Source organism: Nocardiopsis sp. B62 (assembly GCF_018070675.1).
Taxonomy (GTDB): Bacteria; Actinomycetota; Actinomycetes; order Streptosporangiales; family Streptosporangiaceae; genus Nocardiopsis; species Nocardiopsis prasina.
The window spans coordinates 1-57671 of record NZ_JAGPXK010000024.1 but is presented as its reverse complement, the minus strand read 5'-3'; the positions used below and the strand labels follow the sequence as shown (position 1 = coordinate 57671).

The following is a 57671-nucleotide window of genomic DNA, read 5'->3' as shown; positions in this document are numbered from 1 at the left end:
GGTGACCACGGTCGGGCCCCAGTCCCAGCCGAAGTTGCAGGCCATCTTGCGGATGTACTGGTAGGGCTCGTCGTAGGCGCCCGGAAGAGCGCCCATGCGCTCCCGGTTGCCCTCGGCGTACCGGTAGGGGGAGGCGAACACCACGTCCAGGGCGGGGGCCGGGCCGCCCTCGGCCAGCGCCCCGGTGACGTCGAAGCGGTACGAGCGGTGCATGTTGGCGGTCCGCCCGACCTCCCGGCCGCCCACCCGGACCTCGGCGACCGTGTCCAGTCCCTCGCAGACCAGGTCCACCCGTTCGGCGGCCCCCACCGACGGGTCCAGGCCCTCCAGGGTGCGCGTGTACCTCCAGTCCGTCCGGCCGATCCAGCCCAGCCCGTCCTCGTTGTCGTCGAGGTAGGGGTCCTCGATCAGGCCCCGGTCGAGGAGGTCCGTGTGGACACAGCCCGGCACGGTGGCCGGGACCCCTCCCAACGCGGCGGCCGGGTCCGGCACGGAGCCCTCGTGGGGCACCGCCGTCAGGGTCCAGCCCTCGCACAGGTCGAACCAGGAGGTCATACGCGCTCCCTCTCACTACTGCCTGGGTACCGCTTCGGTACCGCGGTGTTCGGTCCGGGGCGGGCCCGGCGAGGGCCCGGCCCCGGGGTCAGTTCTGGTCGATGCCGACGAAGTGCCCCTCCTCGACCTCCACCAACGGCGCGGAGTCGTCGCCGTCCGCGACGGTGGGCAGCTGGACGTCCTCGGGCGGGTTCGCGGCCAGCTCCGCGTCCACCTCCGCCCAGGTGCGGTGCAGCTGCGGCACACACGAGAGCAGGTGGCGGCTGTAGGGGTGCAGGGGGTTCTCGAACACCCTGCGGGTGGGGCCCAACTCGGCGATGGCCCCCTTGCGCAGGATCACCGACCGGTCGCTGACGTAGTTGCCCAGGGACAGGTCGTGGGTGACGAACAGGACACCCAGCCCCCGCTCCTTGAGGTCGCCCAACAGGTTGAGCACGTCGATCCGCGTGGAGGCGTCCAGCATGCTGATCACCTCGTCCGCGACCAGCAGCCGCAGGTCGAGCAGGAGCGCCCGGGCGATGAGCAGGCGTTGCAGCTGCCCGCCGCTGAGCTGGTGCGGGTACTTGTCCAGCACGTTCTCGGGGTCGAGGCGAACAGTGCCCACCACGTCCAGGACCCGGTCCCGCCAGTCGGCGTCCGAGACCTCCGGGAAGTAGGAGGAGCGGATCATCTCGAAGACGCGGTCGGCCTTGAAGATGGGGTTGAAGGAGCTGAAGGGGTCCTGGAAGACCCCCTGCACCCGGCGGTAGTACTCCTTCCGGGCCGCGAACCCGCGCAGCCGCGACACGTCACGGCCCTCGAAGCGGATGCTGCCGGAGCTCACCCCGGTCAGGCCCAGCACCATCTTCCCGATCGTGCTCTTGCCGCTGCCGCTCTCCCCGATCAGCGAGACGACCTCGCCGGGTTCGACGGTGAGGTTGACGTCCCGGACCGCGCGCAGCTTCGCGCCACCGAACGCGCCCACCCGGTACACCTTGTGCACATGGCTCAGTTCCAGCACGGCGCTACCTCCCCGTCTTCCAGCAGGCGGCCCAGTGGCCGGGCTCGATCTCCACCAGCGGCGGGACCTCGGAGCACTCCTCCGAGGCCATGGGACAGCGCTCCCGGAACCGGCAGCCCGAGGGCGGTCGCAACAGCCCCGGCGGCGTGCCGGGGATGCCCTCCAGGCGGGTTCCCTCGGTGGTCGTGCCCACTTCGGGCAGCGCCCCGATGAGCATCCGCGTGTAGGGGTGCTTCGGGTCGTTGATGATGGTCGCGGCCGGGCCCTTCTCCGCGATCCGGCCCGCGTACATCACCATGACCGAGTCGGCCATCTGGTAGACGAGCGAGATGTCGTGGGTCACGAAGATCATGCTCTTGACGTAGCCGCGGTCGCGGAACTCCACCATGGACTCGACCACCGAACGCTGTGTGGACACGTCCAGGGCCGAGGTCGCCTCGTCCGCGATGAGCAGGGACGGGTTGAGCAGGGTGGCCATGACCATGACCACCCGCTGCTTCATCCCGCCGGACAGCTCGATCGGGAACCGGTCGAGCACGTCGGGGTCGAGCCCCACCAGCTCCAGACGGCGCCGCAGCTCCTCGGCGACGCTGGCCGGGCGCACGCCGCGTGCGCGCAGCAGCTCGTTGATCATCCGCCCGATCTTGCGGGTCGGGTTGAGGGCGCTCATGGCGTACTGCGGGACGAGCGAGATCTCGTGGTACCGGAACGGGTTCATCGCCCGGTCGTCCGCGATGGGGACGTCCTTCCCGTCCAGCTCGATCGTGCCGTCCACGTGCCGCATCCGGCCGTCCAGCCGGATCAGGCTCTTGCCGAGGGTGGTCTTGCCGCAGCCGGACTCCCCGGCCAGGCCCATGATCTCCCCGTCCGCGAGGTCGAAGCTCACCCCGTCGAGGGCGTGGACGTCCCCGCGCAGGGTCTGGTAGTAGACCTTCAGGTCCTTGACGCGCAGGGTCATCACAGCTCCCGCAGCTTGGGGTTGAAGACCTCGTCCAACCCGACGTTGAGGATGTACATCGAACCGACCAGGAGGGTGATCCCGGCACCCGGCGGAACGAACCACCACCACATGCCGAGCTGGAGGGCGCTCCACCCTCCGGCGTTCTCCAGCATCAGTCCGAGGGAGACGCCGCCCGCCGGGCCCAGGCCGATGAAGTCGAGCCCGGCCGCGATGAGGATGGCCCCGCCGAACAGCAGGATGAACGACATCACCAGGTACGAGCTCATGTTGGGGGCGATCTCGCTGGTGATGATCCGCCAGGTGCGCCGTCCGCTGAGCCGGGCCAGGTCCACGTAGTCGCGGGTGGCCAGGGTCAGGGCCTGGGAGCGGACCGCGCGGGCCGCCCACGGCCACGACGTCAGTCCGATGAACAGCGCCTGGACGACCAGTCCGCGCACGTCGAGGTAGGCGACGGCGACGATCAGCACGACCATGCCGGGCAGGACCAGCACGACGTTGGTGAGCATGTTCAGGATCTCGTCGACGACCCCGCCCTTGTACCCGGCCACGAACCCGACGGTGGTGCCGACGATGAACGCGATGCCGCCACCGAGCAGGCCGGTGAGGAACGTGGAGCGCAGGCCGTAGACGAACTGGGCCCAGATGTCCTGGCCGAACGTGGTGGTGCCCAGCCAGTACTCGGAACTGGGCGGCTGGCTCTGCGGGCCGACGTAGACGTTGGGACCGTGGTCGATGAACAGGGGGCCGATGAGCCCGATCGCCAGGAGGGTGAGCACGATGCCCGAGCCGATGAGCAGCTTGGGGTTGCGGCGGGCGAAGTGCAGGGTCTCGGACACCCTGCGTTCGCCGGACGCGTCGGGGGCGCCTCCGGTGTCGGTGGCCCCGGGTGCCCCGGGGATGTTGCTCATGACGCGCCTCCCGTCATCTGGACGCGCGTACGCGGGTCGACCAGGACGTAGATGATGTCGATGATGAAGTTGGCGATCAGCACGCCGACGACCACGAACAGGAAGATCCCCTGGAGCAGGAAGAAGTCGCGGTTGTTCAGCGAGTTGAGGATCAGCGTCCCCAGGCCGGGGTAGTTGAAGACGATCTCCGTGAGCAGCGCCCCGGCGATCAGCGTGCCCAGCTGCACGGCGAGTCCGGTGATCTGCGGCAGCATCGCGTTGCGGAACGCGTAGCGGCGGATCAGGCGGCGGGGGGCGCCCAGTGCCTGGAGGTAGTTCGAGTAGTCCGCCTCCAGCTCGTAGATGATCATGTTGCGCATGCCGATCGCCCAGCCGCCCAGGGCCACGACGAACATGGACAGGAACGGCAGGAACCAGTGGGAGATCAGGTTCGAGATGAACGTCCACGACCATGAGGGCGTGAGCGCGAAGCTGTACCCGCCCGCGGTCGGGAAGAAGCCGCCGACCACCGACAGCGAGTAGGCCAGCAGCATCGCGATCCACATGTAGGGCATCGCGGTGAGGATGTAGCCGATCGGCAGGACGGTGTTGTCCAGGATCTTGCTCCGGGCCGCGAAGGCGCCGAAGCGGTTGCCGATGATCCAGCTGAGGATGATGGCGGGGAGCAGCAGGGCCAGGGTGAAGGGCACGTGCCGCAGGATGACGTCGGTGACGGGCTCCGGGTAGAGCCACACGCTGAGCCCGAGGTCACCGCGGAAGAGCCCGGCCCAGAAGCTGAAGTACTGCTGGTGGAGCGGGGTGTCGAGGCCGAAGACCTCGTTGTAGTAGGCGGTCATCCGCTCCAGGGCCTCCGGGTCGGAGACCGAGGCCCTGCTGAGCATGCTCCGGACGGGGTCGCCCGGCATGAAGCGCGGGATCATCCAGTTGATGGTGACCGCCACGACGAAGGTGATGCCGTAGATGCCGATCTTTCGGCCCATGTAGCGCCACACGGGTGTCCTCCAGGTGTGGGAGCGCGGGTGGTGGGACGCTCCCGCGCGGGGAGCGTCCCACGTGTGCGCTATTCGGCCAGTTCGATCTCGGCGAGGGTGTAGATCGCGCCCATCTGGTACATGTTGTTCCACATGGTGGCGAAGTTGTCGGGGGTTCCCTCGTCCTCACTGGGCCAGTTGGTCCACACCTGGTTGCTGGCCTGGGACCACATGCCGTTGTACCAGAGCGGGATGATCGGCAGGTCGTCCAGGAAGATGCCCTGGAGGTCGGAGGTGATCGCGGCCATGCCCTCGACGTCCTCGGCGGGAGTCGCGGCCAGCTGTTCGGTCAGCTCCCAGGCCTCCTCGTTCTCGTACCGGGCGTAGTTGGCCGTGGTCTGCTGGTCGCGGATCGGCAGCTGGAAGATGAAGTCGTAGTACGTCCAGGGCGTGTTGCTGATGCTCCGGTCGTTGTTGATCATCAGGTCGAACTCCGCCTGGCGGAAGTTCTCGATGAGCAGTTCGTGCTCGGGGAAGGCGGGTTCGACCTTGATCCCGACCTCCTGGGCGTTCTCGGCGATGACGTTGGCCGCCTCCATCCAGTCGCTCCAGCCCGAGGGGACCTCCAGCGACAGGGTGATGGGTTCGCCGTCCGGGGTCTCGACGAAGCCGTCACCGTCCTCGTCCAGGTAACCGGCCTCCTCGAGGATGGCCACGGCCTCGTCGGAGTCGTAGGTGTAACCCTCGTCCGCGACCAGTTCGTGGTCGATGTACTCCTCCCACTGGGGGAGAAGGCCGGTGGGGTCGGCCGCCTCGACGAGGTTGGTGTAGGGGCCCTCGACGATCTGGCTGGTGTCGACGGCGTGGGCCAGCGCCCGTCGGAACTCGGGGTCTCCGAGGGCCGGGTGCTCGTGGTTGGGGACGAGCCAGGCGGTGTTCGCGGACTGCATGTAGGGCGGGCCCGCGAAGTAGCTGGTGATGTTGTTGTCGTTGCTGATGACCTGGTCGATGCCGGGGAGGAAGTTGTTGGAGAGGTCGACCTCGTGGTTGTTCAGCATGTTCATCGTGACGTCGTTGGACGCGTTGACGATGTCCACGATGTAGGTCGGCTTCATCTCCAGGTCGAGGGCCGCGGTGCCCCACCAGTCGTCGTTGCGCCGCCAGACCATGCGGTCGTCCGCGTGGTTCTCGTAGACGTAGGCACCGGTGCCGACCGGGTCGCGGTTGGGGTCGTCGTTGACCTGTTCCTGGCTCTTGTCGGCCCAGAGGTGGTCGGGGACGATGGCACGGTTGGCCACCCAGTTCATCCACTCCTGCGGGCGCGGCTCGGAGAAGGTGAGGGTCACCTCGCGCTCACCGGTGGCCTCGGCGCTCTCGAGGTAGTCCCAGACGTTGCTGTAGTGGATGTCGAAGTGCCCGAGCTCCAGAGTGGTGACCACGTCCTGGGCGACCAGGGGCTCACCGTCGGTCCACTCGACCCCGTCGCGGAGGGTGATGACGTGGGTGTTCTCGTCCGGCCACTCATCGCTCTCGGCGAGCCAGGGCGAGTACTCGCCCTCGCTGGGATCGAAGACGAAGAGGGGCTCGTAGACCAGACCCACGGTTCCGACCGCGTAGTTGCCCTCCATGATCGGGTTCCAGTTGGTGGGGGGACCCCAGGCCGTGCCTGTGGTGTACAGCGTCTCGTTCCGGGGGTAGCCCCCGGAATCGCCCCCTGCGCCCTCGCCCGAGCACGCGCTGGCCACCAGCACCAGCGCCGCCAGAGCGGCGGGAAGCCTCAGAGATCTCATCTCGACTCCTCCTTCCACCCGGTCGGCCCTTCGTATGGGGGGAAGCCGATCCTGACTAGAAAGGCTGGGAGCGCTCCCAAGAGAGGGAGCGAAGGACCGTTGCTGAACCGGGTAAGTGACGTTAACAACAACATGGACCGGCGAACCCCGTCAATCCCCGTCACTTTGGTGTTATCCGCTTGTAACAGCGGATTCGGGGTCCCCCACCAGCACCCCCGTGCTCCCACGGGGGTGCAGCTCCCCCACCGGGGTCTCCTCGCTCTCCACTCGCTCCTGGTCCAGGACCCGGCTGAGCATCCCGGCGACCTGGCGTCCGTGACCCACCACGTCCCGGCTGATCGCCGTCAGTGAGGGCCGCACCAGGCGGCAGAGCGCGGAGTCGTCCCACGCCACGATCGACAGTTGGCCGGGCACGTCCACGCCCATCTCCGCCGCCACTCCGAGCCCCGCCACCGCCATCAGGTCGTTGTCGTAGACCAGCGCGGAGGGCCGGTTCGCGGAGGCCAGCAGGCGCCGGGTGGTCCGGGTCCCGGACTCCCCCGTGTAGTCGGCGTTCACCGAGTACGCCCCGGACAGCCCCGCCCCGGCCGCGGCCTCCTCGAAGGCGGCGCCGCGCACCTGGGTGTGCACCAGCTCCTCCGGCCCCGCGATCCTGGCGACGCGCCGGTGCCCGAGCGCCGCGAGGTAGTGGACCACCTCCCGGACCGGGGCGCCGTCGTCGGTGTACACGCAGGGCAGTCCGCCCACGCCGTCCGGTCCGCCCAGGACCACGGCGGGCAGGCCCAGGGAGCGGACCACCGCCGGCCGGGGGTCGTCCGCGCGCAGATCCACCATCACCACCCCGTCCACCCGGCGCTCCGAGGCCCAGCGCCGGTACACCTCCAGCTCCGCCCCGGCGTCGTCGGTGACCTGGAGCAGGAGGTCCACCCCGGCCGAGGCCAGCTCCGTCTCGATACCGGAGACCAGCTGCATGAAGAACGGTTCGATGCCGAGCGAGCGGGCCGGCCGGTCCACGACCAGCCCGACCGCGCCGACCCGGCCGCCCGGGGACAGTGCCCGGGCCGCCTTGCTGGGAGCCCACCCCAGGTCGTGGGCGATGTCCAGGATGCGCCTCCTGGTCTCCTCGGAGACCCCGGGGCGCCCGTTGAGCGCGTAGGAGACCGCCCCCTTGGACACCCCCGCCGCGCGGGCGATGTCCATGATCGTCGGCCTCCGCATCAGAGCACCCACAGTGTTTCCCTCACGTCCTCTCTCCTCCCGTCACCCGTCCGGGTTCCGGGCTCCGAACACCCGTTTCACTGAACCGGTTAAGCGATCGACACGGGATTGTACCCACGGGAGCGGCGGGCACCCAGGCAATTTCGGGGCGGCGGCGCGGGTCCGGGCGAACCGGAGAGGGAGTGCCCGCGGTTCGGCTACCCCTGACAGCCGGGGCACCAGTACAGGGTGCGCCCGGACAGCTCGGTGGCGGAGACCGGAGACGAGCACACGCGGCAGGGGTCCCCGGTCCGGTAGCAGACGTAGAGCGTGTCGGGCCGGGGCACCGGGCGCGCGTCGGGATCGGGCCGGTCCTCCGGTCGCGTGGTGATGATGTACCCGTCCCGGACGCCGTCCTCCAGGAGTCCGGTGAGGTCCGCCCAGAGGGCGTCCCAGCGTTCCCGGTTGAGTTCACGACCGGGGGTCAGGGGGTCGAGCCCGGCGCGGAAGAGGGACTCGGCCCGGTAGATGTTGCCGATGCCCGCGATGACGTCCTGGCGCATGAGGAGCACCGCGAGGCTGCTGCGGGACCGGCTCACCACGCGCCAGGCGCGATCGGGGTCGGCGTCGGCGCGCAGGGGGTCCGGGCCCAGCCGGGCCTGGACGGCGTGCTTGTCGTCCACCGTGACGACCTCGCAGGCCGAGGCGCCGCGCAGGTCCGCCCAGCCCGAGGAGTTGACCAGGCGGACGCGGACGGCGCCCACCGGCTCCGGTGGAACCACGAAGCCGTCCGAGTCGCGGCGCAGGTCGAGGCGCCCGGCGCCCTCGGTTCGGGGGGCGCCCAGGTGGCGTTCGCCGTCGGCGTCCCCGAAGGACCAGGCGCCGTAGAGGCCGAGGTGGACGCGGAGCCATGCGCCGGAGTCGAAGCCCAGGAACAGGTGCTTGCCGTGTGCCTCGCTCTCGGTGAGGACCCGGCCGTCGATCCGGGCCGCGCCCTCGGCGAAGCGCCCCTGGGGGCTGCTGGCCCTCACCGTGCCGCCGCCGAAGGTCTTCTCGAAGTGCGCGGCCAGCCGGTGCAGCGTGTGACCCTCAGGCACCCGTGTCCCCTTCTGTCAGCATGTGTCCGTCGTTCCAGGATAGGGCGCGGGCACTCGCCCCCGACCGGGTGGCGGGAGGAGACGTCAGCAGGCGGACAGGATCTCCTCCACCAGCGTCCGGGGATCGGTGAGACAGCGCCAGGCGGGGACCACCACCACGAGGTCGTCAGTGACCTCGTTGAGCGCGTCTCCCCTGGTGAGCAGGCGGCGAAGCGAGGGGCCGTCCGGTTCTCCGTCCAGCAGCAGGACCACGCGCCGTGATCCGTAGCTGACCACGAGGTCGGCGGTCCACCCGTGGAAGCGGCGTCCCGCCGCCACGTCGGTTCCGGCTGTGCGCAGGGCGTCCACCAGAGCGGTACCGGCCGGGGTGGCACCCGGGCCGGAGCGCCCCCGGAGGAGGTCGCCGAGGGGGCCGTCACCGCCGGACCAGTGCGCCCGGTCACCCACCACCACGAGGCGTTCGCTGGTCCGGGTGAGCAGTGACGACCACAGGTGGGTCATCTGGCGCACCCGCCGCTCCGCGATGGCCGGGGCCCCGGCGACGAGCATCGGGGAGAGCACGGTGACGTCTGCGGCGGCGGTGTCGGAGTCCATCATGTCGGGCCCGCCCACCCGGACCCGGTGACGCAGGTGGCGTTGGCGCAGAAGCCTGCGGAGCAGCGCCACCTGCGGTTGCAGGGGTGCCACCACCGCGAGGCCGCTGTCCGCGGGCAGCTCCCTGTCGAGCTCGGCCACGACCACGGCCACCCGGTAGGCCTCCTCCCGGTTGACGTAGGAGGACCCCGGAGCCGCCTCGCACTCCCCCGTGACGTCACGCCACTCGAAGGCGGGCCGCCCGGCTCCTCGGGGCGGGCCCTCAACCACGAGCCGCCCTCCGTAGCAGTGCCGGGAGGCGACCGCGGCCAGGTCCTCGGGGGCCCCGTCGTGTTCGTCCAGCCAGAGCGTCGTGGTGGTGGCCGCGCGCACCGCCCGCAGCGCCGAACCCGATCCGTGCCGCAGCGCGCGGTCGTCGAGCTGGCCCGCGACCAGCCCGGCGGTGGCCAGGGCCCGCCGCTCCTCCTCGGGTTCCAGCACGCTGGCCGGGCCCGCGTGGGCGGGGTCGCCCGCCACCACCGCGCGGTTGGCCCGGTAGAGCACGGGGAGCAGTTCGCTGACCCGGGTCCGCTCAGCGCCCACCACGACCACCAGGTCGAACATCCCGGCCTCCGAGGGCAGGGCACGGGCCTGGTCGGTGCGGCAGGCCCACACGGGCAGGGCGTCCAGGAGGTTGGCCGGACCGGGCCAGCCGCCGTCGTGGTGCCAGTTGAGCGCCTCCACGCGGTTCTCGATGGAGGTGCGGCCGCGCCGGAGGCGGGGGCCGGTCACCGAAGCCAGGCAGGCCGCGCTGGCACGGCGGTGCTGGACCCACGCGTCGGCCAGCTCCTCGGTGAGTTCGTTCAGGGGCGCGCAGCGGGTCCTGCGGTCCACCGCCGCGCGCCACTCGCTCTCCAGGCGGGCCACGGCGCAGAGCTGGTCCAGCCCCTCGGGATCGGTGGCCACACCCAGTTCACGGCGGACGGCGGCGCGGTGCTGGAGTCCGCCCAGACCGCCGGCGGCGGCGCGTTCGGCCCGGTGCAGCCAGTACTCGGGGCCGCCGTGCTCGGGTGTGAAGAGGGTCTCGGGAGCCCAACCCCGGGCGATGCTGCGGCCGCGCTCCTCGGCGAGATGGGCGAGGACGTGGCCGTCCGCGGCGAGTGTGTCCATGGCCGACCACACCCGGCGGACCCGGTTCCAGGCGGCGACCAGGTCGTCGCGGTGGCCTGGGCCGTCCTCAGCGGCGGGCGTCGGCCCCGTCGCCGCTGTGGGCTCCGCCTGTTGGGCCAGCAGGCGGGTGAGTTGCCACCGTTCGGCGGCGCGGTCACCGGCACAGCCCGCGCGGACGACCGGGTGCGCGGGGGCGGTCTCCGCCCGGGCCAGGACGGCGTCGAGGTCGGCCTCGGTCCGGCCGCACACCAGGACCCGCTGCCCGCTGGCGACGGCGGTGCGCACCAGGGCGTCGACCAGGTCGTGGACGCCGCTGCCGGGAGGGGCGGCCACGGCGGTGAGCTGATCGCGCATGGCGGCGCGCAGCACCGTGTACTGGGCCTGGCTGAGGTCGGTGGCCGAGACCGGGACCGGCGGGGGGTTGTGGTCGCGGTCCGCTGCCTCGCGACGGTGCGCGCGCGAACCGCGCCGCGGGGTTTCGGGAGCGGGCCAGCCCCTGGCGCGGTCGGCGCCCCGGGCCGCGGGCGCGGCGTGCGCGGCGCTGCCGAGCAGGGACTCCAACGCGGTGCCGGGGATGAGACCGGGGTCGAGTCCGTGGTGGTCCGTGGGGTCGAGGTCGGCGAGCACCCCCTCCGTGGCCCCCGGCTCGGTCCCGCCCCCGTCGCCCGGCCCCGAGGGTCCCGCGCGGAAGAGCACGGCCGTGTTGTGCGCCCCGGGGATGAGCGGATGGGGCCTGCCCCGGGTGCCGAGGGGCGCGATGTCGTCCACCCGCTCGATCTCCAGCCGGGTGAGCAGGGTGCGCACCTTGGCGGCGAGGTCGGCGACAGCGGCGGGCCGGTGGGTGGGGTCGGGGGCCTCGGAGCGGAGCCGTGCCCGCAGCTCGAACAGGTCCTCGGGATCGGTGATGCCGAGCCGGGCGAGGAGGGCGGGGTTGACGTCGGGCCTGCCCACCGCACGCACCAGCGGTCCCGGACCGGTGCCCGGCAGGCCGGTCCCGCCCGCCGACCCGGGCCCGTCCACGGCCCGGACGTCCACGGTGAGCAGGGGCAGGGCCACGCGGTCCGGGCCCTCGCCCAGGATCACCAGGGGGTAGCCGTAGCGCAACGCCTGTCCGTGCCGCACGGCCAGGCGGGTCACCCTGCCGCTCTCGGGGTGCGGGGGCAGCGTGTCCCTGGCTCCGCTGAACAGCAGTTCGGGACCGGCTGGCAGACAGGCGCAGGTGTCGGTGTTCAGCCGCTCGGCCCGCACCACGTGGGTGAGGACGGACTCGCGGCGCAGGCAGGCCCGCAGGTAGGCCAGGAAGGAGCGGACCCCGCCCTGGTCCGCCGGTGTCTTCCAGCGCAGGGACGCCGCGCCGATCCCCTTCGCCACGCGGCCGCGCTCCGCGATCCGCCCCTCAGTGGTCGGGTAGGACCCCAGACCACCGATCTGTTCGTCGTCCTGTAGTGACCTCACGACGCCCCCCTGACCACCCGACCAGAAGTGATCGGATGACTACCCCCAGCTATCAGGGCCATTGTGGTGCATTTTCCGCGCCCCCACCTGGCGAACGCCGGAACCGGTGCCACTTTCCCTCGGTGCCGGGGCGGTCCGGTGCCGAAGCGGACGAGCCGGTGTCAGTGACGGCCCTCGCGCACACGCAGCGCGATCCAGAGTTCGGTGCGGTGGTCCGGGTCGTCCAGGTCGCCGGGGAGCAGTTCCCGGATGCGCCGCATCCGGTAGCGCAGGGTGTGCCGGTGCACGCCCAGCCGCTCGGCCGCGGTGTCCCAGCGGCCCGAGGCGGCCAGGTAGGCACGCAGCGAGGCGAGGAGTTCGGGCGCGGCCCGCTGCTGGTCGATCGGGGCCAGCAGGTCGTCGGCCAGCCGGGCCCCGGCGGGGGTGTCCAGCAGACCGAGGAGGCCGCCCGGGAGCTGGTCGTAGCGCTGGAGGCCGCTCTCCTCCTCGGTGGCGGCGGCCAGCGCGCGTTCGGCCTGGGAACGGGCGGCTGCCAGGTCCGGGTAACCGACAGGGGCGCTCACGCCGACCGGCCCCGCCAGCACCTCCCCGAACACCGCGGCGTCGGTGGCCGCCGCGGCCAGCACCACCGTACGGCCCTCGTGCCCGGCCACCAGGACTCCCTCGGGGCGGGGCCCGTCCGGAAGCGCCGCGCCGACAGCCACCACCACGGGCTCGGCGGGCAGCACCGCCCGCAGGTCGGCCGCGCCCGGGTGCACCGGGTCGAGGGCGCCGTCGAGCAGCGCCGTGAGCACGGCCGAGCGCACCCCGGAGCCCGGCCCGGGCGAGGGCCGTTCGAGTTCGAGGGAGAGCAGGGACACCGCCGCGTTGACCAGGGTGCGGTCGTCGGATCCGGATACCCGGACCCCGCCGACCGCCAGGAACCCCCGCGCCCGGCCACTCGTGGCCAGGGGCTGGACGGAGACGCGGTCGCCCTCCGAGGCCACCGAGACACTGGCCCGGGGTCCCGCGCCGCGCAGCCGGGCGAGCTCGTCGGCCAGCCCGGGGGCGCGGGCGGCGGCCGACCCGGGGGCCGCGTGCCGAACCGCGCCGTCCGGGGAGAGCAGCAGCACCCAGCCGCCGAGTTCGCGAGCGAGACGGTCCACAACGGCGGGGGCACCGGTGAGCGCGGCCCGGGTGAGCGCGCGCTGGGCGGCGAAGGCCCGGTTCAGGCCCTCGTACTCCTCCTGGGCAAGCAGCCGGGAGACCTCCTTGCCGACCGCCATGAACGGGGTCAGGCGGTGGACCTCCACGAGGGCCACCCCGAACTCCTCCGCGGCATCGACGAGTTCCTCGGGGGTGTGGTCGAAGTTGACCGCCGCGCCGAAGCCGATCCCGGCGATGTCGCGCTCGGCCAGGCGGCCCACGTAGGCGCGCAGGTCGGGGAGGCGGTCAACCCACCGCACACCGGTGGTGAGCACCAGCTCTCCCCCGGCCAGATAGGGGGTGGGGTCGGCCAGCTCGCTGACGGCGACCCACTCCACCTGGCGGTGCGTGCGGTCCTGCCCGGTCAGCAGGCGCAGACGCAGACTCGGCGTGCGCAGCAGCGCCCCCAGTGTCGGCGGCATCCGGACTCCCTCGCGTAGCTCTCCTCCCTGCGGCCCCATCCCTGACGCAATGGCACAGGACTCCCTCCTGATTATCCACTGTGTCCATGGGTGTCCGGTTCAGGGCGCTCTAGTGTCTTGCCCGTCCGCACAGTCGCACCACCCGCGCACAAGGAGGCAGCCGCATGGCACAGACCGAGGTCGTCCAGTCCCGCCGGATCGTCACCGAGATCCCCGGCCCCAAGTCCCGCGAGATCCAGAAGCGCCGGTCCGCCGCCGTCGCCCAGGGCGTGGGCAGCGTGCTGCCGGTGTACGTGGAGCGCGCGGGAGGCGGCATCGTCGAGGACGTCGACGGCAACGCGCTGATCGACTTCGGATCCGGTATCGCGGTGACCAACGTCGGCAACGCCGACGCGCGGGTGGTCGAGCGCGCCGCCGAGCAGCTCGGCCGCTTCACGCACACCTGTTTCATGGTCAACCCGTACGAGGCCTACGTGGAGGTCTGCGAGGCGCTCAACCGGGTCACCCCGGGCGACCACGAGAAGCGGTCCATCCTGCTGAACTCGGGCGCGGAGGCGGTGGAGAACGCCGTCAAGATCGCGCGCAGCGCCACCGGGCGGCAGGCCGTCGTGGTGTTCGACCACGCCTACCACGGCCGCACCAACCTCACCATGGGCCTGACCGCGAAGAACATGCCCTACAAGCAGGGTTTCGGTCCGTTCGCGGGAGAGATCCACCGCTTGCCCATGGCCTACGCCTACCGCTGGCCGACCGGTCCCGAGAACTGCGGACCCGAGGCCGCGGCCGCCGCGATCGACCAGGTTGTCAAGCAGATCGGCGCCGAGAACGTGGCCGCGATGGTCATCGAGCCCATCCAGGGTGAGGGCGGCTTCATCGAGCCCGCCCCCGGGTTCCTGCCCGCGCTGGTCGAGTTCTGCCGCGCCAACGGGATCGTGTTCGTCGCCGACGAGGTGCAGACCGGCTTCGCGCGCACCGGCGACATGTTCGCCTGCGACCACGAGGGGATCGTGCCGGACCTGATCGCCACGGCCAAGGGCATCGCGGGCGGCCTGCCGCTGGCGGCGGTGACCGGCCGGGCCGAGCTCATGGACGCCGTGCACGGCGGCGGGCTGGGCGGCACCTACGGCGGCAACCCGGCGGCCTGCGCCGCCGCGCTGGCCTCGCTGGAGGTCATCGAGACCGAGGACCTCACCGGCCGGGCCCGCGAGATCGGCGCGCTCATGCTGGACCGCCTCCGCTCCTTCGCCGACCGCTTCGACGTCGTTGGCGACGTGCGCGGCCGTGGGGCGATGGTCGCCATCGAGCTGGTCGGTGACGGCAAGGAGCCCAACTCCGAGGCCGTGGCCCAGGTGCTGAGGCACTGCCACTCCCGGGGCCTGGTCCTGCTGAGCGCGGGCACCTACGGCAACGTGATCCGGATGCTGCCGCCGCTGGTCATCGGGGACGACCTCCTCCGTGAGGGCCTGGACATCCTGGAGGAGGCCCTGGCCGGGGTGTAGGGCGGGTTCGGCGGACGCCCACCGGTCCGGCCTCGGCCGTCAGGCGGGGTCCGCCACCCAGGCCACCCCCTCCGGGAGGGGGTGGTCCTCGGCACGCATCCGCAGCAGAAGGTCCAGGAAGGCCTCGGCCGCCCGTCCCATGCGTCGCTCCCCATGGACGATCACGTCGACCCTCCGTTCGACGGCGGGTGCGCCGAGTGGCAGGCACACGTGGTCGGCGAAGCTCATGAGGATCCGGGACAGCGCGGGGAGCGCGGCGACACCGAGGCCCGCGGAGAGCAGGCCGCCCACGGTGGAGATGTTGCCCGCCTCGATGGTGCGCACCGGCCGGAGCCCCGCGCTCCGGAAGGCGGTGTCCGTGACCGGGCGGACGCTGGAGTCCCCGCCGGTCACGATGAAGGGTTCCGGGGCGAGGTCGGCCCAGGTGAGTTCCGGACGCCGCGCGAGCGGGTGCCCGGACGGCACCACCGCGAGGAAGCGGTCCCTGAGCAGCGGCCGTGCCCGCAGTCCCTCCTGCGGGCTCTGGGCGGCCACCAGCGCCATGTCGCACTCCCCCGCCCGCAGGCGCTCGATCGCGCTGCCCGCCATGCCGTCCAGGACGTGGACGTCGATCTCGGGGGCGCAGGCTCGGAAGCGCGCGATCACCGCTGGCAGCAGTGCGGCCGCGACCGAGGGCAGTGTCGCCACGACGACGGTGCCCCGGGTGCCGCGCAGGAAGCGTTCGAGTCCGTTCATCTCCGCACGGTGGGCGGCGAGCAGGCGCTCGGCCACGGCGAGGAGTTCGGCGCCCTCCGCCGTGCACCGCACGTTCCGGGTCGTGCGTTCGAGCAGTCGGACGCGCAGGTTGCGCTCCATCGCCATCACGGTCCGGCTCAACGAGGACTGCGCGACGTGCAGCGTGTCGGCGGCGGCGGTGAAACTCCCGTGCCTGGCGACGGTCGCGAAGACCGACAACTCCCTCAGCGTCAGGTCCATGCTCCGAGAGCATAGCTCCTTGCTTTGTTAATGCTGGACACTCAAGGAAACGTCACGGAAACATGAGCGAGAGTGCCGCAGGTCACTCTCACCCCCCGTTTCCGAGGAGCGTTCCAGATGCTGACCGCCATGGGATTCGCGACGATCACGGTCGTGCTCGTGCTGCTGTTGTCCAACCGCGTGGGCGCGGTCGTGGCCCTGGCTGGCGTGCCCGTCGCCGCCGCCCTCGTGATGGGCTTCGGTCCCGGCGAGGTCGGTTCCTTCGTGTCCGCAGGCATCACCGGGGTGGCCGCCACCACCGCCATGTTCGTCTTCGCGATCCTCTACTTCGGGGTGATGCGCGACGCCGGGCTCTTCGACCCCATCGTGCGCCGAGTCCTGAGGTTCGCCGGAGACAACCCGGTGACCATCGCCGTGGCCACGGTGGTCCTGGCGATGGTGGCCCATCTCGACGGCGCCGGCGCGACCACGTTCCTCATCACGATCCCGGCGATGCTCCCCCTCTACGACGCGCTGGGGATGCGCCGGGTGGTACTCGCCGCGCTCACGGGACTCGGGGCGGGGATCATGAACATCCTCCCCTGGGGCGGCCCCACTGCGAGAGCGGCCACGGCGAGCGGCATCCCGGCCAACGACCTGTGGGTCCCTCTGATCCCGGCCCAGCTCATCGGCATGGTCACGTGCCTGCTCATCGCGTACTACCTGGGTGTGCGCGAGCGGAACCGGTTGCGCACGACGGCCGCGGGGCGTCCGGTCGGCGCCGGGGTCGGCCCGTCCGCTGGCTCGTCCGGCGGTCCGTCCGGCGGCGCGGCCGGTGACGACGCCCCTCGGGTGGCCGCGCCCGCCGAGTACGAGTCGGAGCGTCCGGAGCTTCTGCGCCCCCGCCTGTACTGGTTGAACGCCGCGCTCACCCTGGCCGCCGTCGCCACTCTCATCTCGGGGGTGATGCCCCCGGAGCTGGTGTTCATGATCGCCCTCGTCATCGCGCTGGCCGTGAACTACCCGGGGATGTCGGCCCAGACCGAGAGGATCAACGACCACGCTCGCGGGGCGATCCTCATGGCCAGCACCCTCCTGGCGGCCGGGGCCTTCCTCGGAGTCATGGAGGAGAGCGGCATGATCGAGGCGATGGCGGTGTCGATGACCGGGGCCATGCCCGACTTCCTCGGACCCGGTCTGCCCCTGCTGATCGGCGTGCTGGCCGTCCCCATGAGCCTCGTCTTCGGTCCGGACGCCTACTACTTCGCCGTCATGCCCGTGCTGGCCGCCGTGGGAGGCGAGTTCGGTGTCGCCCCGATCGACGTCGCGCAGGCCTCGATCACCGGCCAGGAGACCGTCGGCTTCCCGATCAGCCCGATGACCGGTTCCTTCTACCTGCTGGTCGGCCTCTCCGGGGTCCCCATCGGCACCCACATCCGGTTCCTGTTCCCCTGGGCCTGGCTGGTGAGCCTGGTGGTCTTCGGGTCCGCCGTCGCCATGGGCGTCATCCTGCCGTGGGCGGCGTGACCGGCCCCCGCCAACGCCCGCACACCCCGCGAACCGATGGTCCGCGCGAACCCGAAGGAGCAACACGTGACCCCTGGCACCCGGATCGGCTGCGGCGCGGGATTCGCCTCCGACCGACTCCAACCCGCCGTCGACCTGGTCGAGCGGGGTGCGCTCGACACACTCGTCCTGGAGTGCCTGGGTGAGCGAACGGTCTCGCTCGCCTCCCTGCGCGCGTCCGAGGGCTCGGGGCCGGGCTACGACCCGATGCTCCGCCGCCGCCTCGAACTCCTCCTGGAACCCCTGCACCGTCGGGGCACGAGGCTGGTCACGAACGCGGGCGCCGCCGACCCGGTGGCCGCCGGGGCGATGGCCGCGGAACTGGCCGCCTCTCTGGGGTTGCCGACCACCGTGGCCGCCGTCTCCGGCGACGACGTCCTGGACAGGATCGACCCGTCCGCGCCCTGTTGGGAGGACGGGGAGCCGCTGGAGTCCCACGGGGAACTCGTCTCCGCCAACGCCTACCTGGGAGCGGAGGCCCTGCTGCCCGCCCTGCGCGGCGGGGCCGACGTGGTCGTCGCGGGCCGGGCCGCCGATCCCTCGCTGTTCCTGGCTCCGCTCGTCCACGACCTCGGCTGGGACCCGTCGGACGAGGGACTGCTGGCGGCGGGGACGCTGGTGGGCCACCTGCTGGAGTGCGCGGGCCAGCTGACCGGCGGGTACTTCGCCGATCCGGGCCGCAAGGACGTGGCGGGCCTTGCCGACCTGGGGTTCCCGCTGGCGGAGGTCGACGGCGACGGCCGTGCCGTGGTCACCAAACTCCCGGGGACGGGCGGCAGGGTCGACCGCATGACCGTCACTGAGCAGCTCACCTACGAGGTGACCGACCCACGGGCCTACCTGACCCCGGACGTCTCCCTGGACATGACGGGCGTGCGCCTGCGGGAGCTGGGCGGGGACCGCGTCCTCGTGGACGGGGCGCGCGGCTTCGCGCGGCCCCGGACACTGAAGGTCAGCGTGGGCTACCGGGCCGGATACCGAGGCGAGGGGGAGATCTCCTACACGGGGCCCGGCGCCGTGGCACGGGCCAGGCTCGCCGGGGAGGTGGTCCGCGAACGCCTGGGAGACCGGGTTCGCAGCCGGGTCGACCTGATCGGGGCGGGGTCCGGGCACGACGACGCGGCATTCTCGGAGTGCCGACTGCGTGTCGCCGCCCTGAGCACGGACCGGGCGGGGGCCCAGGCCGTGGAGGAGGAGGTCACCGCCCTGTACACCTGCGGCCCCGCCGGAGGGGGCGGGGTACGGACCCGAAGCGGTGAGGTCGTGGGCATCCTGTCGAGCACCATCGCACGAGAGCACGTGGAACCGGCGGTCAGCTGGTTCGGAGAGGAGCGGCGATGAGCGTCCCGCTGTACGAGATCGCCACCGCCAGAGCCGGGGACAAGGGCAACCTCAACACGATCTCCGTCGTCGCCCGTGACCCCCGCTGGTACCCGGTGCTCCTTGGGGAGCTGACGCCCGAGCGGGTCCGCGCCGAGTTGGGCGAGCGCTTTCGCGGTCCGGTCACCGTGCACCGCATGGACAACGTGCACGCCCTGATCTTGGTGTGCGCGCGGGCCTCCGACGACACGGTCACCACGTCCCTGTACCTGGACACCCACGGCAAGACTCTGGCCGCGGAACTGCTGGGCATGGAGGTCACCGGGGTCCCGGGACCGCGGTGAGCCGGGCGGGGCGCGGACACGGCCAGGTGGCGCAGGTGGGATCGCGAGGAACGAGCCATCACACCGCAGACACCGAAGGTTCCTCCGCAAAGGCGCCGAACACGGGCCGAAGCGAAGCGCAGGCCCAAGAGGGCAGAACCGCTTCTCCTACCTGGTTCCCCACGCGTAGGTCTGCTTGCGCAGCTTGAGGTAGAGGAAGGTCTCGGTGCTCTCGACGGTCTCCACGGCGCGGATCGCGGCGAGGATGTCGAGCAGGCGGGCGTCGTCCTCGGCGACGACCTCGACCATGAGGTCGAAGGAGCCCGCCGTGATGACCACGTACTCGACGCCCGCCAGCTCGGAGACGGCGTCGGCGGCGGCGTTGAGGTCGCCGCTGGTGCGCACGCCGATCATCGCCTGACGCTCGAAGCCCAGTGTCATGGGGTCGGTGACGCCCACCACCTGGACCACCCCGGACTCCAGGAGGCGCTGCACGCGCTGGCGTACGGCGGCCTCCGACAGGCCCACGGTCTTGCCGATGGCCGCGTAGGACAGGCGTCCGTCCTGCTGGAGGACCTCGATGATGCGCTTGGCCGTCTCGTCCAACACCACCCCGTTGACCCGTCGTGCGGGTCCGGGGTCAAGGTGCTCGGTCACTGGGGTCCTCCACGCGTCAAAATCAGGAATCCCTTGTCAAGATGGAGATTCACAACGGAATCCAACGTACTGCACCGGTGTGACGAACAGGTGCCGAACGTGGGACTCCCCTACTGCTGGTCCCTGACCGAGTCCAGTGACAGCAGGGCCACGTGGAGGGACAGGCAGGTCTCCACCGACTCCAGGTCGGCGTCGAGCACGTTGGCGATCCGGCGCAGCCGTTCGTAGAAGGCGGGCCGGGACAGGTGCGCCCGACTCGCGGCCAGCGCCTTGTTGCGCCCCGCGCCCAGGTAGTGGCGGAGCATGTCGGCGAGGTCGCCGCCGTGCCGGGCGTCGTGGTCCAGAAGCGGCCCCAGCTCGCGCTCCACGTAGGTCTGGAGGCGCTCGTCGTCGCGGAACAGGTGCAGCAGTCCGCGCAGGTGCAGGTCGGGCAGGCGGTAGAAGGGGCGCCGGTCGCTCTGCTTGATCGCCACGTCGCCCACCTGTCGGGCCTCGAGGAACGACCGGCGCACCTCGCGGACGTCGTCTGCGGCCGACCCCACCGCGAGCACCGCCGCGTCCCCCACGGCGCCACGGACCCGGTCCGCCAGCAGGTGCAGTGTGGCGTCCAGGCGCCTGCGGTCCGGCAGGGCGAGCAGGATGCCCACGCGCAGGTCGTCGAGGGAGCCCACCAGCGCGGGCAGTCGGAGTTCGCGACAGGCGCGGGCGGCGCCCTCGGCGGTGTCGGACAGACGGGCCTGCGCGGCCAGCCCGGTCCCGCTCTCGCGCAGCCGCAGGACCAGGCCGACCATCTCGCGGTTGTGCAGGGGCACACCCACGGCGCGGGCCCGGACCAGGGCCTCCTCCGGGTCGGAGTAGGCGCGGTCGATGATGCCCGCGATGATCGTGCGGTGGGTCTGGCGTTCCAGGCTCTCCTGGTGGCGCTCCAGCAGCCGTCCCAGCGCCAGGGTGGTGGCGGCCCGTTCGATGAGCATGGTCTGTCTGGCCGTGGGGGTGGCCCCGGTGATGAGGATCAGCCTCCCCCAGTCCTGCCCCCGGGCGCCGACCGTCGTGACCAACCAGCCCGAGGCGGGCGCGTGGACGGTCCGGGTTCCGGTACGGATCGCGCGCGACCGGCTCTCCCAGGCGGTCAGCAGGGTTCCGGGGTCCTCCCCGTTGAGGTCGCAGGCCAGGACCTGGTGGGTGAGGTTCTCCAGGACCACCGGGCAGCCGGAGAGTTGGGCCACCTCGTGCAGGATCTGCCCGACGTCGGCGCCCTCCACGGACAGCTGGGTGAAGACCGAGTGGAGTTTCTCGGACTCGCGCAGCTCCTCCAGCTGCTCGTTGACCACCCGGATGTGCACGGCCTCGGTGATCTCGACGAAGCGGGCCTCGCGGTCGAGGAGGATGACCGCGATGCGGGCGTCGCGGGCGGCGTCGAGGAAGGCCTTCGGGAGTTCGGCGTGGTACTTGCGACCGAGCTCGACGGCGATCCCGCTGACACCGGCGTCGGCGATGTCCTCGATGTAGCGCCGCAGGGCGTCGGGGTCGTCGGGCATGGCGATCCCGGTGCTGAGCACCAGCTCACCACCGCGCAACAGGTGGGCGAGGTCGGTGACCTCCGCGATGTGGACCCAGCGCACGGCCACGTCCAGGTACTCGGAACCGGCCACCACTCGGGGCCTGGCCTTCTGGAGGGCGGGAAGCTGGAGGACCTCGGCAAGGGTGGGAAGCACAGGCGACAGTCTAGGACGCTCTGTCAGATTCGAGGGCGTAGTGCTTACATCGTGCTGGTGGCGCCGACTCGTGAGCTCCGGCGGGACCGTCCGACGTATGCTTTACACGTTGTAAGGCCGACCAGCATGTTGTCAACATGGTGATCCTGGCCAAGCCCCCGGGCCCTGGGGACACTGGGGGCATGTCGGAACTCCTTGCGCGCCACCGCGCGGTCATGCCCTCCTGGTTGCCCCTGTACTACGAGTCCCCGCTGGAGATCGTGAGCGGAAAGGGCGCCCGGGTCACGGACGCCGAAGGCCGCACCTACCTGGACTTCTTCACCGGCATCGTGACCAACATGCTCGGCTACGACGTCGCCGAGGTCCGCGAGGCGGTGGAACGCCAGCTCGCCAAGGGCGTCGTCCACACCTCCACCCTCTACCTCATCCGCTCACAGGTCGAGCTGGCGGAGAAGATCGCCCGGCTGTCCGGCATCCCCGACGCCAAGGTCTTCTTCACCAACTCCGGAACCGAGGCCAACGAGACCGCGCTGCTGCTGGCCACGCACGCGCGCGGCAGCGACGAGGTCCTGGCCGTACGCGGCAGCTACCACGGACGGTCCTTCGGGACCGTCGCGGTCACCGGCAACCGTGCCTGGAAGAACTCCTCGCTCTCCCCCCTCAACGTCCACTACCTGCACGGCACGGACCACTCCTCACCCGCGTTCCGGAACCTCACGGAGCAGGAGTACATCGACGTCTGCGTGGCCGACCTGCGCGAGGTCCTGGACACCGCGGCGCCCAACGTGGCCTGCCTGATCGCGGAGCCGGTCCAGGGCGTGGGCGGGTTCGCCATGCCCCCCGACGGCCTGTACGCCGCCTACAAGGAGGTCCTCGACGAGCACGGCATCCTGTTCGTCTCCGACGAGGTGCAGACCGGGTGGGGCCGGACCGGGACCAGCTTCTTCGGGATCGGCAACCACGGGGTCACCCCTGACGCCATGACCTTCGCCAAGGGGCTGGGCAACGGCTTCGCGGTGGGCGGCGTGGTGGCGCGCGGCGACCTCATGGACGGCCTGACGGCCCTGGGAGTGGCCACCTTCGGCGGCAACCCGGTGTCCATGGCCGCGGCCGGGGCCACCCTGGACTACGTGCTGGAGCATGACCTCCAGGGCAACGCGCTCCGTCAGGGCACCACCGTTGTCGAGGGTCTGCGGGCGCTGCGCGAGCTGGACTGCGTGAGGGACGTGCGCGGCAAGGGCCTGATGTTCGCCATCGAGATGGTGGACCCGACCACGGGCGCGCCGTCCTCACCGCTGGCGGGGAAGGTGCTGGAGGCCACCCGCGAGCGCGGTCTGCTGGTGGGCAAGGGGGGCGTCCACGGCAACGTGCTGCGCATGGCCCCGCCGCTGAACCTGTCGACCGAGGAGGCGGCGGAGGGCCGCGACATCCTGCTGGACGCCGTCCGCGCCGTCGCCGACCACGCCTGAAGCCCGCGCCACCAGGAAGAGGAAGCATGAGCAAGCACGTCACCCACTGGATCGGCGGCGGCGCCCATGAGGGGCCCGCTGAGCGGACCGGTGACATCTACAATCCGGCGTCCGGCGCGGTCACCGGGACGGTGGCCCTCGCCGGAACGGAGGAGGTCGACGCGGCCGTGGCGGCGGCCAGGGCAGCCTTCCCGGGCTGGCGCGACACCTCGCTCTCCAGGCGGGTCCAGATCCTGTTCCGGTTCCGGGAACTGCTGCGCGCCAACAGCGACCGGCTGGCGTCGGTCGTCAGTTCCGAGCACGGCAAGGTCTTCTCCGACGCCCAGGGCGAGGTGGCGCGCGGCCTGGAGGTCGTGGACTTCGCCTGCGGTATTCCCCACCTGCTCAAGGGCGGGTACTCCGAGAACGTGTCCACCGGGGTGGACGCCTACTCGATCCTCCAGCCGCTGGGGGTGGTCAGCGGGATCACGCCGTTCAACTTCCCGGCGATGGTCCCGATGTGGATGTTCCCGGTGGCGATCGCCTGCGGCAACACGTTCGTGCTCAAGCCCAGCGAGAAGGACCCGTCCGCGTCGCTGGTCCTGGCTGAGCTGTGGGCCGAGGCGGGGCTGCCCGACGGCGTGTTCAACGTCGTGCACGGGGACAAGGTCGCGGTGGACGCGATCCTGGAGCACCCGGACGTGGCCGCGGTCAGTTTCGTCGGCTCCACACCGATCGCCAAGTACGTGTACCGCAACGCCGCCGAGCACGGCAAGCGCGTCCAGGCCCTGGGCGGCGCCAAGAACCACATGGTGGTGCTGCCGGACGCGGACCTCGACCTGGCGGCGGACTCGGCGGTCTCGGCCGGGTTCGGTTCGGCTGGCGAGCGCTGCATGGCCATCTCGGCGGTGGCGGTGGTGGACTCGGTCGCCGACGACCTGCTGGAGCGTATCCGTGAGCGGGTCTCGCGCCTGAGGGTCGGCCCCGGCGACGACGATCGCAGTGAGATGGGTCCGCTGGTCACCCGGGAGCACCGCGACAAGGTGGCCTCCTACCTGGAGTCGGGGGTCCGCGAGGGGGCCACCCTGGCGATCGACGGCCGGGTCCACCCCGTGCTGGGCGGTGCGGCGGACGGCTTCTGGCTGGGGCCCTCGGTCCTGGACCACGTCGACCCCGGGATGTCCTGCTACCGCGAGGAGATCTTCGGCCCGGTGCTGAGCGTGGTCCGCGTGGGCGACTACGACGAGGCGGTCCGGCTGGTCAACGAGAACCCCTACGGCAACGGGACCGCGATCTTCACCAACGACGGCGGCGCCGCCAGGCGCTTCCAGAACGAGATCGAGGTGGGGATGGTGGGGATCAACGTGCCCATCCCGGTACCGATGGCGTACTACTCCTTCGGCGGCTGGAAGCAGTCGCTGTTCGGGGACTCGCACGCGCACGGCACCGAGGGTGTCCACTTCTACACCCGCACCAAGGCGGTCACGGCCCGGTGGACCGACCCGGGACAGCGCCCCCAGGGCGGCGTCGACCTGGGCTTTCCCGTCAACGGGTAGCCCCGGGCCCGTCGAAATAACGACGGATGTCTCTCACTGACCGTCTACGGCGGGCCACACGGAGTATCGTGGGTCACCGGCGCCCCCTTGCGGGGCGCGGGCCGCGGACAGCGCGTGCCACGAGAGACCATCCTGGATGGACGTGCTCAATTCCCCTCCTCCCCATGGAAGCGGGTGCGTCAACGGAAGCGCTCCGGGTCCTCAAGACTCCCCCTGGACCCGGAGCGCGACCGTCTCCACCGCCGTCACCACCTAGCGTGCCGCGATCAGCGACCCGCTGGCGGAGACCGGCTGGTGGCCGATCATCCCCGCGCACTCGTCACATCCGTACACCTGGCTGCCGTCCGGCAGCTCGCCCAGGACCCGGCGGGGCCGGGGCCACTTGACGTGGCAGACGACGCAGGCATCCCCCATGCACTGCGCCCCACTGAGCCAGCTCGGGTCGTAGACGTGGATCTCGGATGCGGCGTCAGGCCTCGTGTCCCGTTCGCACATCGTGCTCGTTCCGCGCAATGTCCTTGCTCCCCCCGTGGTTTAGGACAGTCTGGCGGGCCGATAGTTACCGGCTCTTAATTGAATCAGAAGCTATCGGCGCCTGGAAGGGTCCGGACCGATCTAAATCACTCCGTGCAGGGAGATCATAACCCTAAGTGACGAACGCTGGGAAGACCCCAGTTCATTGATGGTCTTTTATACGATGAGCCGGATATGTACCGGCCCGTACAGAGCTGGGACTCAGTCCCGGGCGTGCGGAATCACCGAGAATCGGCGCAGGGACAGCGCCGGATTCGTGACACGCACCGCCTCCACACGCTCGGCCGAAACCTCCGCCGAGGTCACCTCGAAGGTCTGCTCTCCCAGGGACGCCAGCGCGGTCCCCATCGGGTCGACCACCGTGCTGCCGCCCGCACCAGTGGGTGCGGCCTGCCCGGAGGCGACCACGTACACCGTGTTCTCGATGGCGCGCGCCCGGGCCAGTGTGCGCCAGTGGTCCTCCTTGAGGGGCCCCGGCACCCACTGCGCGGCCAGCAGCACCACGTGCGCGCCGGCGTCGGCGATCCGCCGGGTCACCTCGGGGAAGCGCAGGTCGTAGCAGGTCTGGAGGCCGAAGACCACGTCGTCCACGGTGAAGGTCTCCGGGTCGTCGATCGGCCCGGGGGCGACCACGTCCGACTCCCGCGCCCCGAAGGCGTCGTAGAGGTGGATCTTGCGGTAGAGCGCGACCCGCTTCCCCTCCGGCGAGAGCGCGACCAGTGTGTTCGTGAAGTGGGCGGAGCCCGGCTCCCCTGCCTCGTTCACGCCCAGCACCAGGTACACGCCCTCGCGTCGGGCGGTGTCGGCGGCGTCTGCCAGGAAGGGGCCGTCCAGGGGTTCGGCGGCCTCCACGAAGCGGTGGTCGGTGCGTGGGGCGGTGAACATCGTGTACTCGGGGAACAGGACGACCCGCGCGCCCCGTCCGGCCGCCCGCGCGGTGAGCTCCGCGACCGAGCGCTGGTTCTCCGCCTTGTCCTGCCCCGGCGCGAACTGGGCGACCGCGACCTGCACCATCGAACTTCCCCCTCGTGACCTGGGAACCGGACCGGCTGCCGGTCCCGAACGTGCCCCGAGTGTACGCCCGGATCCCGGGCACCCCCTTGCGGAGCGACTAAACACGCGTTTAATCTATTGAACATGAGTTCAGCCCCTTCGGAAGACCTGACCGCACGAGCCCGGGTCCGCGACTCTGCCGTCGCGTGCTTCGGCCAGCACGGCTTCGGCGTCTCGGTACGCACCATCGCCGACCACGCGGGAGTCTCCCCCGGACTGGTCATCCACCACTTCGGCAGCAAGGCCCGGCTCCGCCAGGCCTGCGACGACCACGTGCGGGGCGTCATCAACGAACTCAAGGGGGAGGCGTTCGCCGAGCCCGCGCAGCAGACCTTCCTGCAACAGCTGGCCGAGACCGACCAGTACGCGCCGATCCTGGGGTACGTCCTGCACGCCCTCCAGGCAGGCGGCCCCCTCGCGGTGTCGATGTACGACCTGATGGTCGAGGACGCCGAGCGCTACATGGCCGTGGCGGAGGAGGCGGGCGCCGTCCGCCCGAGCCGGGACCCGGCGGGCCGGGCACGCTGGGCGGTCTCCTCGGCGCTCGGCTCGCTCCTGCTCCACGTGCGCCTGCGCCATCCCGGGCCCGACGTCGACTACCGGCGGGTCTTCCACACCTGGATGGCGGAGCACATGCTCGCCGTCCTGGAGACCTACAGCGAACCGGTGCTGGCCGACACCTCCCTGCTGGACGCCTACCTCTCGGCCACCGACAGCGCCCCTCCCACAACCGCCCAGGACACCGGCGGCGACGGCAACGACATCTGACCCCGCACCACCACGAGGAGCAGACCATGTCACCAACGAACGCCGTCGAGGTCCGTGGCCTCGACAAGTCCTTCGGCCGGTTCAGGGCCCTGGACAAGCTCGACCTCACCGTGGAGACCGGCCAGGTGGTCGGCTTTCTCGGCCCCAACGGCGCTGGCAAGTCCACGACCATCCGGGTCCTGCTCGGCCTGATCAGATCCGACTCCGGCTCGGTACGCCTGCTCGGCGGCGACCCGTGGAAGGAGGCGGTGACCCTGCACCGCCGCCTGGCCTACGTGCCCGGTGACGTCTCGCTGTGGCCCAACCTCACCGGCGGTGAGGCCATCGACCTGCTGGGGCGGCTGCGCGGCGGTCTCGACACCCGCCGCAAGCAGGCCTTCCTGGAGCGCTTCGAGCTCGACCCCACCAAGAAGGCCCGCACCTACTCCAAGGGCAACCGGCAGAAGGTGGCCCTGGTGGCGGCGCTGGCCTCCACCGCCGAACTCCTCGTCCTCGACGAGCCGACCTCGGGGCTGGACCCGCTCATGGAGACGGTGTTCACCAACTGCGTGCGGGAGGTCAAGGAGGAGGGGCGCACCGTCCTGCTCTCCAGCCACATCCTGTCCGAGGTCGAGAAGCTCTGCGACACCGTGACGATCATCCGCCGGGGCCGGACCGTGGAGTCCGGTTCCCTGGACCGGCTGCGCCACCTGACCCGCTCCACGGTCCGGGCCGAGGTCGAGGGCGACCCGTCGGCGCTCTCCGGTCTGACCGGCGTGCACGACCTGGCGGTCAGGGGGCGCACGGTGTCCCTCGCCGTCGACCACGACCACATGGGCGACGTCCTCAGGCGGGTCACCGACCTGGGCGTGCGTTCGCTCGTGAGCAACCCGCCGTCCCTGGAGGAGCTGTTCCTGCGCCACTACGGCGACGAACTCGGCTCCCCCAACGGCGCGGGTGACCCGGCATGAGCGCCCTCACCGGAACCTGGACCCTGACCCGGTTCGCGCTGCGCCGCGACCGCGTCCGGCTCGCCGTGTGGACAGTGGCCCTGGCCGGGACGACCGCCGCCAGCATCCCCGCGCTCGACGACACCTTCACCAGCCAGGAGGAGCGCCAGGCCCGCGCGCAGTTGATCGAGACGCCCACCGGCGTCGTCTTCGGCGGGCCCGGCTACGGCGTGGACGACTACACGCTCAGCCGGATGCTGGTCAACGAGCTGACCATGAGCCTCCTCCTGGCCCTCGCCGTCATGAGCGTCCTGCACGTGGTCCGGCACACCCGGGCCGAGGAGGAGAGCGGCCGGACCGAACTCCTGCGCGCCGGGGTCGTGGGCTCTGCCGCGCAGACCACTGCCGCCCTGCTCACGCTCTCCCTGGTCAACCTGGTCGTCGGCGGCCTGGTCACCGCGGCGATGACCGCCTACGGCCTCTCCGTCGCCGATTCGGCCGCCTACGGGCTGGGAGTGGCGCTGGCCGGGATCACCTTCGGGGCGATCGCCTCGGTCTGCGCCCAGGTGTCGGAGCACGCGCGCTCCGCCTCGGGGCTCGCGTTCCTGGCCGTGGGCGTGCTGTACATGGTGCGGGTGGTGGGCGACATCGAGGAGCGGGGCGGCACCCCTCTGTCCTGGTTCTCACCGTTCGCGTGGGTGCAACAGACGCGTCCCTTCGTCGACCTGCGCTGGGAACCGCTGGCCCTGTACGGGGTGGTCGTCCTGGTGCTGCTGGCCGTCTCCCACGTCCTGGCGGGCCGTCGCGACGTGGGCGCCGGGCTCGTGGCCTCCCGCCCCGGCAGGCCGCAGGCCGGTCGGCTGTTGTCGGGGCCCCTCACCCTGCACCTGCACCAGCAGCGCGGGGCGATCCTGGCCTGGACGGTGGCGGTGTTCGCCTTCGCCTACGCCTTCGGCACCCTGGCATCGCAGGTTCGGGAGATGCTGGACGGCAACCCCGACCTGGCGGCGATCCTGGGCGACGCCGGTGACGACGTGATCAACGGGTTCCTGGCCATGATCGGTGTCTACGTGGTCATGGCCGCCTCCGCCTACGGGGCGCTCTCCGTGCTGCGGGCACACACCGAGGAGGGCGCCGGGCGCGCGGAACTGGTGCTGTCCACAGCGGTGGGGCGGGCGCAGTGGCTCGGCACCGCCCTGGTGGTCGCCGCGCTGGCCTCGGTGCTGATCACCGTCGTGGGTGGCCTGGGGCTGGGGCTGGGTGCCTCGGTCGCTCTGGTGGAGGCCGACTGGACCTGGCGGACGGTCGGATCCGTGCTCGCCCAGCTCCCTGCGGCCCTGACCTTCGGCGCCCTCGCCGCGCTGCTGTACGGAACGGCGCCCCGGCTGCTGCCCCTGCTCTGGCTGTGGTTCGCCTACAGCCTGGTCGCGACGATGCTGGGCGGGCTGTTCCACTTCTCGGAGCGGGTGATGGACCTGAGCGCCTTCGAGATCCTGCCCCGCCCGCCCGTGGACGAGTTCGACCCCGCGAGGTTCCTGCTGTACCTCGGCGGGGTTCTGCTCGCCGGGTCGGTGGCGCTGCTGGGCTTCCGCGGCCGCGACCTCGTGAGCAACTGAGTCACCGGAGGCCGCCCGGTACGCCCTCGGGGCGTCTCGGGCGGCCCGTCCGTGTCGGGGACGGCGACTATCCGTCGACCACGATGTCCCAGTTGACCTCACCGCCGTCGACCGAGGTCACGGTGAGGGTGACGCCGAGGCTCTGCTCCCCGGCGGTCAGCTCGCAGCGCATCCGCGCTCCCTCCTCGGCCGGGAGGTCCTCGGGGCAGGTGAAGTCGTCGGGCACCTGTCCGACCTGCTCGGAGAGCCTGTCGCTCGACTGGCGCTCCACCTCCTCGACACTCACGGAGGCAGCGGCGGCCTGCGAGGCCTCCTCCGCGCCCTCCGCGTCTCCTCCGCCGATACTGAACTCGAAGGAACATCCGGTGACCAGGAGCAACGCCCCCAGGACAACCCCGGAGACGATCCCGCCACGTCCGACCCGCCGCATCGCGGCCTCCCTCGTGTTTGGTGATCAGGCACAGGAACAGACGCCGACCAGCGCGTTCCGGTTCCGGAGTGCACCTCCCGGTATCCGGCACGGCGAACGGGTAGTTCACGCGACAGGCACACCCGACCCCCGGGAGGAACCTTGGTGAGACCGGTCCTGATCGTGACGGCCGTGACGGCACTGGTGCTGGTGGTGCTGCTGGGATTCGTGTGGGCGATGCAGCGATCCGTGATCTATCTCCCCTCCCTGGACGAACCTCCGGCCGCCGGGTCGGTGATCGAGGGGGCCGAGGACGTCCGGCTACGTACGGAGGACGGGCTCGAACTGGGCGGGTGGTTCGTGCACCCGTCCAGCGGGGACCGGGAGGCGGCCGTGCTGGTGACCAACGGCAACGCGGGCGACAGGCGGACCCGGGCGCCGCTGGCACGGGCGTTGGCCGCCGAGGGCTTCTCCGTGCTGCTCTTCGACTACCGGGGGTACGGGGGGAACCCGGGGTCCCCCAGCGAGGAGGGGCTGGCCGCCGATGCGCGTGCCGCCGCCGACCACCTCTCCCAGCGCGGCTTCGACGCGGACCGCACGGTCTACTTCGGGGAGAGCCTGGGCGCGGCCGTGGCCGCCGACCTGGCCGACCAGCGCCCTCCGGCGGCGCTCTTCCTGCGCTCGCCCTTCAGCTCGCTGGCGGACATGGGCCGCTACCACTACCCCGTGGTGCCCGTGGGGTGGCTGCTGCGGGACGAGTTCCCGGTGACGGAGCGGGTCGCGGGGGTCGAGCGGCCCACCACCGTGGTCGTCGGTGACGCCGACGGCGTCGTGCCCCCGGAGCAGAGCCACGAGGTGGCCGAGGCCAGCGCGGACCTGTTCGAGGAGGTCGTCCTGCCCGGAGCGGGCCACAACGACCCGAGGATCATCCACGGCCCCGAGGTCATCGCGGCGGTCACCCGCCTCGCCGACCACGCCCTCTGACCGGGCAGCGGCACGGTTCAGGGGAGGACGCCCATGGCCCACGCGGGGGCCAGGACCAGGATGAGGAAGCGGGCGGAGCGGGTGACGAAGGTGACCACGCAGAAGAGCACGATGTTCATGCGCAGCACCCCGGCCAGCACCGAGACCACCATGAACGGCGGCACGCTGGCGAAGGAGCTCAGGGCGAGCAGGCCCGCGCCCCAGACCGGGCGCTCCTCGGCCCTGGCCCGCCAGCGGGACACCCGCTCCGTCCACTTGCCGGGGGTCGCGGCGCGGCGCCGCAGCCACGGCGTGGAGATCGTCCCGCGGCCCACGTAGTAGTAGGGGATCTTGCCGAGGGTCTGGCCCAGGGCCGACGCCAGGGCCATCGCCACGAGGGCGCCGTCGTCCAGGAGGGCGACGGCGCCCAGCAGGTACACCTCGATGTTGATGAGCGGGACCAGCCCCGCCGCGGTGGCCACCACGAAGGCCAGGGCGGTCTCCACCACGTCGGAGTCCTACTTCTCGGCGGCGGCGAGCTGCCCGCAGGCCCCGTCGATCTCCTGTCCCCGGGTGTCGCGGACGGTCACCGAGACGCCGTGGGACTGGAGGCGCCGGACGAACTCGCGCTCGTCCTCGGGGCGCGAGGCGGTCCACTTGGACCCCGGGGTGGGGTTGAGCGGGATGAGGTTGACGTGCACCAGGTGGCCCTTGAGGAGCTTGCCCAGGAGGTCGGCCCGCCAGGCCTGGTCGTTGATGTCCTTGATCAGCGCGTACTCGATGGACACGCGGCGGCCGGTGGTCCCGGCGTAGCGCCAGGCCGCGTCCAGGACCTCCTCGACCTTCCAGCGGGTGTTGATCGGCACCAGCTCGTCGCGGAGCTCGTCGTCGGGGGCGTGCAGGGAGATCGCCAGGCGGACCTGCATCCTCTCGTCGATGAGCTTGTTGATGGCCGGGACCAGGCCCACCGTGGAGACGGTGACCCCGCGCTGGGAGATACCCATCCCGTCGGGGACCGGGTCGGTGATCTGGCGGACGGTCTGGAGCACGCGCTTGTAGTTGGCCATGGGCTCGCCCATGCCCATGAACACGATGTTGCTGATCCGCCCCGGGCCGCCCGCGACCTCACCGCGCGCCAGGTCGCGGGCGCTGGCCACGACCTGGTCGACGATCTCGCCGGTGGACAGGTTGCGGGTGAGGCCCGCCTGGCCGGTGGCGCAGAAGGGGCAGTTCATGCCGCACCCGGCCTGGGAGGAGATGCACAGGGTGACGCGGTCCGGGTAGCGCATGAGCACCGACTCGAACATCACCCCGTCGAAGGCCTTCCAGAGGGTCTTGCGGGTCATCCCGTTGTCACAGGTGATGTGCCGGACCGGGGTGAGCAGTGTGGGCAGCAGCGCCTCGCCGAGCCGCTCCCGGGAGGACTCCGGGAGGTCGGTCATCTTCGAGGTGTCCGACTCCAGCCCGCCGTAGTAGTGCTTGGCGATCTGCTTGGCACGGAAGGGCTTCTCCCCCAGCTCCCTGACGACCTCCAGCCGCTCTTCGGGGCTGAGGTCGGCCAGGTGCCGGGGCGGCTTGGCGCGGCGGGGTGCGACGAATGTGAGCTCGGCGGGCATAAGGATCCGTAAGGAGTGGAGTCGGTGGTCTGCGCCCGGTGCGGGAGGGATGTGGCGGCACGGGTCGTTATACGACCTATACGCGACTGCGGTGCTGCTCCGACTGTCAGGGCACTACCGTCGATTCTACTTAGCTTGTGGACAGGCCGGGCGGCTGCACCCGCTTCCGGCGGACACGACGACACGACAGCCGTCGGCACGTGGGAGGGCCGGTGACCGAGATCGACGTCCTGCTGGACGAGATCAGCCCCTACCAGAGCCGCCGCGTCGTCGTAGAGTGCGACTCCCACACCACGGCCGCCTACCTGCTGGACGCCCGTGAGCGCATCCGGGTGCCGGTGTGGCTGGCCAACCACGAGGCGGCCCCGCGCGACAGCGAGTCGAGCGGGCTCTACCGGGGGCAGGCCCCCCTGATGCCGGAGGCCCACACCAAGCACCCCCAGGGACGCCCCCGGTTCGACCCGGCCACGCTGCGCGCCGTGTGGTTCGAGGAGGGCGACGGGGTGGCCCTGGTGGACGAGGAGGGCCTGCTCGCGGTGATCCCGGGCTGGGCCGAGGCCGACAGCGGTCTGCCCGGGTACGCCCGCGAGGCGATCGGGCGCAGCGCCTACGCCTGGGAACTGGACTCGGTGCGGGACCAGCTGTGGCCGCGTGTGGTGCACGCCGAGGCCTACTGGGACTGGCGTCGCGCCTCCGGGGCGTGGCGCAGCGTGCAGCGGACCGTCCTCAGCCACCTGAACCGCAGGGTGGGCGAACCCGGCCACTACTGGGACGTGTCCGACGGGCACCCGCCGCTGCTGCGGGTCTCGGAGCGGCCGCCCTCGCAGGAGCGGCCCTTCACCGTGCTCTCCACCGTGGGCATGTGCGGACAGCGCATGCCCACTCTGGACCGCTACATGGCCGACACCTCGAACCACGCGCGGGTGGAGCTGGCCCTGGCCACGACCCTGCCCGCGCACCACGCCGCCAGGATCTTCCGTTGGATCGGGGCGTTCCCCTGGCGTGCGGTGACGTGGTTCGGGACCGGGCACACCATCAAGTGGCTGGACAACCCCGAGGACCGTTCCATGCGCGGCGGAGCGGGCGCGGTCCTGCTCCTGGAGGACCCCGGCCCCCTGGTGACCGATCCCACTCGGACGCCGCCCGACACCTCCGGCCTGTCCTTCCAGGGCGACCCGGTGCGGTGGCTGTGGATCGTGCCGATCACCCGCCCCGAACACCTCTTCGCCAAGGAGCACGACAGCGCCACTCTCGTGGAGAAGCTGGCGGCCGAGGGCCGGAGCTGGGTCCTCGGCCGCTGAGCGTCCCGCCACCGCGAAAAACCGGTTGCCCCGGGCCAGGTGTTCGAAGAGGATGCCCCGGGTGTCGAGCGGACCGAGGGGCGGAGCGCGGATGAACCAGGGACACGGATGACCCGGGAGAGGGGCGCCGCCCCCGGAATCACGGCCCCGCTGGCCCACGCGCCCTTCCGAGTCCTGGTGACGGGCCGTGTGCTCATGCTCTTCGGCAACGGTATGGCGCACGTGGCGCTGGCCTTCGCCGTCCTGGACGTGACCGGCTCCCTGGCCCAGGTCGGGCTGGTGGTGGGCGCGCGGTCCGTCGCCAACGTGGCGCTCCTGCTGTTCGGCGGGGTCCTCGCCGACCGGCTGCCGCGCACCCTGGTGATCCGGGGTGCCTGCCTGCTGGCCGCGCTCTCCCAGGCGCTCCTGGCCGTGTTCCTGCTCTCCGGGACGGCCACCCTCTGGCTGATGGTCGCGCTGAGCGTGCTCAACGGGGCCGCGGCCGCCGCGAACCTGCCCGCGATCGCGGCGCTGACCCCGCAGACCGTGCCTGGGTCCCTGCTGCGCCAGGCCAACGCGCTGGCGGGGATCGCCAAGCAGCTGGGCATGTTCGCCGGTATGTCGATGGGCGGCGTGCTGGTGGGGCTGGTCGGTCCGGGCTGGGCGATCGGCGCGGACGCGGCCCTGTTCGCCGCCGCCGGTCTGGTCTTCCTGTTCCTGCGGGTGCCGTCCACGGCCGTGCCGAGCAGGGGCGTGCTGCGCGACCTGCTGGACGGGTGGAGCGAGTTCGTGGCCCGTCCGTGGGTCTGGATCGTCGTGTTGCAGTTCATGGTGGTCAACGCCGGCTGGTCCTCGGTCACGGCCGTGCTGGGACCGGGGATCGCCGACGACACGTTCGGCCGGACCACGTGGGGGCTGCTCATGGCCGCCAACAGTGTGGGGCTGCTGGTCGGCGGGGTGCTCGCGGCCCGGTGGCAGCCGCAGCGCGCCCTGTTCTACGGCACGGCGCTGGTCTCGCTCCAGACCCTGCCGTTCTTCGTGATGGCCGGGCCCTCCCCGCTGGTGCCGCTGCTGTTCGCCGCGATGTTCGCGGGCGGGGTGGCGGTGGAGCAGTTCACCGTGGCCTGGGAGGTGTCGGTGCAGGAGAACGTTCCGCCCGAACGGCTCTCCCGCGTGTACTCCTACGACGCCCTGGGGTCGTTCGTGGCGATGCCGGTGGGGCAGATCGCGATCGGGCCGGTGGCCGAGGCCATTGGGCCGGACCGGGCCCTCCTGATCGTGGCGGGGCTGACCCTGACGGCGACGTTCGCGGCGGTCGCCACCCCGAGCGTGCGCTCGCTACGCCGTCGGTGAGGTGTGCGGGCGGCCCGCGCCTCGCCGGTCGCGCACCTGGCGGAAGACGTGGTGCAGCCGGGCCATCTCCTCGTCGCTGAAGCGCTCCACGAAGCGCAGCAGGGTCGCGTCCGGGTCCGGCCCCGTCTCCAGCACCTCGCCCATCACGCGGGCCGTGTACTCGGCGTGGCTCTCACGGGCCCAGTAGGCCCAGGCCCGCCCGTCCTTCTCCCGGTCCACCAGACCCTTGTGGAAGAGGATGTTGGCCACCGTCATGACGGTCGTGTAGGCGACCTCCCGGTCGTAGACCATGTGTTCCCGGACCTCGCGCACCGAGAGCGGCCCCTCCGAACTCCACAGGGCCCCCATGATGGCCGCCTCCAGTTCTCCGAGTCCCTTCATGGGCCTCCCCACCCGACTTGTCGCGTTCGTAGGGCGATCGTAGGCACGGGCGCCACCGCCATGGGGGAGAACGGGGAAGAGCGCACAGATCCGCACATCGGCGCTGCCGGAGACCGGCGATTCACGGCCGGACCCGGGCGGGTGACCGTCGGTTGCGGTCTCCGGCGGCCCCGCTCACGGCCCGTGGGAAACGTGGTGCGCGCCACAGAGGGGCTGGCCGAAGGCGGTCACAGGAATGCGCACCGAAAAGCCCGTCAAACAGGAACAAACGAAGCATGTTGACCACGCAACGCAAAGTGACCGGCACGTAGAGACAAGGTTCGTGTGAAAGATTGTTAGGTATCTCCCAGTTTCAGCTACTCCGATGTTCCCGTCAGGGAGGTCGGTACAAGTAGCCTTGTACCCGACGAGTGCTGGCCAGGTCAGCTTCTTCCCTGTGATGGGGAGCGACTCCGTGCTTCTTCGGGCCCGACTTGCCAGCAGCCACCCGTCTTTCCTAATCATTCACAAGCGAGCTGCGGAAGTGGGCGATCTCCGCCGTGTCGTCTGAGGCGTCTCAACCCCTGACAGATTTCGGCCCGAACGAGTGGCTGGTCGAGGAGCTTTACCAGAAGTACCTCACCGACCCGAATTCGGTTGACAAGGCTTGGTGGAACTTCTTCGCGGACTACAAGCCCGCGGACTCGGCCAACGGGAAGGGTGGGGGCACTGCGACCGCAAAGGCGCAGCCCGAGAAGACCCCCGCCGCACCCGCGCCGAAGAAGAAGGCCGCTGCGGCCCCTGCACCCAAGAACACCGACGATGCACTCCAGGTCAACGAGGAGCGGCTGCGTGGAGCACCCGCCCGCACCGCGACCAACATGGAGTCGAGCCTGACCCTGCCGACCGCGACGAGTGTGCGCGCGGTGCCGGTCAAGCTGCTGTTCGACAACCGCATCGTCATCAACAACCATCTCCGGCGCGGCCGCGGTGGGAAGGTCTCCTTCACCCACCTCATCGGCTACGCCATGGTCAAGGCCCTCAAGGCCCTGCCCGAGATGAACCACTCCTACACGGAGATCGACGGCAAGCCCGGCGTCGCCAAGCCCGAACACGTGAACTTCGGCCTGGCGATCGACCTCCAGAAGCCGGACGGCTCCCGTCAGCTGGTCGTGCCCTCCATCAAGAAGTCCGGCGAGATGGACTTCAACGAGTTCTGGAGCGGCTACGAGGACCTGGTCCGCAAGGCCCGCAACAACAAGCTGGGCGTGCCGGACTTCCAGGGCACCACGATCAGCCTGACCAACCCGGGCGGCATCGGCACCGTGCACTCCGTGCCGCGCCTGATGCCCGGGCAGGGCACCATCCTCGGCGTCGGGGCCATGGAGTACCCGGCCGAGTTCCAGGGCGCGTCCCAGGACACCCTGAGCGAGCTCGGCATCAGCAAGGTCATGACGCTGACCTCGACGTACGACCACCGGATCATCCAGGGTGCCCAGTCGGGCGAGTTCCTGCGTCGCATCCACCAGCTGCTGCTGGGCGAGGACGGCTTCTACGACGAGATCTTCAACTCGCTGCGGATCCCGTACGAGCCGGTCCGCTGGGTGCAGGACATCCACGTCAACAAGGCGACGCAGCTCGACAAGACCACCCGGGTCCAGGAGCTGATCCACGCCTACCGCGTGCGCGGCCACCTCATGGCCGACACCAACCCGCTCGACCACGAGCAGCGCAAGCACCCGGACCTGGACGTGCTCGAGCACGGCCTGACCCTCTGGGACCTGGACCGCGAGTTCCCCACCGGGGGCTTCGGCGGCAAGCAGGTCATGAAGCTGCGCGACGTGCTGGGCGTGCTGCGCGACACCTACTGCCGCACGGTGGGTATCGAGTACATGCACATCCAGAGCCCGGAGGAGCGGGAGTGGATCCAGTCGCACGTCGAGCGCGAGCACGAGAAGCTCGACCGCGACGAGCAGCTGCACATCCTGCACCGGCTCAACAGCGCCGAGGCCTTCGAGACCTTCCTCCAGACCAAGTACGTCGGTCAGAAGCGCTTCTCCCTGGAGGGCGGCGAGTCGCTGATCCCGCTGCTGGACGGCGTGATCTCCAGGGCCGCCAAGTCCGAGCTGGACGAGGCCGTCATCGGCATGGCCCACCGCGGCCGCCTGAACGTGCTCGCCAACATCTGCGGCAAGTCCTACGGTCAGATCTTCGGTGAGTTCGAGGGCAACCTCGACCCGCGCAGCGCGCACGGCTCCGGCGACGTCAAGTACCACCTGGGCACCGAGGGCACCTTCCAGACCCGCGAGGGCGACTCGATCCAGATCTCGCTGTCGGCCAACCCGTCCCACCTGGAGACGGTCAACCCGGTCGCCGAGGGCATCGTCCGCGCCAAGCAGGACGTGCTGGACAAGGGACCGCACGGCTTCACCGTGCTGCCCATCCTCATCCACGGTGACGCGGCCTTCGCCGGTCAGGGCGTGGTCGCCGAGACGCTGAACCTGTCCCAGCTGCGGGGCTACCGCACCGGCGGCACGGTCCACGTCATCGTGAACAACCAGGTCGGCTTCACCACCTCGCCGACCGACAGCCGTTCCAGCGTGTACGCCACCGACGTCGCGCGGATGGTCCAGGCGCCGATCTTCCACGTCAACGGGGACGACCCCGAGGCCGTGGTCCGGGTCGCTCACCTGGCCTTCGCCTACCGTCAGGCGTTCAACAAGGACGTCGTCATCGACCTCGTCTGCTACCGGCGCCGTGGGCACAACGAGGGCGACAACCCCGCGTTCACCCAGCCGCTCATGTACGACGTCATCGACGCCAAGCGCTCCACCCGCAAGCTGTTCACCGAGTCCCTCATCGGGCGCGGCGACATCACGGTGGAGGAGGCCGAGCAGGCCCTGCGCGACTACCAGTCCGAGCTGGAGCGGGCCTTCACCGAGACCCGCGAGGTCGAGAAGAAGCCGATCGAGCCGGGCGCGGTGGTCAAGCCCGAGGTGTTCACCGAGTCGCGTCTGGACCACTCCAAGGTCGAGACCGCCATCAGCACCGAGACGGTCAAGCGGGTGATCGACACCCAGGTGACGATGCCCGAGGGCTTCACGCCGCACCCGCGGCTGGCGCCCCAGCTGACCCGTCGCGCCACGATGGTCGAGACCGACGCCGTGGACTGGGCCACCGGTGAGCTGCTGGCCTTCGGCTCGCTGCTGCTGGACGACCACCCGGTCCGCCTGATCGGTCAGGACAGCCGCCGCGGCACCTTCGGTCAGCGCCACGCCTCGCTCATGGACCGCGAGACCGGCGAGACGTACACGCCGCTCAAGCAGTTCGACAACGGGACCACGAAGTTCCTCGTGCACGACTCGCTGCTCAGCGAGTACGCGGCACTGGGCTTCGAGTACGGCTACTCGCTGACCCGGCCGAACGCCCTGGTCATGTGGGAGGCGCAGTTCGGTGACTTCGTCAACGGCGCGCAGACCGTCATCGACGAGTACATCAGCGCGGGCGAGCAGAAGTGGGGTCAGCGCTCCAGCGTGACCATGCTGCTGCCGCACGGGTACGAGGGTCAGGGCCCGGACCACTCCTCGGCCCGCATCGAGCGGTTCCTGCAGCAGTGCGCGCAGGAGAACATGACCGTCGCGATGCCGAGCACCCCGGCGAGCTACTTCCACCTGCTGCGCTGGCAGGCGAAGTCGCCGTTCGAGCGCCCGCTCGTGGTGTTCACGCCCAAGTCGCTGCTGCGCCTGAAGGCCGCGACCTCGGCCGCCGACGACTTCACGTCGGGCCACTTCCAGCCGCTGATCGGGGACGACTCGATCTCGGCGGACAAGGTCCGTCGCGTGGTCATCTGCTCGGGCAAGATCTACTACGACCTGGACGCGGCACGCCGCAAGAGCGGTGACAAGCACACCGCGATCATCCGGGCGGAGCGGCTCTACCCGCTGCCGATCGAGGAGATCCGCGAGCAGCTCAAGGCCTACCCGAACGCGGGCGAGGTCCTGTGGGTCCAGGAGGAGCCCGCGAACATGGGTCCGTGGCCCTTCGTCGCGCTGGTCTTCTCCGAGCAGCTCGACCGTCCGTTCACCCGGATCTCGCGTCCGGCCTCCTCCGCGCCCGCGGCCGGTTCGGCCAAGCGCCACGAGGCCGAGCAGCGTGCCCTGGTGGACACGGTGTTCCCGCCGGCAGAGTAGGAACGCTTCCATGTACTACACCGATCGCGGGATCGAGGAGTTGGAGAACCGCCGCGGCGAGGAGGAGGTCAGCTTCGCCTGGCTCGCCGAGCAGCTGCGGGTGTTCACCGACCTCAACCCCGAGTTCGAGACCCCGGTCGAACGCCTGGCCACCTGGTTGGCCCGGTTGGACGACGAGGACGAGGAGTAGTCACACGGAGCGGCGCCGAGCGGCGTCATCCGGCCGAGGGGCCCGGGTCTTCACTGACCCGGGCCCCTCGCCCGTTCCCGTACCGGACCCCGAGCCGTCCCTGACACGACCCTGAAATCCGCGACATATCTTGAGTTCGGCGAACACGCGACATATCGTGAAGTCATCGAGAGCGAGCGGAAGGGATTCACGATGGCACGCTGGTCCATCGACAGTCCGATGACCCACACCCTGGACGGCATCGTCGCCCTCAAGGTGCGCATTGTCAGCGGACAGGTCAACATCATCCCCACGGACGACCCGGTCACCTTCGAGATCTCCGAGATCGAGGGCGAGCCCCTGGAGGTCACCCAGGAGGCGGGCATCCTCACCATCCACTACCAGGACCTCACCGGTCAGGGTCTGCTGGACCGGCTCAAGCCCATCCAGCTGGGCCGTTACCGCAACATCGCCTCCCGGCGGGCCACGGTCGACCTGCGGGTCCCCCGTGACTGCCCCGTGGAGGTCACCACGGCCGGGGCTCCGGTGGTCGTCGCCGGGCTGACCTCCCGCACCCGCGTCCGCACCGCCACCGGGGAGGTCACCCTGGACGACGTGTCCGGCGAGACCGAGGTCAACACCGCCTCCGCCAACGCCTCAGTGCGCAACCCCGGCGGGACACTCTCCTTCAACAGCGCCAGCGGACAGCTCGCGGTGGCCGGCGGTCGCCTGGCTGAGCTGCGTGCCAAGACCGCCTCCGGCCACGTGCTGGTGGACACGGACCTGGCGGCCTCCGCCCGGGTCCGGGTGACCACGGTCTCCGGCGAGGTGGCCCTGCGGGTGCCTTCGGAGAGCTCGGCCACAGTGGAGCTGCGCGCCGTCACCGGCAAGGTGGACTCGGACTTCGGTCTGGACCGCCGCAGTGCCCCGGCCCGCACCGCCCTGACCGGCAAGATCGGCGTGGGCGTCGACCCCGCCTCCATCAGTGTCAACTCCGTGTCCGGGCGAACGGCGCTGCTGCGCCGCGCGCCCGAGGCCCCGGCCGCGATCCCCGAGGGGGCCTGAATGAGTACCATCTTCGGCCACGGCAGGCTCCGGCTCTACCTGCTCAAGCTGCTGGACGAGAGCCCGCGCCACGGATACGAGATCATCAGTCTGCTCCGGGACCGCTTCCTCGGCGTGTACTCGCCCTCTCCCGGCACCATCTACCCCCGGCTCGCGCGGCTGGAGGAGGAGGGGCTGGTCACGCACACGGAGAAGGGCGGCCGCAAGGTCTACAGCCTCACCGACAAGGGTCGGGAGGAACTGCGGGCCCGCGAGAGCGACCTGGACGACCTGGAGAGGGAGATCACCGACTCGGTCCGCGACATCGCCCGCGCGGTGAAGCAGGACGTCCGCGAGACCATCAGCTCGCTGCGCGACGAACTCAAGTTCGCCTCGGGTGAGGGGCGCCGTGAGAGCTCCGGCGGCGAGGACCGGAAGAAGTCCGACGACAAGGACCGGGACTGCGGCGACAACGGCATGTGGGCCCGCGAGTGGGAGCGGTTCGCCCAGGGGTTCGGTGCCTTCGGCGCGGCCTGGGGCGGACGCGGCGAGTCCGAGGGCTCGGAGCGCTCCGACTCCGACGGCGCGAAGCCCGGTACGCAGGACCGCGCCGAGTTCGAGCACGCCCTGCGCGACTTCTCGGTGAAGGTCCGCGACATGGTGCGCGGCGCCGGGCAGGTTGGAGAGTCCGCCAGCAACGACCTGCGGCGCATCCTGGACGAGACCGTCGAGGTGATCCGACGCGACATGGGCCGCTGGGGGCCGCCCGACCGCGACGAGGGCACCGCGTCCTCTGATGGGCCCGGAACCGCTGAGCGACCCGAGCCCGAGCCCGAGTCCAAGCCCGAACCGGAGACCCCGGACGCCCGACCGATGCCGCCCTCCGGCGGGGACCCCTGGTCCACCGCCACCGGTGAGGACGACCAGAAGAAGGACTGACCGAGACCGGCCCGCCACGGGGCCCGGAGGACCGCGCGGGGGCGTGGTCCTCCGGGCCCCTCCGTGCACGCGGGTCGGCGAAGGAGGAGGAACCCCGTGTTGGTTCCGTACACGATCGAGCAGGACGGCAACGGAGTCTGGTGCACCCGCGCCGTGCTCCGCGCGGGGGTCATCGCCCACGGTGCGGGGGACACCCCGGACGCTGCCCTGGCCGACCTGCGCACGGCTTTCGCCCTGCTCACCGAGGAGTTCGGCTCCCCCGCCGAGCTGCTGTGAGGGCCCCGGGCGCTCACACGAGGGCCAGGGCCACCAGCAGGACCAACCCGGCCAGGGCGGGCGGGACCGTGGACAGCCAGCGCGCCCAGGGCCGTCGCCCGCGTGCGACGGGCAGCCCCTCCCACCGGTGGACGCTCACCAGCACCGCCACCGCGGCCAGGGCCGCGCCCGTGGTCCACACCCACGGTGACACCAGGTGCCAAAAGCCCGCCGCGTGGGCGTAGGCGAGCAGTGCCACCGCCACGGTCCCGTGGGAGACCGCCCCCAGACGGTCCGAGGGACGACGCACCCGGCGCCCCGGGCGGCGGCGCGCCGCGAAGCCCAGCCACGCCAGCGCCGGGACGAGGGTCAGCACGACGGTGGCGATCCCGTACACCCGTTCCCCCGCCGCGTTGTCGGGACTGGGCTCGTCCACCCCCAGCAGCCGGATCCCGACGTCCTCGCTGAACCGGTGGGTCGGCGAAGGCGAGCTCGGGAAGCAGCTCCCCCACCGTGGTGTCGAGGGCGACCTCGTCGCGGTCCACCATGTCGGCCAGCAGCATCCCGGGCAGGACCTTGGCGACCGACGCCGAGCCGAACGGGGTGCGCTCGTCCACCGCCTCTCCGTGTTCTCCCGTCAGCCCGAGCCCCGCAGTGCGGATCCGGGCCTGTCCAGGGGTTGCGTGGCCGCGAACGCGGCGCGATGTGTCCCCGGAAACCTACGGACGCGCCCCCTCCGGAGGCACTACGCCGGTCCCCCGCCTTCGGGTATCCGTGCCACCCCGCGCACGGTGGCCCTGGCCCCACCCACGCAAGGGGGCCCGGAGACCATGGTCGGTCTCCGGGCCCCCTTCGCGTGCTTGCTAGCGGCGGGCGACGCCGTCCTTGCGAGCCTGCGCGGCGACGGCGGCGGAGACCGCCGGGACCACGCGGTCGTCGAAGGGGCTGGGGATCACGTAGTCGGCGCTGAGGTCGTCACCGACCAGGTCGGCCAGCGCCTTGGCGGCGGCCAGCTTCATGTTCTCGGTGATGTCGGTGGCCTGGACGTCGAAGGCGCCACGGAAGACACCCGGGAAGGCCAGCACGTTGTTGATCTGGTTCGGGAAGTCGCTGCGCCCGGTGGCGACGACGCTCGCGTACCTGCGGGCGACGTCCGGGTGCACCTCGGGGTTGGGGTTGGCCATCGCGAAGACGATGGCGTTCTCGGCCATGGTGGCCACGACCGACTCGGGGACCTCCCCGGCGGACAGGCCCACGAACACGTCGGCGCCCTCGAGCGCGCTCTCGATGGAGCCCTGGAGCCCCGCCCTGTTGCTGATCTCGGCCAGCTCCTGCTTGACCGGGGTCAGGCCCTCACGGCCCTGGTGGATGATGCCCTTGGAGTCGGCGACGGCGATGTCGCCGATCCCGCCGTCGATCAGCATCTTGGTGACGGCGACCCCGGCGGCCCCCGCCCCGGAGACGACCACGCGCAGGTCGGCCAGAGTGCGACCGGTGAGGCGGGCCGCGTTGTGCAGCGCCGCCACGGTCACGATGGCGGTGCCGTGCTGGTCGTCGTGGAAGACCGGGACGTCCAGGCGCTCACGCAGCTTGGCCTCGATCTCGAAGCAGCGCGGGGCGGAGATGTCCTCCAGGTTGACGCCGCCGAAGGACGGCGACATCCGCACGACGGTCTCGACGATCTCGTCGGCGTCGGTGCAGTTGAGGGCGATCGGGATGGAGTCGACGTCGGCGAACTGCTTGAACAGCAGCGACTTGCCCTCCATGACCGGCAGGGACGCCTCCGGGCCGATGTTGCCCAGGCCGAGCACGGCGGTGCCGTCGGTGACGACGGCGACCAGGTTGCTCTTCCAGGTGTAGGTCTCGACGAGTTCGGCGTTCTCGGCGATGGCGTCGCAGACACGGGCGACACCTGGGGTGTAGGCGAGGGACAGGCCCTCCTGGTCGCTCACGTCGACGGAGGACGTCACCTGCAGCTTGCCGCCACGGTGCATGGCGAACGCCGGGTCCTCGTCCAGGGGGGACGTGTTCTGGGTACGCGAAGAAAAGGTGGTCACTACTCAAACCCCTCGGTCTGCTGTACGTCCGCGTCGGCCATGACGTGGACGGTGGGCCACGGAGCGCGCGCGAAGACGTCAGGGTGCCAGGGGGCCCTCGTCGGCACCGGTCGGCCATGACCGGGGTGCGCCGGGAGGGGTGGTCTTCGCCGGACTCTTATACGAGTACTGCGCGATCCGCATCTCACGGGGATGACCCGTTACGCAATTCTCTCACAACGGTGACCGGAGGAAAATCGCGGGTCGACAGAATGGAACGTTACTGATGTGTCGCCCACCGGCACCACATCCACCTCAAGTCCCCACTGGTCGGCCCCGCGACGCAGCGGACCCACCCCTCGACCAGGCACTCCGTGCTCCCTGAAGGAGACCCACCATGGCCCTGCGCAAGCCCCTGTCCGAGCCCCGGACCTACCTCACCGCCCTGGCCACGGCCGGCGTGCTGGCCCTGGCGGCTTGCGGCAACGGTGGTGACGGTGCCTCCGACGAGGCGGACGCCCCCGATGTCGCGGTCGACGAGGAGCTCGCCGCGCTCCTGCCCGACGCGGTCGCCGACGCCGGTGCCGTCACCATCGGAGTCGAGGCGTCCTACCCGCCCGGCGAGTACCTGGACGAGGACGGCGAGACCGTCCTCGGCTTCAACGTCGACCTCATCGAGGCCGCGCTGGGCAAGCTCGGCCTGGAGGCCGACTGGGAGCCCACCACCTTCGACTCGATCATCATCGGTGTCGACACCGGCAGCTACGACCTCGGTGCCTCCTCCTTCACCATCACGGAGGAGCGCATGGAGGCCGTGAACATGGTCAGCTACTTCTCCTCCGGCACCCAGTGGTTCGCCCCGGCGGGCAACCCCGACGGTGTCGACCCCGACAACGCCTGCGGCCTGCGCATCGCGGTGCAGACGGGCACCACGCACGACCAGGACATCGAGGCCCGCAGTGAGGCCTGTGTCGAGGCGGGCGAGGACGCCATCACCATCGAGAAGTTCCAGACCCAGCCCCAGGCGACCGAGACCATCGTCTCCGGCCTGAACGACGCCTCGCTGGCCGACCTGCCGACCTCGCTCTACGCTCTCCAGCAGACCGGCGAGCAGCTGGAGTTCATCGGCGAGCAGTACGACGCCGCCCCCTACGGCGTCGTCGTCAACCAGGAGCAGGAGGAGCTCTCCGAGGCCGTCGCCGCCGCCTTCAACGCCATCATCGAGGACGGCACCTACGAGGAGGTCCTCGCCGAGTGGGGCATCGAGGGCGGCGCCCTGGAGACCGCCGAGGTCAACCCCGCCGCCTAGGGCGTGTTCCATGGATGCTGCCGTCGCGAGCGGCGCATCCGACGCGCAGCCGGGGCGTGTCCGCCGGACACGCCCCACAGCACCGCGCACTCCCGTCAACCAAGCGAAAGTCTGACTGTGACCTCACCGAGCGAACCGGTGGGCGGCCCGGGGTCGAAGGAACCGACCCCGGGCCGTTCGGCCGCTCCGATCACCGCCGTCCCCGTCCGGTACCCCGAACGGTGGGTGGCCGCCGGGATCATCCTGGTCCTCGCCGCGATGTTCGTGCACATGCTGTTCACGAACCCCGCGTTCAACTGGCCGTTCATGTTCGACAACATGTTCTCCGAGCCCGTGCTCCGGGGCGTGTGGGTCACGCTGAGCGCGACCGTGCTGTCGATGGTCATCGGTGTCCTCCTGGGCATCATCCTCGCGGTGATGCGCCTGTCCGGTAACCCCGTGCTGGTCACGGTCTCCTGGATGTACACGTGGTTCTTCCGCGGGGTGCCCCGGCTCGTGCTGGCGGTGCTCTTCGGCAACCTCGCCATCCTGTACTCGACCATCCACATCGGGCTGCCGTTCGACAACTACTGGATGCCGTGGCTGGGCCTCGAGGGCGACGCCCGCTTCTTCGAGATCGACGCGCGCACCCTCCTGACGGGCTACACGGCGGGTCTGCTCGCCCTGTCGCTGTCCGAGGGCGCCTACATGGCGGAGATCATCCGCGCCGGCCTCCAGTCCGTGGACAAGGGCCAGACCGAGGCCGCGCAGGCGCTCGGGATGAGCCGGAGCAGGATCATGCGGCGGATCACCCTGCCGCAGGCGATGCGGGTGGTGATCCCTCCGACCGGCAACGAGACCATCGCCATGCTGAAGGACACGGCGTTGCTCGCCTACGTTCCGGTGACCATCGAGCTCTTCTACCAGCTCCAGGCGATCGGCACCCGGAGCTACCAGATCTTCCCGATGCTGGTGGCCGCGTGTCTGTGGTACCTGGCCATCACCAGCGTCCTGATGGTGGGCCAGTACTTCATCGAACGCAGGTTCAACCGGAGCGGACGCGGGGTCCGGGACCGCATCGTGGGAGGGGCGCACTGATGGCAGACCAGACCAGTGACCACGGGCCGGAGGGCGTCGTGGAGACCGCGGAGGGCACCGAACTGCCCGCCGACGCCCTCGTGGTGGCGGAGAACGTCCACAAGAGCTTCGGGCGCCTGGAGGTCCTCAAGGGCATCGACCTCCAGGTCAAGCGCGGCGAGGTCATGTGCGTGGTCGGCCCCTCGGGGTCGGGCAAGTCCACGTTCCTGCGCTGCGTCAACCACCTGGAGAAGCTCACCGCCGGCCGCCTGTGGGTCAACGGCGAGCTGATGGGGTACCGGCAAAAGCGCGGGCGCCTGTACGAACTGCGCGACACCGAGATCGCCGCCCAGCGCAGCGACATCGGGATGGTCTTCCAGCGCTTCAACCTGTTCCCGCACCTGACGGTTCTCGGCAATGTCATCGAGGCTCCGGTACAGGTCAAGAAGGTGCCGCGCGCCGAGGCCACCGAACGCGCCAGGGAGCTCCTCGAGCGGGTCGGCCTCCCGGACAAGGCGGACGCCTACCCCGAACAGCTCTCCGGCGGCCAGCAGCAGCGCGTGGCGATCGCCCGCGCGCTGGCCATGGAGCCGTCGCTGATGCTGTTCGACGAGCCCACCAGCGCGCTGGACCCGGAGTTGGTCGGCGAGGTGCTGGACGTCATGCGCGACCTCGCCCGGGGCGGTATGACGATGGTCGTGGTCACCCACGAGATGGGCTTCGCCCGCGAGGTCGGCGACTCCCTGGTCTTCATGGACGACGGGGTCGTGGTGGAGTCGGGCACCCCGTCCGAGGTGCTGACCAACCCGCAGCACGAGCGTACCCAGGCCTTCCTCTCCAAGGTGCTGTAGACACACCGGCCGCGCGGTCCGCCGCGAAGCCGCGAGGGCCCCGCGTTCCCCACGGAGCGCGGGGCCCTCCTCGTTCACACGAAAGCACCCCCGATGCTCTTGACCCCGGGGGCTCCCGCATCCAGAGTCGTCACGTGACATCCACCTGCCCGGGGAGAGGCATGGACGCGCGTACGGAGAAGGTTCGCGAGCTGTGGGAGAAGAGGGCGGGAGGTTACGACACCGGGTCTCGGGTGGAACCCCCGAGTGTCCGGCGCACCCGTCGCCTGCTGTGCGGCGGCGCGCGGGGACGCACCCTCGAAGTGGCGGTGGGTACGGGGATCAACCTCGAGCTCTACCCTCCACAGGTCCTCCTCACGGGGGTGGACCTGAGCCCCACCATGCTCGCGCGGGCCCGGGAGCGGGCCGAGGAACAGGGACGCCCGGTGCACCTGGTGGAGGGCGACGCCCAACGGCTCTCCTTCGCCGACCAGTCGTTCGACACCGTCCTGTGCGCGCTCGCGCTGTGCACGATCCCCGACCAGGAGCGAGCCCTGGCCGAGATGTACCGGGTCCTGGTCCCCGGCGGACGGCTGCTGCTGGTCGACCACATCGAGTACACGCGGTTCCCGTTCCGGCTGCGCGAACGCCTGCGCTCGCACCCGCGCAGACTGCCCCGCGCCGTCGCCGAGGAGGTCGGGTTCGAGGTGGGCCACCACGACCGTCTGTTGATGGGCATGGTGGAGCGGCTGGTCGCCCGACGGCCCCGGTGAGTCTCGGGGGCGGGCTCCACCGGCGCGGCGCGTACCCTGGGTTGGCCCCCCACGGATGTGTTGACGGTCCGTCGCCCGAACGGCGACGCGCTGACCGCACTGGCTCCCGCAGGGGGTCCGGACGGACCATTCGTCTCGTGTTCGCCCCCCGAGGGCTGGACACGATCCCTTCGCCCTGCGTCAGTGGCAGGGTGAAACGAGATACATTGCTCTCAAGCGGCAACCTCGCCCCCCGAAGGAGGGACGTGACCGAAGAAACCGCTGTGCCCACGGCCGACGCCACCGGTGTACGCGACGCTGTCACCGTCAACATGCCAGCCGACAGCGCTTACCTGTCTGTCCTGCGCACGGCGACGGCAGGGCTGGCCGCCCGACTCGACTTCACCCTCGACGAGATCGAGGACCTGAGGATCGGGGTCGACGAGGCCTGCGCGATGCTCCTCTCCCAGGCGCTGCCCGGCACAGAACTGACCACGGAATTCGAACTCACCCCCGACGGGATGCGCATCTCGGTCTCGGTGATGACGGCGGACGGACGCCTGCCCGCACGTGACACCTTCGCCTGGACCGTTCTTTCCGCTCTCGCCGGGGATGTCGACGCGGGGGTCGGTCCGGACGACCGCGTCTACATCGTCCTGTACAAACGCCGTGGCGCCCTGGAGCCGGCGTGAGCGAAAGGGGGCCCGCTCTGACAGCGAAGACCGAGCACGCGGTGCCCGACCGGGCGCGCGCGAGAGAGTTGTTCGAGCGCCTTAACGACCTCGACGCGGACGCGCCCGAGCGCAGGGCGATCCGCGACGAACTGGTCGAGCTCCACCTGCCCTTGGTGGAGTACCTGGCCCGCAGGTTCCGCAACCGGGGCGAGTGGCTGGACGACCTCACGCAGGTGGCCACGATCGGGCTGATCAAGTCCATCGACCGGTTCGATCTGGAGCGCGGGGTGGAGTTCTCCACGTACGCGACCCCGACGATCGTCGGTGAGATCAAGCGCCACTTCCGGGACAAGGGCTGGGCGGTGCGGGTACCGCGCCGTCTCCAGGAGCTGAAGCTCTCGCTGACCAAGGCGGTCAGCGACCTGTCCCAGCGCGAGGGGCGCTCGCCCACCGTCGCGGAGCTGGCCGCGCACCTCCAGATGACCGAGGAGGAGGTGCTGGAGGGCCTGGAGTCCGCCAACGCCTACTCGACGGTGTCGTTGGACGCCCCCGACAGCGGGGACGAGGACGCCCCCGCGGTGGCCGACTCCCTGGGGATCGTCGACGAGTCCCTGGAGGGCGTGGAGTACCGGGAGTCGCTCAAACCGCTCCTGGAGCAGCTCCCGCCCCGCGAGAAGCGCATCCTGCTGCTGCGCTTCTTCGGGAACATGACGCAGTCCCAGATCGCCCAGGAGCTGGGCATCTCCCAGATGCACGTGTCGCGTCTGCTGGCGCGCACCCTGGCCCAGCTGCGGCAGGCGCTGACCACGGACGACTGACCCGGTGCGCGGCCGACGGCCGCGGTGACCGTTACCGGCGCCCCTCGGTGTCGGAGAACAGCACCGCGGTCGTCGGCGGCGCCAGCACGGCGGCCGCCGCGGCGACGGCGACGGCCAGCATGACCGCGCAGATCACGTACTGCTCCCCCGTGTACATGTAGTACGCCACCACGGCCATGAAGAGCTGGGTGACCACCACCGGGGTACGGGCCCAGTCGCGCAGGTTCCAGAGCCCGTACGCGACGAAGACGAGCAGCACACCGACTCCGACCCCGATCACGGTGAGCGGGATGGCGGAGGAGACCGGATCGGTGGCCCGTCCGGTGATCGCGGTGTACAGGCTGTAGATTCCGGCGACCGCCGCGACCAGCCCGATCAGGGCCTCCAGCACGGCGGCGATGACGATGGTGAAGGGACGCGAAGACACCCGACGAGCCTATACGCGCTCCCGGTGTCCCCCTCTCCGGCCCGCCCACTCGGAGGCACCTCCCGCGCACGGGCCTCCCGGAGCCCACGCGCGGCGAACCCCCGTGGTGAGGCCCGACTCCGCTCCCGTCGCGGACGACGCACCGCCTAGACTGACCGGGTGCGAGCCCTATTCATCGTGAACCCCCAGGCGACCACGACCACCTCCCGCACGCGCGAGGTGATCCTGGGCGCCCTGGCCTCCGAGCTGGACGTGACCCCCGTCGAGACCGCTCATCGTGACCACGCTCGCGAGCTGGCGCGGGGCGCGGCCGCGGACGGGTACGAACTCGTGTTGAGCCTGGGCGGTGACGGCACCGTGAACGAGGTCGTCAACGGGCTCCTCACCACGCCCGAGGACCTGCCCCGCCCCCGGTACGCCGTCATCCCGGGCGGGAGCGCGAACGTCTTCATCCGCTCGCTCGGGGTCCCCGGCGACCCCGTCGAGGCGACCGGCGCCGTCCTGGAGGCCATTCGGGCGGGGCGTGAGCGGGAGATCGGACTGGGCCGGATCACCGGCGACCAGGACGACCGTTACTTCACTTTCTGCGCCGGTTTCGGGTGGGACGCCGATGTGGTGCAGCAGGTGGAGCAGGAACGCGGCAACGGCCGGAAGGCCACCCCCGCGCTGTACGCGGAGACCGCGGTAAAGCTGTTCTTCCGGGGCGATATCCGCGATCCGTCACTCAGCGTGTCCAGCGACGGAACGTTACTGGAGGACGTCTATTTCGCGCTGGTCACGAACACCACTCCGTGGACCTACGCGGGAGCGCTGCCACTTCAGCCCACCCCGGCCTCACGTTTCGAACTGGGTCTGGACGCATTCGCGCTGACGCAGTCCTCGCACGCGCTGACTGGCTGGGTTCTTTCCCAAATGTTCTTCCCCAAGGGCCTTCCCGCACGCGGAGACGGCTACGTGACCTGGCACGACCAGGTGTCACTACGCATCTCGTCGTCCCATCCCCGGGCCTTCCAAATCGACGGTGAATACCTGGGCGAGCGCGAAGAGGTCAACTTCCACTCGGTACCGAAGGCATTACGAATCATCTGTTAATAACGTCGAAAGCAGCCATTCCCGATGACTGTGACGCACCCGACACGCCGAACAGGACCTTTGGCCTCGGGGACTCTTGCATGCCCCCCGCGTTCCTGGCACGCTCAGGATATCGCCGCGAGTTACGGGCGAGTTAATTTGGGCGCTTCCCACGTGGCCGTGGGGTGAAACCTCACTTACCTCGGCCTTGACGACACCGCCGGTGGACCCCCTCCGCCGGGCGCCCTTGCACATTCCGATCGTGAAAAGCTTCACAAATGATCGCCTCACTGTGAGGAGTGGACCGCATGGACTGGCGCCATGACGCAGCCTGCCGTGACGAAGACCCCGAACTCTTCTTCCCCATCGGCGACTACGGCCCCGCACTGAACCAGATCGAGGAGGCCAAGGCGGTGTGTCAGCGCTGCCCGGTCAGCTCGGCGTGTCTGAAGTGGGCGCTGGAGAGCGGCCAGGACGGCGGCGTCTGGGGCGGCACCTCCGAAGAGGAACGCCGTCGCATCAAGCGCCGTGGCACCACGCTGCGCCCGATGGTCCGTAGCTGACCACCGGCCCCGACCGACCGACGACCCCCGTTGGCGCGGCGGGGGATCGCACACGTCCGTGCGGACCCCGGACCGGGAGCGTTTCCCCCGGCCCCTCGGGCTCCCTCAGGGAACCTCCCGCTCCTCGTGCTCCAGTGGCAGGCTGATCGCCACCTCGGTACCGCCGGAATCCTTCGGCTTGATCGCCAGGGTCCCGCCGAGCTCACCCACGATCAGGGTTCGCACGATCTGCAACCCCAGACTCGTGGTCCCCTCCAGGTCGAAGTCCGCCGGAAGACCGCCGCCGTCGTCGGAGACGGCCAGTTCCAGGCTGCTCGGCCCCGGATGGCCCGGCCCGGTGTCGAACCGGCGCACACGCACCTCGATCAGTCCCGGGCCCTGGCCCAGACCGTGCTCCACCGCGTTCTGCACCAGTTCGGCCAGCACCATCGACAACGGGGTCGCCACCAGCGCGTTCAGCAGCCCGAAGTGGCCGTCGCGCCTGGGCACCACGGCCTGACCCGTCGAGGACACCTCCGCCGCCATCTGCATGACCCTGTCGGCGATGTCGTCGAAGTCCACCACCTCGTCCGGCGTGTGCGAGAGCATCTCGTGCACGATCGCGATGGACCCCACCCGGCCGACCGCCTCGTCCAGAGCGGCCCGCGCCTCGGGGATGTCCAGACGCCGTGACTGGAGCCGCAGCAGCGCCGCCACCGTCTGGAGGTTGTTCTTCACCCGGTGGTGGATCTCCCGGATGGTGGCGTCCTTGGTCATCAGCTCGCGCTCGCGCCGCCGCAGTTCGGTGACGTCGCGGACCATCACCAGCGCGCCGATCCGCACCCCGTCGATCACCAGCGGTATTGCCCGCAGCTGCACGGTGATCCCGCGCGCCTCGACCTCGGCCTCCTGGGGCGCGCGCCCGCTCGCGGTGTAGGTGAGGTTCTCGTCGCGGGCCTCCCCCTGCGCGGCCAGCTCCAGCGTGGTGCGGTCCAGGCGAGCCCCCACGAGGTCGGCCGCCAGGCCCAGGCGCCGGTACGCCGAGAGGGCGTTGGGGCTCGCGTAGACCACCTCGCCGTTCTGGTCCAGGCGCAGCAGCCCGTCACCGACCCTCGGAGAGCGGACCATGAGCGGCCCCTGGTCGCTGAACGGGAAGGCGCCCTCGGCGATCATCTGGGCGAGGTCGCCCGCGCTCTGGAGGTAGGTGAGCTCCAGTCGGCTGGGGGTTCGCGCCGAACTCAGGTTGGTGCTGCGCTGGATGACCGCGATGAGGTTGCCCTCACGGCGGACCGGAATGGTCTCCTCGCGCACCGGGACCCCGCCGGACCAGTCGGGGTCGCCGTCGCGGCAGATCCGTCCCTCGCTCCAGGCGCGGTCTATCAGGGCCCGGCGGCCGACCACCCTGGGGGCGGACCGGGACGTGACATCGGTCATGTCGTCCCGGAGCACCGCCTCCACCAGGTCGTCCTGGAAGGCGGTCGGGCCGGTCGTGGGCCGCATCTGCGCGATGGCTATCCACCCGTCGTCCTCGCGCAGGCGCACCCACAGCACGAGGTCCGCGAAGGAGAGGTCGGCCAGAAGCTGCCAGTCGGAGGCCAGAGAGTGGATCCACTCCAGGTCCGCCTGCTTGAGTGACGTGTGACGGCGAATGAGGTCGCTGAGGTGAGGCACTCACAAATCATCCCATGAAGCCGTGCATACTCAAGAGACACGCACTCGACCAGTGGTCCACACCAATCGACGGCCGGAAGGCGGCCGCACCGACCACGTCCGGGCGGGGCGCGGAACGCGGCGGAGGAGACTGATGACTGGTCAGCACACCCTGGACGGCAACCCCAGAGTGCCGAAGTACTACCAGGTCAAGAAGCAGTTGCTGGAGCTGATCGAGGCGATGCCGGCGGGGAACCCGGTCCCGCCCGAGCGATCACTGGCCACCCAGTTCGGCACCTCGCGCACCACGGTGCGCCAGGCCCTGACCGAGATGGTGGTCGAGGGCCGGCTCCTGCGCATCCAGGGCAAGGGCACGTTCGTGGCCAAGCCGAAGGTCGCGCAGATCCTCCAGCTGACCAGCTACACGCAGGAGATGCGGGCGCACGGCCTGCACCCGGCCACCCGCATCCTGGACGTGAGCTACATCAACGCGGACGACCAGCTCGCGGAGCTCCTCGCGATCCGCTCCGGCGGCCGCGTGCTGCGCATCGAACGGCTCCGGCTGGCCAACGGTGAGCCCATGGCCGTCGAGACGGCCCACCTGGCCGCGCGGCGTTTCCCCGGACTCCGGAGGCAGCTGGACCGCTACGCGTCGCTCTACGAGGCTCTGGCGAGCGCCTACGACGTCTCCCTCGCGGAGGCGGAGGCCTCCATCGAGACCGTCCTCGCCACTCCCAACGAGGCCCGCCTGCTCGGTGTGGACGTGGGGCTGCCCCTGGTCCTGCACTGCCAGCACAGCTTCGACGGCGACGGGCACCCGGTGGAGTGGGTCCGCTCGCTCTACCGCGGCGACCGCTACAAGTTCGTCACCCGCCTGCGCCCGCCCCGGGACTGATCCAGGCAGGCGCGCGCGGCGCGGGCCCCGTCGCGCTCCCCCGTGTCCGTCCTCCCACCGGATTTCTCCCGCCCCGGGCCGGAGGCCCCCTCCGCCCGGGTGCGGGGCCCTCGGACCCGCTCGTGGCGTCCGCGCTTCCGCGGCCGCTCGCGGTGCCCCTCGCCGACGCCCCCGCCACCGCCAACGCCCTCCGCACCGGTTGGCGGCGGCACCGTTCCCGGCGCCGGTCCGGGGCCTGAGCCCGCACATGGGGAGGGGCCGTGGGCAAACGTTCCCCGGTTCTCGGACGTCGTCGACGCACCGCCCTGCCCGGGTGACGCGGACTCCGGGGCGGTCTCTCCCTTACCCGGGTGACCGGGTCAGCCGCGCGCGAGCACGTTGGAGAGGGCGTCGACCACGCGCGGGTCGTACTCGCTGCCGGTGTCCATACGCAGGCGTTCGACCACGGCGGCCCGGCGTTCGGCGTCACCGTTCTCACCGACCAGGTCGTCGAAGGCGTTGGCGACCTTGATGATGCGGCTGCCCAGCGGGGGCACCCCCTCGTCGCCGTCCCCGGCCAGCGGCTCGCACTGGCGTCGGACCATCTCCGCGACGTTGTCCAGCACCCCAGTCTCCCGGATGATGGCCGAACCCAGCTCGGCGATCCGCCGCTGTTCCCTCGGTGAGGACAGCAGGGTGGCGCCGCCCGCGATGGGTTCGCGCAGGGAGAGCTGGCCGATGTCGTGCATGAGCGCCGCGTACTCCAGTTCCAGCAGCTCCGCCTCGGCCAGGCCCAGTTCGCAGGCGATGCCGTGGGAGAGCTGGCTGACGCGCCGCGAGTGGCCGTTCTCCACGTATCCGCCCACCTCGGTGACGCGGGACAGCGCCCGCACCGTCTCCAGGTAGGTGCGGCGCACCTCGGCGTGCCTGCGGAAGGCCACCTGGGAGACCAACAGCGGGGCGAGGAAGACCAGCAGACCCACCAGGCCGGTCACCGTGCAGGCCAGGGCGATCAGCACTCCGCTGGAGGCGATCGCGCCGCCGGTGGCGACCTGTGCCCGGGCCTCGTCGCGCATGGCCACGACCAGGCGGGTGCGCAGCCGCTCGGCACGCAGCACGGCGGAGACCGCGACGTCCAGCGACCACGCCAGGGCGACCAGGACGGTCATCATCAGGGCGACCACGACCGAGGGCCCGGTCAGGGCCAGGGCCTCCACCAGGGGGCGGAAGGCGACGGCGAGCAGCGACGCGGTGAGCACCCTGCGCGCGACGTCCTCCAGCCGTGGGCCGCGGCCCACCGCCACGTGCGGGAGTTCGCCCAGGGCCACGCCCAGGGCGACCACCGCCACCACCTGCCAGGCGGTGTGGTGGCTGGCCTCACCGCCCAGGCTGAGCAGGAACGCGTAGGCGATCGCCCCGGCCAGGGCGATCGGCGCGGACTCCCGGTGTCCCGGGAGCGTGATCCTGGCCAGCTCGCCGCCCGCGATGACCAGGCAGAAGGCCAGGGCCACGTAGGGCTGGTGGAACCCGGCCGCCGCGGTCCACACCAGGGCGGCCAGCGAGGCGGCGCCCACCCCGCCCACCAGGACCGCCCGGAAGGGTCTCGCGGTGCGCCAGGCGGGCCCCCAGGACCGCTGGTGGCTCAGCGCCCCGCCCTCGGGGCCACAGGGGTAGGGCCCGGGGAGCGGCCCCTCCGACTGCTTCTGCGTCATCACCGGTCCTGGCCCCCCGTAACCGCGGCCGCCGACGTGGACTCGGCCACCGGTGCCGTGCCGTCGCGCCGCGGTGCGGCCGGCACCGTCGCGCCCGTGTCCCCGGCCCCGGACTCGACGGAGGCGCCGTAGCAACCACCCGGCGGTTCCGCGATGTCCGGGGTCTCCCAACCCTCACGGGTGACGGCCCGGACGAGGGCCTCCACCATGCGGGGATCGAACTGGCTGCCCGCGCAGCGCCGGAGCTCGACGATGGCGTCCTCGACGGACCAGGCCTTGCGGTAGGAGCGCGTCGAGGTGAGGCAGTCGAAGACGTCGGCCACGCTGATGATCCGGGCGGACTCGGGGATCTCCATCCCCACCAGCCCCATGGGGTAGCCGCGCCCGTCCAGACGCTCGTGGTGGTGCCGGATGCCCGCGAGCGCCTCGTCCAGGAAGCTGATCTCGCGGACGATCTCGTACCCGCGCGTGGGGTGCAGCTTGATCGCCGCGTACTCGTCGTCGGTGAGCTTGCCGTTCTTCTGGAGCACCTTGGTGGGCACCCCGAGCTTGCCGATGTCGTGCAGCATGCCCGCGTACCGGATCTTCTGCACCCGCTCGGCGGGCATACCCAGTTCGGCCGCGATCATCGCCGAGCCCTGGGCCACCCGCATGCAGTGGCCCCGGGTGTAGTAGTCCTTCGTCTCCACGGCCTGGCACAGCGTGGCCAGGGTGGCCTCGTGCGCCCGCGCCTCGGCGGTCTGCTGCCCGAAGACCCACCGCGCGATGAACAGCGGCAGCAGGACGAGCAGCGGGGCGATGATCCCCACCGCGCCCCAGATGGCCGCGATCGCCAGGCCCAGCATCTGGTAGCCCACGGAGGCGACCTCCAGGGCCGCCAGCGGACGCCAGCGCATCGGCCCCGCACCGGGGGGCCGGGTGACGCCCAGGCACCACATGAGGACGCCGATGAGCACCGAGTTGAGCAGCGTGTGCGTCAGGACCGCGGCGACGTACGGCAGGACGATGCCGGGGAAGTCGGACTGTCCCGGCACCCCCACCGTGCCGCCGAGCAGGAGGTAGACGTGTCCGGCCACGTGGGCCGCCAGCGCGAACTGCGCCCCGTTGAAGGCCCGCTTGACCAGGCCCTGTCTGCGGACGGCCAGGCAGGAGGCGAACCCGACCACGGCCGCGCCGACCGGTCCCACCAGCACGACGGCGGCCAGGGCCACGGCCGAGCTCGGCGAGATTCCGGCTTCCTTGACGTCGACGACGACGTGTGTGCTTATCGACTCCGCGACGACGAAGAGGACCGCGATGAGTACCAGGGTCCCCAGGTCGATCCCCGTGTAGGGACCGACGAGCATGATGGCGACAGCACTGACAACGATGATCCCGACGTAGACACGCGCGCCCCAAGGAAGAGCCCGCACCCCCGTTCACCCCCCACCGACGACGACCGGACTGTCATGGTTTCACCGGTTCTGTTCTACCACCAAGACCATCCGGTAAAAGTGGAAGCCATCAAAACGGCGGACATCATCGAACCGAACATGGTGACGAACATCAGTCGTCCCCCTTCTCCCCGTGGCGGCGGCCCCCTCATCCCCTGGGCACGCCGCGCAAATTACCTTATTCGTTGGATAAGGCCTCCAGTTTAACGGGCCACGACACCATCCTGATTACCCCCAACCCGAACCGGAGGCACACTCGACATCCCCGGGGGTGAGAAGTTCCGGAGCGTGGAATTACTAATTCAATTAGTCATTCCAGATGACTACACAGAGTGACAATAGACCACAGGCGCGACACCGGGGACCACCCATTCCTCGGGGGATCCTGCCAGGCAGACCAGCGGACGCCATCAGGCATGACTACCCATCGTGAGCATTCGAAACGGACTCTCACAAGTTCAAGGAAATTCATTCCGACTCGGTCACGACCGAAAACCGATTCGCGTCATCGGGCGTGTCGAACCCCCCGAGAACCACCCACCCGACACCCGAGTGACCAAAACCCCCCGGACCCAACGGGATCCGTCGCACTCTTTTTACAAAAGCACACAAACGGCCCAAAGTGCACCAGAAACCAACAAGCACCCCTGAATACACAAAAGTGGCGAAATCAGGTAAGACAGCATT

General features: G+C 70.7%; 51 protein-coding genes (1 of these 51 running past the window's edge). 26 read left to right on the top strand and 25 right to left on the bottom strand.

Annotated features, from left to right (window positions below; all coding sequences use genetic code 11):
- The 10 genes from KBX21_RS21280 to KBX21_RS21235 form a co-directional block, all read right to left on the bottom strand.
- Positions 1–555 carry the start of a glycoside hydrolase family 2 protein gene (locus KBX21_RS21280; protein WP_210843271.1) on the bottom strand. Its footprint begins 1947 nt before the window's first position, so 555 of the gene's 2502 nt are visible here — the first part of the coding sequence; it begins with the start codon at positions 553–555; the stop codon falls past the left edge of the window.
- Between the two features lie 88 nt (positions 556–643).
- The gene (locus tag KBX21_RS21275) at positions 644–1555 is read right to left on the bottom strand and encodes an ATP-binding cassette domain-containing protein (RefSeq protein WP_210843270.1); all 912 of its coding nucleotides are present in this window, start codon (positions 1553–1555) and stop codon (positions 644–646) included.
- Between the two features lie 4 nt (positions 1556–1559).
- Positions 1560–2513, bottom strand: coding sequence for an ABC transporter ATP-binding protein (locus tag KBX21_RS21270; protein WP_049574892.1), 954 nt, complete (start codon positions 2511–2513; stop codon positions 1560–1562).
- Positions 2513–3424, bottom strand: coding sequence for an ABC transporter permease (locus KBX21_RS21265; RefSeq protein WP_049574896.1), 912 nt, complete (start codon positions 3422–3424; stop codon positions 2513–2515). Before KBX21_RS21265 ends, KBX21_RS21270 begins: the two co-directional genes overlap by 1 nt.
- Positions 3421–4416, bottom strand: coding sequence for an ABC transporter permease (locus KBX21_RS21260; RefSeq protein ID WP_049574899.1), 996 nt, complete (start codon positions 4414–4416; stop codon positions 3421–3423). The genes KBX21_RS21265 and KBX21_RS21260 overlap by 4 nt, the downstream gene beginning before the upstream one ends.
- A 68-nt stretch (positions 4417–4484) precedes the next feature.
- On the bottom strand, positions 4485–6185 hold the full coding sequence (locus KBX21_RS21255; protein ID WP_199776613.1) for an ABC transporter substrate-binding protein: 1701 nt from the start codon (positions 6183–6185) through the stop codon (positions 4485–4487).
- A 171-nt stretch (positions 6186–6356) separates the two neighbouring features.
- Positions 6357–7403, bottom strand: a complete 1047-nt coding sequence (locus KBX21_RS21250; RefSeq protein WP_049574906.1) for a LacI family DNA-binding transcriptional regulator — start codon at positions 7401–7403, stop codon at positions 6357–6359.
- A 197-nt stretch (positions 7404–7600) separates the two neighbouring features.
- Positions 7601–8479, bottom strand: coding sequence for an Fpg/Nei family DNA glycosylase (locus KBX21_RS21245; RefSeq protein ID WP_210843260.1), 879 nt, complete (start codon positions 8477–8479; stop codon positions 7601–7603).
- A gap of 84 nt (positions 8480–8563) precedes the next feature.
- Positions 8564–11677 (bottom strand): ATP-binding protein, encoded by a 3114-nt coding sequence (locus KBX21_RS21240; protein WP_210843258.1) that lies wholly within the window; start codon positions 11675–11677, stop codon positions 8564–8566.
- 161 nt (positions 11678–11838) lie between these two features.
- Positions 11839–13284 (bottom strand): PucR family transcriptional regulator, encoded by a 1446-nt coding sequence (locus KBX21_RS21235; protein ID WP_210843256.1) that lies wholly within the window; start codon positions 13282–13284, stop codon positions 11839–11841.
- Positions 13285–13448: 164 nt separating this feature from the next.
- Here KBX21_RS21235 and gabT point away from each other — a divergent pair, with 164 nt between their 5' ends.
- A complete protein-coding gene (gabT, locus tag KBX21_RS21230) occupies positions 13449–14783 on the top strand; it encodes a 4-aminobutyrate--2-oxoglutarate transaminase (RefSeq protein WP_210843254.1) in 1335 nt (444 codons plus the stop codon).
- Positions 14784–14822: 39 nt separating this feature from the next.
- Here gabT and KBX21_RS21225 read toward each other — a convergent pair whose 3' ends face one another.
- Positions 14823–15758 (bottom strand): LysR family transcriptional regulator, encoded by a 936-nt coding sequence (locus tag KBX21_RS21225; protein WP_049572834.1) that lies wholly within the window; start codon positions 15756–15758, stop codon positions 14823–14825.
- Positions 15759–15875: 117 nt separating this feature from the next.
- Between KBX21_RS21225 and KBX21_RS21220 the strand changes: the two genes are divergently transcribed.
- The 3 genes from KBX21_RS21220 (at position 15876) to KBX21_RS21210 (ending at position 18967) form a co-directional block, all read left to right on the top strand.
- Positions 15876–17264 (top strand): CitMHS family transporter, encoded by a 1389-nt coding sequence (locus KBX21_RS21220; protein ID WP_210843246.1) that lies wholly within the window; start codon positions 15876–15878, stop codon positions 17262–17264.
- A 66-nt stretch (positions 17265–17330) separates the two neighbouring features.
- Positions 17331–18644, top strand: a complete 1314-nt coding sequence (locus KBX21_RS21215; protein ID WP_307869246.1) for an acyclic terpene utilization AtuA family protein — start codon at positions 17331–17333, stop codon at positions 18642–18644.
- A complete protein-coding gene (locus tag KBX21_RS21210) occupies positions 18641–18967 on the top strand; it encodes a hypothetical protein (RefSeq protein ID WP_210843243.1) in 327 nt (108 codons plus the stop codon). Before KBX21_RS21215 ends, KBX21_RS21210 begins: the two co-directional genes overlap by 4 nt.
- A 147-nt stretch (positions 18968–19114) precedes the next feature.
- Here the strand turns inward: KBX21_RS21210 and KBX21_RS21205 are convergent, their stop codons facing one another.
- Positions 19115–19603: an Lrp/AsnC family transcriptional regulator gene (locus KBX21_RS21205; RefSeq protein WP_049572823.1), complete on the bottom strand. Its 489-nt coding sequence runs from the start codon at positions 19601–19603 to the stop codon at positions 19115–19117.
- A 110-nt stretch (positions 19604–19713) separates the two neighbouring features.
- A complete protein-coding gene (locus KBX21_RS21200) occupies positions 19714–21318 on the bottom strand; it encodes a PucR family transcriptional regulator (RefSeq protein ID WP_049572820.1) in 1605 nt (534 codons plus the stop codon).
- Positions 21319–21500: 182 nt separating this feature from the next.
- Between KBX21_RS21200 and KBX21_RS21195 the strand changes: the two genes are divergently transcribed.
- Both KBX21_RS21195 and KBX21_RS21190 read left to right on the top strand, forming a co-directional pair.
- Positions 21501–22787: an aspartate aminotransferase family protein gene (locus KBX21_RS21195; protein ID WP_049572816.1), complete on the top strand. Its 1287-nt coding sequence runs from the start codon at positions 21501–21503 to the stop codon at positions 22785–22787.
- Between the two features lie 26 nt (positions 22788–22813).
- On the top strand, positions 22814–24322 hold the full coding sequence (locus KBX21_RS21190) for a CoA-acylating methylmalonate-semialdehyde dehydrogenase (protein ID WP_210843241.1): 1509 nt from the start codon (positions 22814–22816) through the stop codon (positions 24320–24322).
- A 252-nt stretch (positions 24323–24574) separates the two neighbouring features.
- Here KBX21_RS21190 and KBX21_RS21185 read toward each other — a convergent pair whose 3' ends face one another.
- Positions 24575–24817 carry a hypothetical protein gene (locus KBX21_RS21185; RefSeq protein ID WP_049572810.1) on the bottom strand — a complete coding sequence of 81 codons (243 nt, stop codon included), beginning with the start codon at positions 24815–24817 and terminating at the stop codon, positions 24575–24577.
- Positions 24818–25057: 240 nt separating this feature from the next.
- The gene (locus tag KBX21_RS21180; RefSeq protein ID WP_210843239.1) at positions 25058–25870 is read right to left on the bottom strand and encodes a carbon-nitrogen hydrolase family protein; all 813 of its coding nucleotides are present in this window, start codon (positions 25868–25870) and stop codon (positions 25058–25060) included.
- Positions 25871–25993: 123 nt separating this feature from the next.
- On the opposite strand from KBX21_RS21180, the gene KBX21_RS21175 reads away from it, so the two are divergent.
- Genes KBX21_RS21175 through KBX21_RS21165 form a run of 3 tightly spaced genes read left to right on the top strand, consistent with a single transcriptional unit; the run spans position 25994 to position 29222 of the window.
- Complete coding sequence (locus KBX21_RS21175; RefSeq protein WP_049572804.1) at positions 25994–26677, top strand: TetR/AcrR family transcriptional regulator; 684 nt, start codon at positions 25994–25996, stop codon at positions 26675–26677.
- A 26-nt stretch (positions 26678–26703) separates the two neighbouring features.
- Entirely contained in the window at positions 26704–27627 is a 924-nt protein-coding gene (locus tag KBX21_RS21170; protein WP_210843237.1) for an ABC transporter ATP-binding protein, read from the top strand.
- Positions 27624–29222 (top strand): ABC transporter permease, encoded by a 1599-nt coding sequence (locus KBX21_RS21165; RefSeq protein WP_210843235.1) that lies wholly within the window; start codon positions 27624–27626, stop codon positions 29220–29222. The genes KBX21_RS21170 and KBX21_RS21165 overlap by 4 nt, the downstream gene beginning before the upstream one ends.
- Before the next feature lie 67 nt (positions 29223–29289).
- On the opposite strand, the gene KBX21_RS21160 is transcribed toward KBX21_RS21165, so the two are convergent.
- On the bottom strand, positions 29290–29652 hold the full coding sequence (locus KBX21_RS21160) for a DUF4333 domain-containing protein (RefSeq protein ID WP_049572774.1): 363 nt from the start codon (positions 29650–29652) through the stop codon (positions 29290–29292).
- Positions 29653–29796: 144 nt separating this feature from the next.
- Between KBX21_RS21160 and KBX21_RS21155 the strand changes: the two genes are divergently transcribed.
- Positions 29797–30615, top strand: coding sequence for an alpha/beta hydrolase (locus KBX21_RS21155; protein WP_210843233.1), 819 nt, complete (start codon positions 29797–29799; stop codon positions 30613–30615).
- Positions 30616–30632: 17 nt separating this feature from the next.
- Here KBX21_RS21155 and KBX21_RS21150 read toward each other — a convergent pair whose 3' ends face one another.
- Positions 30633–31103, bottom strand: coding sequence for a VTT domain-containing protein (locus KBX21_RS21150; RefSeq protein ID WP_210843231.1), 471 nt, complete (start codon positions 31101–31103; stop codon positions 30633–30635).
- Positions 31104–31112: 9 nt separating this feature from the next.
- Positions 31113–32210: a 23S rRNA (adenine(2503)-C(2))-methyltransferase RlmN gene (gene rlmN / locus KBX21_RS21145; RefSeq protein ID WP_049572757.1), complete on the bottom strand. Its 1098-nt coding sequence runs from the start codon at positions 32208–32210 to the stop codon at positions 31113–31115.
- 212 nt (positions 32211–32422) lie between these two features.
- Between rlmN and KBX21_RS21140 the strand changes: the two genes are divergently transcribed.
- Together KBX21_RS21140 and KBX21_RS21135 are read left to right on the top strand one after the other, a co-directional pair.
- Complete coding sequence (locus KBX21_RS21140) at positions 32423–33511, top strand: suppressor of fused domain protein (protein ID WP_017542539.1); 1089 nt, start codon at positions 32423–32425, stop codon at positions 33509–33511.
- A 108-nt stretch (positions 33512–33619) separates the two neighbouring features.
- Entirely contained in the window at positions 33620–34843 is a 1224-nt protein-coding gene (locus KBX21_RS21135) for an MFS transporter (RefSeq protein WP_210843229.1), read from the top strand.
- Here KBX21_RS21135 and KBX21_RS21130 read toward each other — a convergent pair.
- A complete protein-coding gene (locus KBX21_RS21130; protein WP_049572747.1) occupies positions 34829–35224 on the bottom strand; it encodes a BlaI/MecI/CopY family transcriptional regulator in 396 nt (131 codons plus the stop codon). The two genes, KBX21_RS21135 and KBX21_RS21130, sit on opposite strands and share 15 nt — an antisense overlap.
- Positions 35225–35763: 539 nt before the next feature.
- On the opposite strand from KBX21_RS21130, the gene KBX21_RS21125 reads away from it, so the two are divergent.
- The 5 genes from KBX21_RS21125 to KBX21_RS21105 all read left to right on the top strand — a co-directional run bounded on the left by KBX21_RS21125 (position 35764) and on the right by KBX21_RS21105 (position 41821).
- Complete coding sequence (locus tag KBX21_RS21125) at positions 35764–39393, top strand: multifunctional oxoglutarate decarboxylase/oxoglutarate dehydrogenase thiamine pyrophosphate-binding subunit/dihydrolipoyllysine-residue succinyltransferase subunit (protein ID WP_049572743.1); 3630 nt, start codon at positions 35764–35766, stop codon at positions 39391–39393.
- A gap of 10 nt (positions 39394–39403) precedes the next feature.
- Positions 39404–39583: a DUF6104 family protein gene (locus KBX21_RS21120; protein WP_017542535.1), complete on the top strand. Its 180-nt coding sequence runs from the start codon at positions 39404–39406 to the stop codon at positions 39581–39583.
- A 192-nt stretch (positions 39584–39775) separates the two neighbouring features.
- Entirely contained in the window at positions 39776–40627 is an 852-nt protein-coding gene (locus KBX21_RS21115) for a DUF4097 family beta strand repeat-containing protein (RefSeq protein WP_049572740.1), read from the top strand.
- A complete protein-coding gene (locus KBX21_RS21110; RefSeq protein WP_210843228.1) occupies positions 40628–41545 on the top strand; it encodes a PadR family transcriptional regulator in 918 nt (305 codons plus the stop codon).
- Between the two features lie 96 nt (positions 41546–41641).
- Positions 41642–41821, top strand: a complete 180-nt coding sequence (locus KBX21_RS21105; protein ID WP_210843226.1) for a hypothetical protein — start codon at positions 41642–41644, stop codon at positions 41819–41821.
- Between the two features lie 13 nt (positions 41822–41834).
- Here the strand turns inward: KBX21_RS21105 and KBX21_RS21100 are convergent, their stop codons facing one another.
- Both KBX21_RS21100 and KBX21_RS21090 read right to left on the bottom strand, forming a co-directional pair.
- The gene (locus KBX21_RS21100) at positions 41835–42236 is read right to left on the bottom strand and encodes a hypothetical protein (RefSeq protein ID WP_210843225.1); all 402 of its coding nucleotides are present in this window, start codon (positions 42234–42236) and stop codon (positions 41835–41837) included.
- Between the two features lie 427 nt (positions 42237–42663).
- Positions 42664–43857 (bottom strand): NADP-dependent malic enzyme, encoded by a 1194-nt coding sequence (locus KBX21_RS21090; protein ID WP_049572729.1) that lies wholly within the window; start codon positions 43855–43857, stop codon positions 42664–42666.
- A 376-nt stretch (positions 43858–44233) separates the two neighbouring features.
- Here KBX21_RS21090 and KBX21_RS21085 point away from each other — a divergent pair, with 376 nt between their 5' ends.
- The 6 genes from KBX21_RS21085 (at position 44234) to KBX21_RS21060 (ending at position 49275) form a co-directional block, all read left to right on the top strand.
- Positions 44234–45145 carry an ABC transporter substrate-binding protein gene (locus tag KBX21_RS21085; protein WP_049572726.1) on the top strand — a complete coding sequence of 304 codons (912 nt, stop codon included), beginning with the start codon at positions 44234–44236 and terminating at the stop codon, positions 45143–45145.
- Positions 45146–45262: 117 nt separating this feature from the next.
- Entirely contained in the window at positions 45263–46222 is a 960-nt protein-coding gene (locus KBX21_RS21080; RefSeq protein ID WP_017542528.1) for an amino acid ABC transporter permease, read from the top strand.
- A complete protein-coding gene (locus KBX21_RS21075; protein ID WP_017542527.1) occupies positions 46222–47052 on the top strand; it encodes an amino acid ABC transporter ATP-binding protein in 831 nt (276 codons plus the stop codon). Before KBX21_RS21080 ends, KBX21_RS21075 begins: the two co-directional genes overlap by 1 nt.
- A gap of 161 nt (positions 47053–47213) precedes the next feature.
- Positions 47214–47804: a class I SAM-dependent methyltransferase gene (locus KBX21_RS21070; RefSeq protein ID WP_049572723.1), complete on the top strand. Its 591-nt coding sequence runs from the start codon at positions 47214–47216 to the stop codon at positions 47802–47804.
- A gap of 245 nt (positions 47805–48049) precedes the next feature.
- The gene (locus KBX21_RS21065; RefSeq protein WP_026128903.1) at positions 48050–48475 is read left to right on the top strand and encodes an anti-sigma factor; all 426 of its coding nucleotides are present in this window, start codon (positions 48050–48052) and stop codon (positions 48473–48475) included.
- Between the two features lie 41 nt (positions 48476–48516).
- Positions 48517–49275, top strand: a complete 759-nt coding sequence (locus KBX21_RS21060) for an RNA polymerase sigma factor SigF (protein ID WP_199776574.1) — start codon at positions 48517–48519, stop codon at positions 49273–49275.
- A 31-nt stretch (positions 49276–49306) separates the two neighbouring features.
- Here the strand turns inward: KBX21_RS21060 and KBX21_RS21055 are convergent, their stop codons facing one another.
- On the bottom strand, positions 49307–49702 hold the full coding sequence (locus tag KBX21_RS21055) for a hypothetical protein (RefSeq protein ID WP_049572719.1): 396 nt from the start codon (positions 49700–49702) through the stop codon (positions 49307–49309).
- Positions 49703–49861: 159 nt separating this feature from the next.
- On the opposite strand from KBX21_RS21055, the gene KBX21_RS21050 reads away from it, so the two are divergent.
- A complete protein-coding gene (locus KBX21_RS21050) occupies positions 49862–50794 on the top strand; it encodes a diacylglycerol kinase family protein (RefSeq protein ID WP_210843224.1) in 933 nt (310 codons plus the stop codon).
- Positions 50795–51081: 287 nt separating this feature from the next.
- Positions 51082–51336, top strand: coding sequence for a WhiB family transcriptional regulator (locus KBX21_RS21045; protein WP_017542521.1), 255 nt, complete (start codon positions 51082–51084; stop codon positions 51334–51336).
- Positions 51337–51441: 105 nt separating this feature from the next.
- Here KBX21_RS21045 and KBX21_RS21040 read toward each other — a convergent pair whose 3' ends face one another.
- Positions 51442–52986: a sensor histidine kinase gene (locus KBX21_RS21040; RefSeq protein WP_049572715.1), complete on the bottom strand. Its 1545-nt coding sequence runs from the start codon at positions 52984–52986 to the stop codon at positions 51442–51444.
- Between the two features lie 133 nt (positions 52987–53119).
- Here KBX21_RS21040 and KBX21_RS21035 point away from each other — a divergent pair, with 133 nt between their 5' ends.
- Positions 53120–53860: a GntR family transcriptional regulator gene (locus KBX21_RS21035; protein ID WP_017542519.1), complete on the top strand. Its 741-nt coding sequence runs from the start codon at positions 53120–53122 to the stop codon at positions 53858–53860.
- Between the two features lie 359 nt (positions 53861–54219).
- Here KBX21_RS21035 and KBX21_RS21030 read toward each other — a convergent pair whose 3' ends face one another.
- Both KBX21_RS21030 and KBX21_RS21025 read right to left on the bottom strand, forming a co-directional pair.
- Positions 54220–55551 (bottom strand): HD domain-containing phosphohydrolase, encoded by a 1332-nt coding sequence (locus tag KBX21_RS21030; RefSeq protein ID WP_049572711.1) that lies wholly within the window; start codon positions 55549–55551, stop codon positions 54220–54222.
- A complete protein-coding gene (locus KBX21_RS21025) occupies positions 55551–56897 on the bottom strand; it encodes an HD-GYP domain-containing protein (protein ID WP_199776573.1) in 1347 nt (448 codons plus the stop codon). Before KBX21_RS21025 ends, KBX21_RS21030 begins: the two co-directional genes overlap by 1 nt.
- Between the last annotated feature and the right edge of the window lie 774 nt (positions 56898–57671).

Coding starts and splice junctions, on each gene's coding strand:
- KBX21_RS21180 (WP_210843239.1), bottom strand. CDS start 25,870: ATGGTGCAGGTCGCGGTCGCCCAGTTCGCGCCGGGGCAGGACAAGGCG.
- KBX21_RS21110 (WP_210843228.1), top strand. CDS start 40,628: ATGAGTACCATCTTCGGCCACGGCAGGCTCCGGCTCTACCTGCTCAAG.
- KBX21_RS21225 (WP_049572834.1), bottom strand. CDS start 15,758: ATGGACCTGACGCTGAGGGAGTTGTCGGTCTTCGCGACCGTCGCCAGG.
- rlmN (WP_049572757.1), bottom strand. CDS start 32,210: ATGCCCGCCGAGCTCACATTCGTCGCACCCCGCCGCGCCAAGCCGCCC.
- KBX21_RS21075 (WP_017542527.1), top strand. CDS start 46,222: ATGGCAGACCAGACCAGTGACCACGGGCCGGAGGGCGTCGTGGAGACC.
- KBX21_RS21190 (WP_210843241.1), top strand. CDS start 22,814: ATGAGCAAGCACGTCACCCACTGGATCGGCGGCGGCGCCCATGAGGGG.
- KBX21_RS21045 (WP_017542521.1), top strand. CDS start 51,082: ATGGACTGGCGCCATGACGCAGCCTGCCGTGACGAAGACCCCGAACTC.
- KBX21_RS21070 (WP_049572723.1), top strand. CDS start 47,214: ATGGACGCGCGTACGGAGAAGGTTCGCGAGCTGTGGGAGAAGAGGGCG.
- KBX21_RS21185 (WP_049572810.1), bottom strand. CDS start 24,817: ATGTGCGAACGGGACACGAGGCCTGACGCCGCATCCGAGATCCACGTC.
- KBX21_RS21135 (WP_210843229.1), top strand. CDS start 33,620: ATGACCCGGGAGAGGGGCGCCGCCCCCGGAATCACGGCCCCGCTGGCC.
- KBX21_RS21265 (WP_049574896.1), bottom strand. CDS start 3,424: ATGAGCAACATCCCCGGGGCACCCGGGGCCACCGACACCGGAGGCGCC.
- KBX21_RS21170 (WP_210843237.1), top strand. CDS start 26,704: ATGTCACCAACGAACGCCGTCGAGGTCCGTGGCCTCGACAAGTCCTTC.
- KBX21_RS21250 (WP_049574906.1), bottom strand. CDS start 7,403: ATGCGGAGGCCGACGATCATGGACATCGCCCGCGCGGCGGGGGTGTCC.
- KBX21_RS21030 (WP_049572711.1), bottom strand. CDS start 55,551: ATGACGCAGAAGCAGTCGGAGGGGCCGCTCCCCGGGCCCTACCCCTGT.
- KBX21_RS21220 (WP_210843246.1), top strand. CDS start 15,876: ATGCTGACCGCCATGGGATTCGCGACGATCACGGTCGTGCTCGTGCTG.
- KBX21_RS21025 (WP_199776573.1), bottom strand. CDS start 56,897: ATGCTCGTCGGTCCCTACACGGGGATCGACCTGGGGACCCTGGTACTC.
- KBX21_RS21235 (WP_210843256.1), bottom strand. CDS start 13,284: ATGCCGCCGACACTGGGGGCGCTGCTGCGCACGCCGAGTCTGCGTCTG.
- KBX21_RS21115 (WP_049572740.1), top strand. CDS start 39,776: ATGGCACGCTGGTCCATCGACAGTCCGATGACCCACACCCTGGACGGC.
- KBX21_RS21255 (WP_199776613.1), bottom strand. CDS start 6,185: ATGAGATCTCTGAGGCTTCCCGCCGCTCTGGCGGCGCTGGTGCTGGTG.
- KBX21_RS21165 (WP_210843235.1), top strand. CDS start 27,624: ATGAGCGCCCTCACCGGAACCTGGACCCTGACCCGGTTCGCGCTGCGC.
- KBX21_RS21270 (WP_049574892.1), bottom strand. CDS start 2,513: ATGACCCTGCGCGTCAAGGACCTGAAGGTCTACTACCAGACCCTGCGC.
- KBX21_RS21120 (WP_017542535.1), top strand. CDS start 39,404: ATGTACTACACCGATCGCGGGATCGAGGAGTTGGAGAACCGCCGCGGC.
- KBX21_RS21175 (WP_049572804.1), top strand. CDS start 25,994: ATGAGTTCAGCCCCTTCGGAAGACCTGACCGCACGAGCCCGGGTCCGC.
- gabT (WP_210843254.1), top strand. CDS start 13,449: ATGGCACAGACCGAGGTCGTCCAGTCCCGCCGGATCGTCACCGAGATC.
- KBX21_RS21160 (WP_049572774.1), bottom strand. CDS start 29,652: ATGCGGCGGGTCGGACGTGGCGGGATCGTCTCCGGGGTTGTCCTGGGG.
- KBX21_RS21210 (WP_210843243.1), top strand. CDS start 18,641: ATGAGCGTCCCGCTGTACGAGATCGCCACCGCCAGAGCCGGGGACAAG.
- KBX21_RS21195 (WP_049572816.1), top strand. CDS start 21,501: ATGTCGGAACTCCTTGCGCGCCACCGCGCGGTCATGCCCTCCTGGTTG.
- KBX21_RS21035 (WP_017542519.1), top strand. CDS start 53,120: ATGACTGGTCAGCACACCCTGGACGGCAACCCCAGAGTGCCGAAGTAC.
- KBX21_RS21085 (WP_049572726.1), top strand. CDS start 44,234: ATGGCCCTGCGCAAGCCCCTGTCCGAGCCCCGGACCTACCTCACCGCC.
- KBX21_RS21130 (WP_049572747.1), bottom strand. CDS start 35,224: ATGAAGGGACTCGGAGAACTGGAGGCGGCCATCATGGGGGCCCTGTGG.